This is a genomic window from Agromyces sp. GL_144 (genome assembly GCF_057834305.1).
In genome coordinates this window covers 4208804-4265025 of record NZ_CM174399.1, presented here as the reverse complement: position 1 = coordinate 4265025, position 56222 = coordinate 4208804, and the positions used below count along the sequence as shown (strand labels likewise).

Annotated in this window: 53 protein-coding genes (2 of these 53 running past the window's edge); 39 read left to right on the top strand and 14 right to left on the bottom strand. The window is 69.7% G+C overall.

Features of this window, described 5'->3' with window-relative positions:
* From AC3IPY_RS19610 to AC3IPY_RS19590, 5 genes are all read left to right on the top strand, one after another.
* On the top strand, positions 1 to 380 hold the 3' portion of the coding sequence (locus tag AC3IPY_RS19610) for a Jag family protein (RefSeq protein WP_489185954.1). The gene continues 118 nt to the left of window position 1, outside the view; only the last 380 of its 498 coding nucleotides appear in the window; its start codon lies off the left edge, out of view; it ends in the stop codon at positions 378 to 380.
* A 34-nt stretch (positions 381 to 414) separates the two neighbouring features.
* Entirely contained in the window at positions 415 to 1050 is a 636-nt protein-coding gene (gene rsmG / locus AC3IPY_RS19605) for a 16S rRNA (guanine(527)-N(7))-methyltransferase RsmG (protein ID WP_489185953.1), read from the top strand.
* Between the two features lie 797 nt (positions 1051 to 1847).
* Positions 1848 to 2327, top strand: a complete 480-nt coding sequence (locus AC3IPY_RS19600) for a P-loop nucleotide/nucleoside kinase family protein (protein WP_489185952.1) — start codon at positions 1848 to 1850, stop codon at positions 2325 to 2327.
* 1626 nt (positions 2328 to 3953) lie between these two features.
* Positions 3954 to 4889 (top strand): ParA family protein, encoded by a 936-nt coding sequence (locus AC3IPY_RS19595; protein WP_489188376.1) that lies wholly within the window; start codon positions 3954 to 3956, stop codon positions 4887 to 4889.
* The gene (locus tag AC3IPY_RS19590; RefSeq protein ID WP_489185951.1) at positions 4889 to 5878 is read left to right on the top strand and encodes a ParB/RepB/Spo0J family partition protein; all 990 of its coding nucleotides are present in this window, start codon (positions 4889 to 4891) and stop codon (positions 5876 to 5878) included. Before AC3IPY_RS19595 ends, AC3IPY_RS19590 begins: the two co-directional genes overlap by 1 nt.
* Before the next feature lie 193 nt (positions 5879 to 6071).
* On the opposite strand, the gene AC3IPY_RS19585 is transcribed toward AC3IPY_RS19590, so the two are convergent.
* The 6 genes from AC3IPY_RS19585 to AC3IPY_RS19560 all read right to left on the bottom strand — a co-directional run bounded on the left by AC3IPY_RS19585 (position 6072) and on the right by AC3IPY_RS19560 (position 14372).
* Positions 6072 to 7046 carry a D-alanine--D-alanine ligase family protein gene (locus AC3IPY_RS19585; RefSeq protein WP_489185950.1) on the bottom strand — a complete coding sequence of 325 codons (975 nt, stop codon included), beginning with the start codon at positions 7044 to 7046 and terminating at the stop codon, positions 6072 to 6074.
* Positions 7047 to 7063: 17 nt separating this feature from the next.
* Positions 7064 to 8386, bottom strand: coding sequence for an aminotransferase-like domain-containing protein (locus AC3IPY_RS19580; protein ID WP_489185949.1), 1323 nt, complete (start codon positions 8384 to 8386; stop codon positions 7064 to 7066).
* 111 nt (positions 8387 to 8497) lie between these two features.
* Positions 8498 to 8821 (bottom strand): thioredoxin, encoded by a 324-nt coding sequence (gene trxA, locus AC3IPY_RS19575; protein WP_116080086.1) that lies wholly within the window; start codon positions 8819 to 8821, stop codon positions 8498 to 8500.
* A gap of 46 nt (positions 8822 to 8867) precedes the next feature.
* The gene (trxB, locus tag AC3IPY_RS19570) at positions 8868 to 9854 is read right to left on the bottom strand and encodes a thioredoxin-disulfide reductase (protein ID WP_489185948.1); all 987 of its coding nucleotides are present in this window, start codon (positions 9852 to 9854) and stop codon (positions 8868 to 8870) included.
* Between the two features lie 206 nt (positions 9855 to 10060).
* Complete coding sequence (gene murJ, locus AC3IPY_RS19565; protein ID WP_489185947.1) at positions 10061 to 11683, bottom strand: murein biosynthesis integral membrane protein MurJ; 1623 nt, start codon at positions 11681 to 11683, stop codon at positions 10061 to 10063.
* Positions 11676 to 14372, bottom strand: a complete 2697-nt coding sequence (locus AC3IPY_RS19560) for a DUF6049 family protein (protein WP_489185946.1) — start codon at positions 14370 to 14372, stop codon at positions 11676 to 11678. The genes murJ and AC3IPY_RS19560 overlap by 8 nt, the downstream gene beginning before the upstream one ends.
* Positions 14373 to 14508: 136 nt before the next feature.
* On the opposite strand from AC3IPY_RS19560, the gene AC3IPY_RS19555 reads away from it, so the two are divergent.
* The 7 genes from AC3IPY_RS19555 to dnaB all read left to right on the top strand — a co-directional run bounded on the left by AC3IPY_RS19555 (position 14509) and on the right by dnaB (position 21004).
* On the top strand, positions 14509 to 15939 hold the full coding sequence (locus tag AC3IPY_RS19555) for a CCA tRNA nucleotidyltransferase (protein WP_489185945.1): 1431 nt from the start codon (positions 14509 to 14511) through the stop codon (positions 15937 to 15939).
* Between the two features lie 626 nt (positions 15940 to 16565).
* The gene (locus tag AC3IPY_RS19550) at positions 16566 to 17171 is read left to right on the top strand and encodes a hypothetical protein (protein WP_489185944.1); all 606 of its coding nucleotides are present in this window, start codon (positions 16566 to 16568) and stop codon (positions 17169 to 17171) included.
* Between the two features lie 274 nt (positions 17172 to 17445).
* Positions 17446 to 17817: a 30S ribosomal protein S6 gene (gene rpsF, locus AC3IPY_RS19545; protein WP_055854044.1), complete on the top strand. Its 372-nt coding sequence runs from the start codon at positions 17446 to 17448 to the stop codon at positions 17815 to 17817.
* A 5-nt stretch (positions 17818 to 17822) separates the two neighbouring features.
* The gene (locus AC3IPY_RS19540) at positions 17823 to 18350 is read left to right on the top strand and encodes a single-stranded DNA-binding protein (protein ID WP_489185943.1); all 528 of its coding nucleotides are present in this window, start codon (positions 17823 to 17825) and stop codon (positions 18348 to 18350) included.
* Positions 18351 to 18429: 79 nt separating this feature from the next.
* Entirely contained in the window at positions 18430 to 18690 is a 261-nt protein-coding gene (gene rpsR / locus AC3IPY_RS19535; RefSeq protein WP_022889097.1) for a 30S ribosomal protein S18, read from the top strand.
* Between the two features lie 11 nt (positions 18691 to 18701).
* Positions 18702 to 19154 (top strand): 50S ribosomal protein L9, encoded by a 453-nt coding sequence (gene rplI / locus AC3IPY_RS19530; protein ID WP_489185942.1) that lies wholly within the window; start codon positions 18702 to 18704, stop codon positions 19152 to 19154.
* Between the two features lie 476 nt (positions 19155 to 19630).
* On the top strand, positions 19631 to 21004 hold the full coding sequence (gene dnaB / locus AC3IPY_RS19525; protein WP_489185941.1) for a replicative DNA helicase: 1374 nt from the start codon (positions 19631 to 19633) through the stop codon (positions 21002 to 21004).
* Positions 21005 to 21699: 695 nt separating this feature from the next.
* Here the strand turns inward: dnaB and AC3IPY_RS19520 are convergent.
* On the bottom strand, positions 21700 to 22374 hold the full coding sequence (locus tag AC3IPY_RS19520) for a TetR/AcrR family transcriptional regulator (RefSeq protein ID WP_489185940.1): 675 nt from the start codon (positions 22372 to 22374) through the stop codon (positions 21700 to 21702).
* Between the two features lie 99 nt (positions 22375 to 22473).
* On the opposite strand from AC3IPY_RS19520, the gene AC3IPY_RS19515 reads away from it, so the two are divergent.
* The 3 genes from AC3IPY_RS19515 (at position 22474) to AC3IPY_RS19505 (ending at position 24760) form a co-directional block, all read left to right on the top strand.
* Positions 22474 to 23445: an ATP-binding cassette domain-containing protein gene (locus AC3IPY_RS19515; protein WP_489185939.1), complete on the top strand. Its 972-nt coding sequence runs from the start codon at positions 22474 to 22476 to the stop codon at positions 23443 to 23445.
* Positions 23442 to 24305 carry an ABC transporter permease gene (locus AC3IPY_RS19510; RefSeq protein WP_489185938.1) on the top strand — a complete coding sequence of 288 codons (864 nt, stop codon included), beginning with the start codon at positions 23442 to 23444 and terminating at the stop codon, positions 24303 to 24305. Before AC3IPY_RS19515 ends, AC3IPY_RS19510 begins: the two co-directional genes overlap by 4 nt.
* Positions 24306 to 24388: 83 nt before the next feature.
* On the top strand, positions 24389 to 24760 hold the full coding sequence (locus AC3IPY_RS19505) for a hypothetical protein (protein ID WP_489185937.1): 372 nt from the start codon (positions 24389 to 24391) through the stop codon (positions 24758 to 24760).
* 110 nt (positions 24761 to 24870) lie between these two features.
* Here the strand turns inward: AC3IPY_RS19505 and AC3IPY_RS19500 are convergent, their stop codons facing one another.
* Positions 24871 to 25482, bottom strand: coding sequence for a dihydrofolate reductase family protein (locus AC3IPY_RS19500; protein ID WP_489185936.1), 612 nt, complete (start codon positions 25480 to 25482; stop codon positions 24871 to 24873).
* A gap of 204 nt (positions 25483 to 25686) precedes the next feature.
* Here AC3IPY_RS19500 and AC3IPY_RS19495 point away from each other — a divergent pair, with 204 nt between their 5' ends.
* The 4 genes from AC3IPY_RS19495 to AC3IPY_RS19480 are packed head-to-tail and all read left to right on the top strand — an operon-like array spanning position 25687 to position 28094.
* The gene (locus AC3IPY_RS19495; RefSeq protein WP_489185935.1) at positions 25687 to 26067 is read left to right on the top strand and encodes a PadR family transcriptional regulator; all 381 of its coding nucleotides are present in this window, start codon (positions 25687 to 25689) and stop codon (positions 26065 to 26067) included.
* Position 26068: 1 nt separating this feature from the next.
* Positions 26069 to 26437 carry a DUF1048 domain-containing protein gene (locus AC3IPY_RS19490; protein ID WP_489185934.1) on the top strand — a complete coding sequence of 123 codons (369 nt, stop codon included), beginning with the start codon at positions 26069 to 26071 and terminating at the stop codon, positions 26435 to 26437.
* On the top strand, positions 26434 to 27333 hold the full coding sequence (locus tag AC3IPY_RS19485) for an ABC transporter ATP-binding protein (RefSeq protein WP_489185933.1): 900 nt from the start codon (positions 26434 to 26436) through the stop codon (positions 27331 to 27333). Before AC3IPY_RS19490 ends, AC3IPY_RS19485 begins: the two co-directional genes overlap by 4 nt.
* Positions 27330 to 28094, top strand: a complete 765-nt coding sequence (locus tag AC3IPY_RS19480; protein ID WP_489185932.1) for an ABC transporter permease — start codon at positions 27330 to 27332, stop codon at positions 28092 to 28094. Before AC3IPY_RS19485 ends, AC3IPY_RS19480 begins: the two co-directional genes overlap by 4 nt.
* Positions 28095 to 28209: 115 nt before the next feature.
* Here AC3IPY_RS19480 and AC3IPY_RS19475 read toward each other — a convergent pair whose 3' ends face one another.
* Positions 28210 to 28650, bottom strand: coding sequence for a tautomerase family protein (locus tag AC3IPY_RS19475; protein WP_489185931.1), 441 nt, complete (start codon positions 28648 to 28650; stop codon positions 28210 to 28212).
* 65 nt (positions 28651 to 28715) lie between these two features.
* On the opposite strand from AC3IPY_RS19475, the gene AC3IPY_RS19470 reads away from it, so the two are divergent.
* From AC3IPY_RS19470 to AC3IPY_RS19460, 3 genes are all read left to right on the top strand, one after another.
* Positions 28716 to 29054, top strand: coding sequence for an ArsR/SmtB family transcription factor (locus AC3IPY_RS19470; RefSeq protein ID WP_489185930.1), 339 nt, complete (start codon positions 28716 to 28718; stop codon positions 29052 to 29054).
* Positions 29051 to 29782: a cation efflux transmembrane domain-containing protein gene (locus tag AC3IPY_RS19465; RefSeq protein ID WP_489185929.1), complete on the top strand. Its 732-nt coding sequence runs from the start codon at positions 29051 to 29053 to the stop codon at positions 29780 to 29782. Before AC3IPY_RS19470 ends, AC3IPY_RS19465 begins: the two co-directional genes overlap by 4 nt.
* 171 nt (positions 29783 to 29953) lie before the next feature.
* Positions 29954 to 31915 carry an FAD-binding monooxygenase gene (locus AC3IPY_RS19460; RefSeq protein ID WP_489185928.1) on the top strand — a complete coding sequence of 654 codons (1962 nt, stop codon included), beginning with the start codon at positions 29954 to 29956 and terminating at the stop codon, positions 31913 to 31915.
* 153 nt (positions 31916 to 32068) lie between these two features.
* On the opposite strand, the gene AC3IPY_RS19455 is transcribed toward AC3IPY_RS19460, so the two are convergent.
* Positions 32069 to 32785: an IclR family transcriptional regulator gene (locus AC3IPY_RS19455; RefSeq protein ID WP_489185927.1), complete on the bottom strand. Its 717-nt coding sequence runs from the start codon at positions 32783 to 32785 to the stop codon at positions 32069 to 32071.
* A 183-nt stretch (positions 32786 to 32968) separates the two neighbouring features.
* Between AC3IPY_RS19455 and AC3IPY_RS19450 the strand changes: the two genes are divergently transcribed.
* The 5 genes from AC3IPY_RS19450 (at position 32969) to AC3IPY_RS19430 (ending at position 39220) form a co-directional block, all read left to right on the top strand.
* On the top strand, positions 32969 to 34777 hold the full coding sequence (locus AC3IPY_RS19450; RefSeq protein ID WP_489185926.1) for an oleate hydratase: 1809 nt from the start codon (positions 32969 to 32971) through the stop codon (positions 34775 to 34777).
* Positions 34778 to 35107: 330 nt separating this feature from the next.
* Positions 35108 to 36703: a Re/Si-specific NAD(P)(+) transhydrogenase subunit alpha gene (locus AC3IPY_RS19445; protein ID WP_489185925.1), complete on the top strand. Its 1596-nt coding sequence runs from the start codon at positions 35108 to 35110 to the stop codon at positions 36701 to 36703.
* A gap of 32 nt (positions 36704 to 36735) precedes the next feature.
* Positions 36736 to 38160, top strand: coding sequence for a Re/Si-specific NAD(P)(+) transhydrogenase subunit beta (gene pntB / locus AC3IPY_RS19440; protein WP_489185924.1), 1425 nt, complete (start codon positions 36736 to 36738; stop codon positions 38158 to 38160).
* Between the two features lie 89 nt (positions 38161 to 38249).
* On the top strand, positions 38250 to 38837 hold the full coding sequence (locus tag AC3IPY_RS19435) for a DUF308 domain-containing protein (RefSeq protein WP_489185923.1): 588 nt from the start codon (positions 38250 to 38252) through the stop codon (positions 38835 to 38837).
* Positions 38834 to 39220 (top strand): hypothetical protein, encoded by a 387-nt coding sequence (locus tag AC3IPY_RS19430; protein WP_489185922.1) that lies wholly within the window; start codon positions 38834 to 38836, stop codon positions 39218 to 39220. The genes AC3IPY_RS19435 and AC3IPY_RS19430 overlap by 4 nt, the downstream gene beginning before the upstream one ends.
* A 123-nt stretch (positions 39221 to 39343) precedes the next feature.
* Here the strand turns inward: AC3IPY_RS19430 and purB are convergent, their stop codons facing one another.
* The gene (gene purB, locus AC3IPY_RS19425; protein ID WP_489185921.1) at positions 39344 to 40723 is read right to left on the bottom strand and encodes an adenylosuccinate lyase; all 1380 of its coding nucleotides are present in this window, start codon (positions 40721 to 40723) and stop codon (positions 39344 to 39346) included.
* Positions 40720 to 41247, bottom strand: coding sequence for a low molecular weight protein-tyrosine-phosphatase (locus AC3IPY_RS19420; RefSeq protein WP_489188374.1), 528 nt, complete (start codon positions 41245 to 41247; stop codon positions 40720 to 40722). The genes purB and AC3IPY_RS19420 overlap by 4 nt, the downstream gene beginning before the upstream one ends.
* 221 nt (positions 41248 to 41468) lie before the next feature.
* Here AC3IPY_RS19420 and AC3IPY_RS19415 point away from each other — a divergent pair, with 221 nt between their 5' ends.
* The 5 genes from AC3IPY_RS19415 (at position 41469) to AC3IPY_RS19395 (ending at position 47555) form a co-directional block, all read left to right on the top strand.
* On the top strand, positions 41469 to 42863 hold the full coding sequence (locus tag AC3IPY_RS19415) for an 8-oxoguanine deaminase (RefSeq protein WP_489185920.1): 1395 nt from the start codon (positions 41469 to 41471) through the stop codon (positions 42861 to 42863).
* Between the two features lie 178 nt (positions 42864 to 43041).
* Entirely contained in the window at positions 43042 to 44589 is a 1548-nt protein-coding gene (locus tag AC3IPY_RS19410) for a nucleobase:cation symporter-2 family protein (RefSeq protein ID WP_489185919.1), read from the top strand.
* 58 nt (positions 44590 to 44647) lie between these two features.
* The gene (locus AC3IPY_RS19405; protein ID WP_489185918.1) at positions 44648 to 45577 is read left to right on the top strand and encodes an aminoglycoside phosphotransferase family protein; all 930 of its coding nucleotides are present in this window, start codon (positions 44648 to 44650) and stop codon (positions 45575 to 45577) included.
* A 131-nt stretch (positions 45578 to 45708) separates the two neighbouring features.
* Positions 45709 to 46056 carry a hypothetical protein gene (locus AC3IPY_RS19400; protein WP_489185917.1) on the top strand — a complete coding sequence of 116 codons (348 nt, stop codon included), beginning with the start codon at positions 45709 to 45711 and terminating at the stop codon, positions 46054 to 46056.
* On the top strand, positions 46053 to 47555 hold the full coding sequence (locus tag AC3IPY_RS19395) for a hypothetical protein (protein ID WP_489185916.1): 1503 nt from the start codon (positions 46053 to 46055) through the stop codon (positions 47553 to 47555). Before AC3IPY_RS19400 ends, AC3IPY_RS19395 begins: the two co-directional genes overlap by 4 nt.
* A gap of 70 nt (positions 47556 to 47625) precedes the next feature.
* On the opposite strand, the gene AC3IPY_RS19390 is transcribed toward AC3IPY_RS19395, so the two are convergent.
* Positions 47626 to 48009 carry a phage holin family protein gene (locus AC3IPY_RS19390; RefSeq protein WP_489185915.1) on the bottom strand — a complete coding sequence of 128 codons (384 nt, stop codon included), beginning with the start codon at positions 48007 to 48009 and terminating at the stop codon, positions 47626 to 47628.
* Positions 48010 to 48063: 54 nt separating this feature from the next.
* Here AC3IPY_RS19390 and AC3IPY_RS19385 point away from each other — a divergent pair, with 54 nt between their 5' ends.
* The 4 genes from AC3IPY_RS19385 to AC3IPY_RS19370 are packed head-to-tail and all read left to right on the top strand — an operon-like array spanning position 48064 to position 52952.
* Positions 48064 to 49173, top strand: a complete 1110-nt coding sequence (locus AC3IPY_RS19385) for a histidinol-phosphate transaminase (protein WP_489185914.1) — start codon at positions 48064 to 48066, stop codon at positions 49171 to 49173.
* A 16-nt stretch (positions 49174 to 49189) separates the two neighbouring features.
* Entirely contained in the window at positions 49190 to 50323 is a 1134-nt protein-coding gene (locus AC3IPY_RS19380) for a thiamine pyrophosphate-dependent enzyme (protein WP_489185913.1), read from the top strand.
* Positions 50320 to 51429 (top strand): alpha-ketoacid dehydrogenase subunit beta, encoded by a 1110-nt coding sequence (locus tag AC3IPY_RS19375; RefSeq protein WP_489185912.1) that lies wholly within the window; start codon positions 50320 to 50322, stop codon positions 51427 to 51429. The genes AC3IPY_RS19380 and AC3IPY_RS19375 overlap by 4 nt, the downstream gene beginning before the upstream one ends.
* A 59-nt stretch (positions 51430 to 51488) precedes the next feature.
* A complete protein-coding gene (locus tag AC3IPY_RS19370; RefSeq protein WP_489185911.1) occupies positions 51489 to 52952 on the top strand; it encodes a dihydrolipoamide acetyltransferase family protein in 1464 nt (487 codons plus the stop codon).
* Between the two features lie 80 nt (positions 52953 to 53032).
* Here AC3IPY_RS19370 and AC3IPY_RS19365 read toward each other — a convergent pair whose 3' ends face one another.
* A complete protein-coding gene (locus AC3IPY_RS19365; protein WP_489185910.1) occupies positions 53033 to 53518 on the bottom strand; it encodes a GNAT family N-acetyltransferase in 486 nt (161 codons plus the stop codon).
* 131 nt (positions 53519 to 53649) lie between these two features.
* On the opposite strand from AC3IPY_RS19365, the gene AC3IPY_RS19360 reads away from it, so the two are divergent.
* The 3 genes in view from AC3IPY_RS19360 to AC3IPY_RS19350 are tightly spaced (at most 49 nt apart) and all read left to right on the top strand, a layout consistent with a single transcriptional unit that may run on beyond the window.
* Entirely contained in the window at positions 53650 to 54756 is a 1107-nt protein-coding gene (locus tag AC3IPY_RS19360; protein WP_489185909.1) for a metal ABC transporter substrate-binding protein, read from the top strand.
* A 7-nt stretch (positions 54757 to 54763) separates the two neighbouring features.
* A complete protein-coding gene (locus AC3IPY_RS19355) occupies positions 54764 to 55615 on the top strand; it encodes a metal ABC transporter ATP-binding protein (protein WP_489185908.1) in 852 nt (283 codons plus the stop codon).
* A 49-nt stretch (positions 55616 to 55664) separates the two neighbouring features.
* Positions 55665 to 56222, top strand: partial view of a metal ABC transporter permease gene (locus tag AC3IPY_RS19350; protein ID WP_489185907.1) — the 5' portion only. The gene runs 402 nt beyond the window's last position; the window shows 558 of its 960 coding nt (coding positions 1-558); its start codon is at positions 55665 to 55667; its stop codon lies beyond the right edge, outside the window.

Genomic DNA, 56222 nt, shown 5'->3' with positions numbered 1-56222 from the left:
TCGACATCGATGCGCGCAACGGCCGGGCATACGTCTCGGTCAACGCCGGTGAGGGTGCGAACCTGAACCTGCTCTCGAAGCCCGACACCGTCAACGCCCTGCAGGAGCTCGCCCGTCTCGCCGTGCAGACGAAGACCAGCGCGTTCTCGCGCCTGATCCTCGACATCGGCGGCTCGCGCGATGCACGTCGCGACGAGCTCGCGAGCCTCGTCGAGCGTGCCGTCGAGCGCATCGAGGGCGGGGCGGCGGAGGCATCCCTTCCCCCGATGTCGTCCTACGAGCGCAAGCTCGTGCACGACCTGGTGAGCGAGCGCGGCTTCCACTCGGCCTCGCGCGGCGAGGGTGCGGATCGCCACACGGTGATCACGCGCTCCGCTTGACGCGTTCGTCGGCGTTGATGTTTCACGTGAAACGATGAGCGAAGAACTCGAGGTCGAGCCGGCCGTCGCATCGGCCGTGTTCGGTGATCGCATCGATGTCGGCCGCGCCTTCGCCGCGGCGCTTGCGCGCCACGGTGAGGAGCTCGGGCTGATCGGTCCGCTCGAACTCCCCCGTCTCTGGACCCGGCATATCGTGAACTCCGGTCTGGTGGCCTCGTTGCTGCGCCCGGGCTCCGTTGCGGATGTCGGGTCGGGGGCCGGCCTGCCCGGCCTGGTGCTGGCGATCATCCGCCCCGACGTCTCCTTCACGCTCATCGAGCCGATGGAGCGTCGGGTCGACTGGCTCGAGCGCCAGGTGCGCGAACTCGACCTGGCGAACGTGGTCGTCGAGCGCGCCCGCGCCGAGGACTCCGCGCACAAGCGGCAGTTCGATCAGGTGACCGCCCGCGCGGTCAGTGCGTTGCGCACCCTGATTCCCGTCACCGCCCCCCTCTTGAAGCAGGGCGGCGAGCTCGTGCTCATGAAGGGCGCCGGCGTCGACGGCGAGATCGGCGCAGCACAGAAGGTCTTCCGCAAGTACCTCGTGTCCGACCCCGAGGTCCTCGTGCTCGGTGAAGATCTCGGCACCGAGCCCACCCGCGTCTTCCGCGCCACCGTCGACGCTCGCTAGAGTTTCGTCGAAGCTCGCTGATCTTCAGCGACGTGTTCGTCGGGCTCGCGTACGGTCTCCGATGTCGCGGGCTCGCTTGACGACTGTCGGGCACATTCACGGAACCTCCCGTGCAGGATGGGGTCTGCGGCGCAATGCGCATGTCGGTGTGCACGAGGTCGCGCAGGTCGCGCAGATCATGGCCCGGTCGTGGGCTTCCGTGGACTTCCCGATCAGGAGCTCGGACCCGTTGGCCCGAGCAGAGTCGGTGCGCGGTTGCCGGCGTACGAGGTGATCGCGTCGTGATCGCGTCGGAGTTGTCGATGCGCGTCCCGAGCCTCGACGATGTCACCGCGCCGGCTTGCACGGCGGTCGTCGAGGTGGTGGTGATGGCCGACCGGCCGCTGACGCGTTCAACCCCCGGCTTCGGAGTTTCGCGCCCCCCGAATCGGCCGCCTTCTCCGCGCACGTGTCCCGCGCCCGTCGGCACACCGTTTCACGTGAAACGCTGTGGACCGAACGCAAGCGGTTGGTCAACCGTGTCGTGCTGGGCCGAGTCGACGGCTCCAAGACCCGCCGGTCATATCGCGGCCACGTCGCGGCGCGCGTGGTTCCGAGTTCGCTGGTCCGGCATCGCAGTGCTGCGTTCGCACGGTTGCGAGCCCGCGAGGTAGCGAAGTCGAGAACCCCCTGCCCCGGCCGCCGTCCTCGCATCTCCCATCTCACCGCCCGGCAGCCCGCTCGCGACCGGGGTACCAGCCGGAACTCGAGCCGCACGCGCGGGGCGGCGTTCAGTGGTGGAGCGTAACCTCGGTTCGGTGGCAGTGAAGAATACACGACGACCCCGGGTCGTCATGATGTGCGGGCCAGGTGGTGCCGGCAAGACCACGTACGCCAAGTGCCTGGAGCGCGAGGGCTGGACGCGTTTGTCGTTCGAGGTGGAGTTCTGGGAGCGCGGAATCACCACGGTGCCCTCCGCTGAAGTGGTTGCCGAGGTGGCAGCGGATTTCAAGGCGCGCTTGTTGCGCCATGTCGCAGCGGGAATCGACGTCGTGCTCGACTTCGGATTCTGGTTCCGGCGACAACGCGACGAGTTCCGTGCACTGCTCGCACCTCAGGGCATCGTGCCGGAGACCGTGTACATCGCGACGAGTCTTGAGACCATCCTGAGCCGGGTTGGTGACCGACACGGCAGGCGGGCGGACGATTGGCCGCTTACCGAGCAGACAGCGACGGAGTACTTCGAGCTGTTCGAGCCGCCGATGCCCGAAGAGGGACCACTCGAGGTTGTTCGATAGGCCACGTGAATGACGTCGGTCTTGATCCATCTCAGAGCGGCGACGAAGGTGATGGTGGCGCTGTAGGCGCGGCGGTTCTCGTCTGAGCGCATCGCAATGCCGCGCCATTGCTCGACAGCAGGTCGCACCGGCTTCGTCTCAGCATGTGATGCGCGACCCAGACCGAATCACCGTCGGCCATTCATCCACCCAACACGAGGTTCCATCGGTCGCTCCGTACGCGGTAGTCCACCGGGGTCCTCCGCGAATCAGCGTGCGTTTCACGTGAAACATCGCACGGTCATAGCGACGAGAACTGTGCGATACCCGATTCCGGGTGGGGAGTGCGGAGGTGTCGGGAATCCCCTCCAATATCCGCGAACTTCGTCGGCGTGCGTCAGTGGCGGCGGTTAGGCTTGGGTGTCTGGCGCGGTTCCGAGAATCGCGCTGGATTGGTGGGCACCCGATCGTGGGGAATGACGGATCAGGTTTGGAGAATTCGGCATGGCGCAGGGCGGAGGTCGCGGATGGTTCCATCGGCGTCGACCACAGCCCGAGCCACCAGCCACACCGCCTGTTCCTGAAGTGAAGTCAGATCCAACCGTGCCTCAAGCCCCGATTTCCGCTGCGCCGATCGCACCGGCGACCCCCGCTCAGCCCACTCCCCCCGCCCCTTCTTCGGCGCACGGCAGCAGTGCGGCGGCACCGGCCGGCGATGGCTCCGCAGCGTCCGACGCCGTGCAGGCCGGGCTTCGCCCGAGCGTCTTCGCCGATCGGCCCCTCCCCACTCTTGACCCGACTGCGACACGCGATCAGCAGGGAGGCGTGCGCGAGGAGCCCCACCCCACCTCTCGAGATGCCGCTCGCGTCACCGCCCAGGGCGGCGCGCAGGCGTCCCATCCGAACACCGATCCCGCGCCCGCCGCGTCGGCGAACTACGACTGGGATGCGGCGACGGCCGCTGCACTGTCCGATAGCGACGCTCCCGATGTACCCGCGCGCTCGGCCCATTCGTCTGCGCAACCCGATCGCCTGCTCGAAGACATCATCCGCGAGATCGTCGGCGATGCGGCGGCCGATACGGTGAGCTCCCTCCAATCGGCACGTGAGGCCTCCGTGGCCTCCCAAGCCCCATCTCAGGAGTCGGTCGCCACTGAGGCCCAGGCGCACGAAGGCGTCGTCGATGCGCCGGCCGGGGATGCTGCGCGCGCAGACAACCCCGTGTCAGCGCCGACCTCGGTGCCCGCTCCTGCACTCGCTCCCGTGCCTGCACTCGGAGCCGATCACGATGACGCTACGCACCAGTACGGCGCCGTACAGAATGATCCGGCGGGCGGCACCGCTCCTGCCTCGAGTGAACTCGTCGAGACGAGCACGAGTGATGTTTCACGTGAAACGCCGGAGCCCGAGGGCTCGGACGGCATGCCGAACGCGGGCACGGTCGATGCCGACGCCCCCGAGTCGAGCGTCGAGTCCGTTGGCTCGCACGTTCAACAGGCCTCCGGGGCTCTCTCGATGCCCGAGCCGAAGATCGATGACGTGAAGGTGAGCGAGGCGCCTGCCGCATCGTCGCCGAACTCGACCGATGCCGGCCACGCGTTCGAACCCGACCTGGAGCCCGCGCTCCCCCTTGAACCTGCAGCGGCGATGGCCGCATCCGCACCACCCGTTTCACGTGAAACGGAGCCCGAATACGGAGGAACTCCCCTGGCCGATCAAATTGCCGACGAGACACGTCGGCGCCTCGCACTCGAGACCGCGGTCCTCCCCCTGCCGGCGACGACGCGAGTCTTCACCATCTCGAATCAGAAGGGTGGCGTCGGCAAGACGACGACCGCCGTCAACCTCGCCGCCGCGCTCGCTCGTTCCGGAGCGCATGTGCTCGTGGTGGATCTCGACCCGCAGGGCAACGCGTCGACAGCACTCGGCGTCGACCACCGCTCAGACCAGCAGAGCGTCTACGAGGTCCTCGTCGCCGACCTCGAACTCGCCGCGGTCGTGCGCCCCTCGACGGAGCACGAGCGTCTCGATTGCGTCCCCGCGACGATCCACCTCGCCGGTGCCGAGATCGAACTCGTCTCGCTCGTCGCCCGCGAACAGCGCCTGCGCCGCGCGATCGACAAGCACCTCGCGTCGATGGAACGTCCATACGACTACGTCTTCATCGACTGCCCGCCTTCGCTCGGACTGCTGACCATCAATGCGTTCGTCGCCGCGCGTGAAGTGCTGATCCCGATCCAGTGCGAGTACTACGCACTCGAGGGCCTGTCCCAACTGCTCAGCAATATCGAGCTGATCGAGAAGCACCTCAACTCCGAGCTCCGGCTCTCGACGATCCTGCTCACGATGTACGACTCGCGCACCAACCTGGCGCAACAGGTCGCCCAAGAGGTGCGCGACCACTTCCCGGTCCAGACGCTCGAGACGATCATCCCCCGCTCGGTACGTGTTTCCGAGGCACCGAGTTACGGCCAGAGCGTGATCAGTTACGACTACTCGTCGTCTGGCTCGCTCTCCTATCGCGAAGCAGCCGCAGAGATCGCGCAACGAGCGGCCGTTGCGGCACAGAAGGAAGGCATCTGATGGCGACGAAGCGCACAGGACTCGGCCGCGGCATCGGCGCGCTGATCCCTCAAGGAGACGACACCGCTCGCGCGACGCGCCCGGTGGACGTCTTCTTCCCCGACTCGGATGCCGCGCCGGTCGCTTCCGTATCTGTCGTCGAAGAGGCCACGGGTCCCGAGACGCTCATCGCGGTTCCCGGTGCCCGGCTCGCACGCCTGAACCCCGACGACATCGTTCCGAACGCGGTACAGCCGCGCCATGTCTTCGACCCTGAAGACCTCGCGGAGCTCGTGCACAGCGTTCGCGAGTTCGGCGTGCTGCAGCCGATCGTCGTTCGCCCGCACCCCGACCAACCGGGCAAGTACGAACTCGTCATGGGCGAGCGTCGCCTGCGCGCGACCAAGGAGGCGGGCCTCGACTCCATTCCCGCAGTCGTCAAGGACACGGCGAACGAGGACATGCTGCGTGACGCCCTCCTCGAGAACCTTCACCGCTCGCAGCTCAACGCGTTGGAAGAGGCATCCGCGTACCAGCAACTCCTGGCCGACTTCGGCATCACCCAAGAAGAGCTCGCTTCGCGCATCGGCAGGTCGCGTCCGCAGATCTCGAACACGCTGCGCCTGTTGAAGCTCCCCGAGCCGGTGCAGCTCCGCGTCGCGGCCGGCGTGCTGAGCGCCGGTCACGCCCGGGCCATTCTCGCCACGGGTGGTGACAGTCAGGTGATGCAACGCTTCGCCGACAAGATCGTGAACGAGGAGCTCTCGGTGCGCGCGGCCGAAGCTGCGGCGACGTCGGCTGCGCCGACCAAGGCGAGCAAGCCGAAGCCTTCGGCGGGCAAGCGACAGGACTTCCTCGATGATCTGGCCCGTCGACTCGGCGATCGCCTGAACACGCGCGTCAAGATCAATCTCGGCGCACGAAAAGGCCAGATCAGCATCGATTTCGCGACAGTTCAAGATCTTCGACGCATCCTGACGGATCTCGGCGAGGAACTCGACGGCGTCTGAGGCCGGTCGCGCTCAGAATCGCTCCTGACGAAGCGAAACGGGTGCGAAATGCGCCGAGAATCGGCATCGAACGCGCCCGATCGCCGAGACTCGACGGGTCATCGAGCCGGCCGTCCGACGTGACCGACCTGTGGCGATCAGACGTGGGGGTCGAGCGTCGACCCGGTCGGGCAACGGGTGACGCTCGAAGTCCTCACTCTGCGACGAGCTCGCCCGACCTGTTCACCGCGGCCCGAACGAGACCCGAGTACACCTCGGCGGCAGTCGTGCCCGAGGCGTCGATGGCGAGGGGGAGCAAGGAGGTCTCGGTCAGCCCGGGCATGACGTTCGCCTCGAGGAACCACGGCGTGCCCGCGGCATCCACGATGAAGTCGACACGAGACAGGTCTCGAAGGCCGAGTGCGACGTGCGCGTGCACCGCGGCGGCGGCGACCCTCTCGATGACCGCGGGGTCCAGGCGGGAGGGCGCGTAGAAGGTCGTCTCCCCGGCGTTGTACCGAGCCTGGAAACTGTAGATGCCGTCGGTCGGCTCGATCTCGACCGGGGTGAGCGCGATCGGGCCGGATCCGGTGTCGACGACACCGACGGCGAGCTCGGTTCCGACGATGCGCCGCTCGACGACCACGACGTCGGCGTAGGTGAAGGCCTCGACCATGGCGCGGGGCAGGTCGTTCGAGTCCGTCACGATCGAGACGCCCTGAGCCGATCCGCCCATGGCAGGCTTCACGACGAGGTCGCCTTGAAGGGACTCGCGCACGACCCGCAGCACCGCCGAGGCGCCGAGCTCACGGAAGGACTCGTGCGACAGCACGATCGAGTCCGGAACGGAAGCCCCGCTTGCCGCGATGAGCGAGCTGGCGACCGGCTTCGACCAGGCGCGACGCGCAGCGGATGCGCTCGACCCGACGGTCGGCACGCCGAGCGCGCCGAGCAGGCCGATGAGCGAGCCGTCTTCGCCGCTCGAGCCGTGCAGTGCCGGGAAGACCGCGTCGGGTCGCTCGTTCGAGAGGTACGGCAGCAGACCGGCGTCGGGGTCGCGCAGCACGACCCGATGGCCGGCCGAGGCGAGCGCATCGGCGACGCGGCGTCCCGAACGAAGCGACACGTCGCGTTCGTGGGAGATGCCACCCGCGAGGACGACGACGTGCAGACCGCTGGAATCGCTCATGATCTGGGGTTTCTCCACTACTTCAGGTCGGTCGGGGGCGCCGGTTCGATGCCGGGCTTCGTGGGCAGTTGGAGCGGCCCGGTGCCGGCGAAGGTGTCGAGCAGATCGAGCTCGCCATTGACGACGGTGGCCAGGCGGCGGATGCCGACCCGGATCGCATCGGGCGTCGGATAGCAGAACGACAGGCGCATGGCGTGCCGCCCGCGGCCATCGGCGAAGAACGCGGTTCCGGGCGTGTACGCGACGAGCTCCTTCACCGCGCGAGGCAGCATCTGCTTGGAGTCGAGGACGTCGGGCATGGTGACCCAGACGTAGAATCCGCCGTTGGGGTTGGTCCAGCTGAGCTGGGGCAGGTACTCCCCCAGTGCCTCGATCATCGCGTCCTTGCGTTCGCGGTAGACCCCGCGGAACGTGTCGATCTGGGCCCGCCAGTCGGTCGACGAGAGGTACTCGGAGACCACGAGCTGACTGAACGAGCTCGGCGAGAGGATCGCCGACTCGGCGGCGAGGATGAGCTTCTCGCGGATCGCGTGCGGTGCCAGCGCCCAGCCGACGCGGAACCCGGGCGCGAGTGTCTTCGAGAAGGATCCGAGGTAGATGACACCCTCTGGGTCGAGCGCCCGGAGCGCGTTCGGCGCCGGTTCGTCGAAGTGGAGCAGGCCGTAGGGATTGTCCTCGAGCACGAGGATCTCGTTGGACCGGCAGATCTCGAGGATCTCGGGGCGCCGCTCGGCCGACAAGGTCACGCCGGCGGGGTTGTGGAAGTTCGGGATCGTGTAGAGGAACTTGATGCGTCGGCCCTGTCCGCGCAGGTGCGCGATGGTCTGACGAAGCGCCTCGGGGATGAGGCCGTGCTCATCCATGGCGACGTGCACCACGTTCGCCTGATACGAGCGGAACACACCCATGGCGCCGACGTACGAAGGCGCCTCGGCGAGTACGACATCGCCCGGGTCGAGGAACAGCTTCGCGACGAGATCGAGTGCCTGCTGCGAACCCGTCGAGGTCACGACGTTGTCGACGGAACCCTGGATGCCCTCGAGCGCCATGACGTCGAGGATGTGCTCGCGAAGCGCGGGAATTCCCTGACCAGAGCCGTATTGCAGCGCCGTCGGACCATCGGTGCGCATGACCCGATCCATCGAGGAGATGATGAGCTCCTGCGGCAGGGCGGAGACGAACGGCATGCCGCCGGCGAGGGAGACCACCTCAGGGCGTGACGCGACGGCGAACAGGGCTCGAACCTCGGAGGCGGCCAGACCGGCGGCTCGCTCGGCGTAGTTCGCGTACCACGGGTCGAGGTTGTTGCCGGTCCGCTGGGGGACGCCGTCAGAGGTCACGAGTGCTGATTCCGTTCTGTTCGGGGTTGTTCAATGCTAGTTGCCGCCGCGAACGCAGAAGACCCGCCCGGCGTCTGCCGGGCGGGTCTCGAAGCGCTACGAGGCTGCCGGCTACGCGATGTAGGCGGCGAGGTCGGCCTCGAGGGCGGGCTTCGGCTTGGCGCCGATGACGGTCTTGACGACCTCGCCCTTCTCGAAGACCTTGAATGCGGGGATCGCGGTGATCTGGTACTTCATCGCGAGCTGCGGGTTCTCGTCGACGTTCAGCTTGACGATGTCGAGCTTGTCGGCGTGCTCGGTGGCGATCTGGTCGAGGATCGGGCTGACCGCGCGACACGGTCCGCACCACTCGGCCCAGAAGTCGACGAGAACGGCCTTCTCGTTGTTCAGGACCTCCTGCTCGAAGGTGGCCTCGGTCACGGCACGTGCGGTCATGGTTGTCTCCTCAGTGGTGAAATGTGAAGCGGATGTCGCGTCGCGGTCAGTTCGCGGCGGCGAATTCGGGGGTCACGGACGCCGCGGCCGCGACATCCGTCTCAGGTGCTTTTGGGAGTGCCGCCAGGTAGTGCTCGGCGTCGAGCGCGGCGACCGTGCCCGAACCGGCGGCCGTGATGGCCTGGCGGTAGTGCGGGTCGATGACGTCGCCCGCCGCGAAGACGCCCGGGAGCGAGGTCTTCGACGTGCGACCGTCGACGGCGATGGTGCCCTCGGAGGTCAGCTCGAGCTTGCCGTGCACGAGGTGGGTGCGCGGGTCGTTGCCGATGGCGACGAAGAGGCCGTCGAGCTCGAGCACGCGCTCTTCACCCGTGACGGTGTCGCGCAGGGTCACGCCGGTGACGGCCGTCTCGCCCTGGATCGCGGCGACCTCGGAGTTCCACACGAACTCGATCTTCTCGTTGTCGATGGCGCGCTGCTGCATGATCTTCGACGCCTTGAGCGTGGCACGGCGGTGGATCACGTAGACCTTGTCGGCGAACCGGGTGAGGAAGGTCGCCTCCTCCATGGCGGAGTCGCCGCCGCCGACGACCGCGATCGTCTTCTGGCGGAAGAAGAACCCGTCGCAGGTGGCGCACCACGAGAGGCCGTGGCCCGACAGCACCTCTTCTTCGGGCAGTCCGAGCTTGCGGTAGGCCGAGCCGGTCGCGTAGATGAGAGCGGCGGCCTCGTGCGTCTCGCCGTTGCCGAGCGTGACGCGCTTGACGGGGCCGTCGATGTCGAGCGACACGACGTCGTCGTAGACGACCTCGGTGCCGAACCGCTCGGCCTGCGCCTGCAGCTTGCCCATGAGGTCGGGGCCCATGATGCCCTCGGGGAACCCGGGGAAGTTCTCGACCTCGGTCGTGTTCATCAGCTCGCCGCCGATCTCGACGGAACTCGCGATGAGCAGGGGCTTCAGCTCTGCGCGGGCTGCGTAGATCGCCGCGGTGAAGCCCGCGGGACCAGAGCCGATGATGATGATGTCGCGCAAGGAGGCTCCTGTCGTCGGTCGATGGTTCGTGGCATCCGCATCGCTGGTCGGATGGGAGGCAACGACATGGTCAACACAGTCTAGGCGTCGCGTATTCCGGCGCCGTCGGCGCACGCGGTATGTGACGGATGCCGCGGGGCGGCGCCCGCGCGAACGTCGGCCGGATCCCGTGGCCGGGGGCCGACCCAGCGTCGGTCGGCGTCGCGTCAGTTGCGGCGGAGTCGCGCGACGAGCGGTTCGGCGAAGCCGCGGAGTTCGGGCGAACGGAGCAGCCAGAGCCCGCCGAAGTACACGATGCTCATCACGGCGCCGATGACGGCCATCGAGACGATCGCGGCGAAGACGCTCGAGAAGGCGTAACCATCGAAGGAGGTTCCACCGAGCGCCCACAGCGTGAGAAGACCGGCGATGATCGGCAGGATGAGCGCGAGGGCCGAGCGGCCGAACGCGACGAGGATGCGGCGACCGTCGAGGGGGCCGATGCGGCGCCGCAGCAGCACGACCGCGAGCACCGCCTGGATCGTGCCCGCGACGGTGATGACCACCGCGATGCCGAACGCGACCCAGGCGCTGGGCAGGGGGATGCACGCCAGCGTGCCCGCGACGATGAGCACGACCTGCACGAGGGTGATGAAGAACGGGGTCTTCGTGTCGTGCAGCGAGTAGAAGGTGCGTTGCACGATGAACAGCACGCTGAACGGGATCAGGCCCACGAGGTAGGCGATGACCACCAGGCCGGTCGACCACACGAGCGGCTCGAGCGGTGAGAACACGCGGGCGAAGAGGAACGCGCACACCATGAGCACCGCGGTGGCGATCATGAGGATCACGCCGACACCGCGCACGGCGCTGGAGAGGTCGTCGCGCACCTTCGGGAGGTCGCCGACGGCGGCGTGCTCGCTCATGCGCGTGAAGTACGCGGTGGCGATCGACACGGTGATCACCGAGTGGGGCAGCATGAAGATCAGCCAGGCGGTCTGCTGGATGGCCACCGAAGCCTCGTCGGAGGATGCGGCGGGCGCGCCGACGACGGCGGTCTCGACGAACCCGGCGATCGTGGTGAGCAGCAGCATGCCGAACGTCCAACTGGCGAGACCGGCCGTGGAGCGGAGGCCGACGCCGCGCCACGCGAAGTCGGGCCGGTAGCGGAGCCCCGCTCGGCGCCAGAACCAGAACAGCACGATCGCCTGCACGGCCACGCCGAGCGTGGCGCTCCCAGCGAGGAGGGCGATCATCGCCGGGTCCCAGGCACTCGCGGGCCGTGCCCCCAACGGATCGGTGCCGAAGACGAACGCGAACACGGCGAGCCCTGCGAGGGCGACGACGTTGTTCAGCACCGGGACCCAGGTGAACGGCCCGAAGACGCGCTTGGCGTTCAGCACCTCGCCGAGCAGCGAGTACATGCCGTAGAAGAAGATCTGCGGCAGGCACCAGTAGCCGAACGCGACGGCCAGGGCGAACACACCGTCGCTGAGGCGCCATCCGACGAGCGCCGTCAGGAGCGGGGTGAGCACCGTGGCGATGATCGCGGCGCCCGCGAGGATCACGAACCCGAGGGTCATGACCTTGTTGATGTAGGCGACGCCGCCGTCGCGATGCGCGGTCGAGCGCACGATGAGCGGCACGAGCACCGCGCTCAGCACGCCGCCGGCGACGACCGCGTAGATCGTGTTCGGCAGTTGGTTCGCAATGGCGAACGCATTGGCGCCGGCACCACCGGCGCCGATGACGGCGGCGAGCAGTGCCGCCTTCACGAATCCGAGGACGCGCGAGACGATCGTGCCGGAGGCGAGGAAGAAGCTCGCGCGCCCCAGGCGATCGTCAGTCATCCGTGCGCTCCGTGGTGTCGGTTTCGGTGTCGGTGCTGACCGTCTCGTCGGCGCCGTTCGTGTCGTTGGTGTCGGCCTCGTCGGCCTCGTCGGCCTGGTCGGCCTGGTCGGCCTGGTCGGCCTGGTCGGCCTGGTCGGCCGCGCCGGCGGCCGCCGGATCGACGGGCCCCGTGCCCGCGGCATCCGCTTCGGGTGCTGCGGATGCGGCGCCGCCGGCGGCATCCGCTTCGGGTTCACCGGCGGCGTCTGCTGCAGCCGCCGCTGCCGCGGCCTCTGCGCGCTGGCGGCGACGACGGCGGATGTTGCGCCAGATGCCGATGCCGAAGACCACGACCAGGATGCCGGCGAGGATCGCGGCGCCGAGGCCCTCCCAATCGGCCTGGACGTCGGCCCGGATCACGGCGGTCGAGCCGACCGAGACGCCCGTGGGCGAGGAGAGCGAGACCATGAGCAGCACGTCGCCGTTGCCGACGCCGGCCGCGACGGGCACGACCACGGTGTTGCGCGACGAGGGCTCGACGGTGATCTGCACGGGCTCGTCGACGACGAGGCGACCGTTCGAGGGTGCGACGTCGACCGAGACGGTCACGGCGTAGGCCGACGTGTTCTGCACGGTGATCGGGATGCCGATCGCACTCGCGACGACCAGTACCGTGCTGCTCGGCACGACGGAGACGGAGTCGACGAGCTCGTGCTGCGCCGTGGTCCACTCCGACGCGGTGCCCGCCCACTCGGTCGGTTCGGCGAGCCAACCGACGCCGAGCAGGGCGAGCAGATCGCGTCGCGTCGGGGCGATGAGGTCGTCGGGGTCTTCGAGCACCGTGGCGAACGCATCGACGTCGGCCTCGGCCGAGAGCATGCCGCGCACCAGCGCGAGACGCGCATCGCCCTCGGGGCCGTCGATGAGGGTGCGCGCCATCGGCGGAGCGCCGATCGCCTGGGCGAGACCCGTGGGAGACACGAACGGCGATGCGGCGAGTTCGCCGACGAGATTGCCCGCCCGCTCGGACACCTGGCCGTAGTCGCGACCGAACGTGGCGAGCAGCGGCGTTGCGGAGTCGGCCGCCCCGTCGAGGGAGGCGCGCGCCAGCACCTCGCTCGTCGCGTCGCGCCATTCGACATCGCTCGCGGCCGACGCCGCCGCACGCATCGCCGCCGTCAGGTCGTCGTCGGAGACGATCGCGGTGCCGCCGTCGACGAGTGCGGAGGCGCGCGCACCGGCGCTCGGCTCGACGTTGGCGGCGTCGAGGATCGTCGTCGTCAGGCCTGCGGCGTTGAAGAACGCGATATCGCCGCCCGCGACGGTGCCGTCGGCGGGCCAGGCGATGTCGCCGCGCGTGTAGGGCCAGTCGAGGAGCTCCTCGGTGCTCGGCACGGGGTCGACCGGTTCGGTGGGCGTCGGGGTCGACTCAGCCGGCTCGTCGCCGTCGCCGTCGTCACCGCTGCTGTCGCCGTTGCCGGGCTGGTCGGTCGCCTCGGCGTCGTCGACCCCGTCGACCGGGTCGGCGCCGATCAGACTCGCGTCGCCGCCCGCGGCCGTCGGCACGAAGTCATCGGGATCGAGCACGTCGGCGAACGAGACCGGGGTCAACGGCGCGTCCGCGTCGATCTGGGACTGCACGGCGAGGTCGGCGTCGGCGTACGCGAGCGGGAAGGTCTCGTTCGGCACGTCGGCCAGCCGCTGCAGCCAGTCGAGGGCGTCTTGGGGGGCCGCGTTGCCGAGCGAGCGGATCGAGACGATGATGCGCGGGTCGATGCCGATCGCGATCTCACGGCCCTCGAGCGCATCGAGTTGACGGGTGAGCAGGCCGGTCGGCGCGGTCCACTCGGTCAGGTCGTCGCTGCCGATGAGGCCGGATGTCGCGGCCGGGACGGTCAGCGGAGCGACGAGGGCGATCGGCGCAGCGCCCGCGCCGGGCGAGGCCGTGTTGGCCAGCGCCGAGGTCTGCGTCGAGACGATGAGATCGCCCACGCGGAACTGCGCACCGAGGCCGATCACGGGCGAACCGGCGACGTCTGCGAACGCCTCGGCCGGGACCTTGAACGCGACCTGGGTCACGCCGCCCGCCGCGAGGGAGCGCGTCGGAGCCTCGGCGAGGGGTACCGCGCCCGAGCCGAACGACGTCGTCGCGCCGGCGCCGGCGAGCCAGGCGTCGAGCTCGTCGTCGCTGCCGATCGGGGCGCCGGCGCGCACGAGCTGGACCGTGCCGGCCTCGAGGAAGGAACCCGTCAGGTTCTCGAGTTCGACGGAGACGGCGACGGTGCTGCCGTCGGCGCCGGGCGTGAACGTGGTCGATCCCGTCGGGGCGATGCTGATCTGGACGCCCTCGGAGCCCGCGTCGATCGCGGCGTCGGCCGACGCGATCGTCGAGCCACCGCCGGATGCCTCGCCCGATGCACCGCGGTCGGAACCCGCCGAGGCGGCGCCCACGAGCACGTCGCGGATGCCGGTGACCGCATCGACACCGCCCGCCTGCGCGGCGAGCGGAACGACGACCACGGCCGCGACCCCGAGGGCGGATGCCGCGATCAGCGTGCGACGGACCCAGCGGCGCGGACGGCGCCCGGCCGAGGCATCCGTCGTCGCCTGCGTGGTCGTCGCGTCGGGTGCATCGTGCGCACCCGAAGCGCCGGTGGATCCGAATCGCCTGCGGGCACGACGACGCCCAGCGTTCGAGTCGGCCACCATGCTGGCGATTCTACGGCGTGCGCCCGTGGCGCCCGTGCGGCCATGCACAGGTTCGGACTCGCGGGGTTCGGTGCGGCCACGCGCACCGCGTGCACCGTCGCGTGGCCCCGCGTCGCACCCGAATAGCATTGACGGCATGCAGAGTGTCGCGCAGGCCCTCGCCCGCCTGGGCGAACTCGCCGCTTCGCCGACCGTGTCGAAGCTCGCGGCGGCGTTCGAGCACGCCGGATACGAGCTCGCCCTCGTCGGCGGCCCCGTGCGCGACGCGTTCCTCGGCCGCGCGGTCAACGACCTCGACTTCACGACGGACGCCACGCCCGACGAGATCCTCGCCGTCGTCAAGCCCATCGCCGAGGCCCACTGGGACATCGGCCGGGCGTTCGGCACGATCGGCGCCAAGGTCGCCGGCGAGACGGTCGAGATCACCACCTACCGTGCCGACGCCTACGACGGCGACTCGCGCAAGCCTGAGGTCGTGTTCGGCTCGAGCCTCGAAGACGATCTCGGCCGGCGCGACTTCACCGTCAACTCGCTCGCCCTGCGCCTGCCGAAGCTCGAGCTCGTCGACCCGTCGGGGGGCGTCGAAGACCTGCTCGCGAAGACGCTCCGCACGCCCGCGCCGCCCGAGCGCTCCTTCGGCGACGACCCGCTGCGCATGCTCCGCGCCGCGCGGTTCTCGGCGCAGCTCGGCTTCGAGGTCGAGGCAGGAACGCGCGCGGCCATGGCGGCCCTCGCCCCCGAGATCGACCGCATCTCGGCCGAGCGCGTGCGCGACGAGCTGAGCAAGCTCCTGCTGACCGCGGCGCCTCGCGGCGGCATCCGTCTGCTCGTGGAGTCCGGGCTCGCCGAACGCGTGCTGCCCGAGATCCCGGCGCTGCGCCTCGAGGTCGACGAGCACCACCACCACAAAGACGTCTACGAGCACTCGCTGACCGTGCTCGACCAGGCCATCGACTACGAGGTCTCGCGGGGCGTGCTCGACTCCCCCGACCTCGTCGTGCGCCTCGCTGCGCTGCTGCACGACATCGGCAAGCCGGGCACCCGGCGCCTCGAGTCGGGCGGGGTCGTCTCGTTCCACCACCACGACGTGGTCGGCGCCAAGCTCGCGCGCAAGCGGCTGCGCGCGCTGCGGTTCGACAACGACACGATCGCGGCCGTCTCGCGCCTCATCGAGCTGCACCTGCGGTTCTTCGGCTACGCGGATGCCGCGTGGACGGACTCGGCCGTACGCCGCTACGTCCGCGACGCGGGAGACCAGCTCGAGCGGCTGCACATCCTGACGCGCGCCGACGTCACGACGCGCAACCGCCGCAAGGCCGACCGGCTCGGATTCGCCTACGACGACCTCGAGGAGCGCATCGCCGTGCTCGCCGAAGAGGAGGAGCTCGCGGCCGTGCGCCCCGAGCTCGACGGCGCCGACATCATGCGCCTGCTCGACATCAAGCCGGGGCCGCTCGTGGGCGAGGCCTACCGCTACCTGCTCGAGGTGCGGCTCGACGAGGGACCCATCGGGCCGGATGCCGCGGAGCAGCGCCTGCGCGCCTGGTGGGCCGCCCGCGGCGCCTGACGCTGAGCCCTCGCCCGCGCCCGCGCCCGTCCAGACCTGCATTTCCGTGAACGCGAGTACATACGACGAGAGCGCGGGTGATTCAGGCGCGCACTCGTCGTATGTACTCGCGTTCGATGACGGGCTGCGCGGACGGAGACGTCCTCCACAGGCGAGAACGGGAGTTGGTTGTGCCGCGGTCGTGAAAAGACCGGCACTCCGATGCGTTGCGGCGCGAGCATCGCGGAGTGACGACGAACGAATTCCCCGAGATCCTCCGGGTCGCGGAGGAGGACCGCATCGCCCGCGGTCCGCGCGCGCTTCAGCGCAGAGCGGATGCCGGAGAGCTCGTCCGTGTCCGCACGGGCGCCTACGTCGAAGCATCCGCGTGGCACGCGCAGTCGTTCGAGCGTAAGGAGTTGCTCCGGATCGCAGCTGTTCTGGGTGCCAGGCGGACCGGCGGCATCCTGTTCGGCGAATCCGCGGCGCTGGTGCTCGGGCTTCCGCTCGTCGGTCGAGGCGGCGGCCGGGTGCATCTGCTCTCGGGTACCCATGCGGCACCGCCGAACGGACGCGACATCGTCTGGCACCGCGACACGGTCCCGAGCGAATCGATCATCGAGGTCGACGGATTCCTCGTCACGGACGTGGCGCGCACGGTTCTCGACCTCGCACGTCGGGTGCCGTTTCTCAACGTGGTGCCCGCCCTCGATCGTGGGATCCGGCAGGAATTGAGCCTGCCAGGCATCGGCTACGACGACGGGGGCCTCGTCTCAGTCGATCGTCGCTCGCTCGACGGCGTGCGACCGGAGCGGCTCAGCGAAGCGATCGATCGGATGCGCGGTCAACGAGGTGTCGCGCTCGCACGGAGATCGATCGAGTTCGCCGACGAAAGGTCGGAGTCCCCGGGCGAATCCTTGAGCCGGGCCCAGATCCACGTGCTCGGGTTTCCGCCGCCCGAACTTCAGGTGGAGTTCGCTCGTGACGACGGCGGTGTCGACCGGGTGGACTTCGATTGGCCGGAATACCGGATCTGCGGAGAGTTCGACGGGAAGGTCAAGTACTTCCGTGAAGAGATGCTCGGTGACCTCACGCCGAACGAGGTCGTGTGGAACGAGCGTCAGCGGGAACGGAGGCTCAAGCGGGGGCACGACCGAGAGACGGCCCGATGGATCTGGAGCGACACGATGGGAGCGGCGGACGGCCTGCGCGAGGAACTCCTGGCGGCGGGCGTCTACCGCGTGTGTCGCTGACCGCCGGCGCCGCGCGAGGGCGTGAACGCGAGTACATGCGACGAGACAGCGCATCCGGAGAGCGCGCACTCGTCGCATGTACTCGCGTTCGACGGGGGAACGCCCGCGGGGCGGGCGGAGGCCGCGGGCGCGAATGGCGCCGGCACGCGGCATCCGCTAGACTGTCAAGGTTGCCCGTGCGCCTCGAATGTGAGGCCTCCTCGGGTGGCGTATGCACAACCCTCCTGCTGCAGAGATCCTGTAGCCGTTTGAGTCCGAAGGAGGTGGGTTAGTCATGCACCAGTACGAGCTGATGGTTATCCTCGATCCAGAGATCGATGAGCGCACCGTTGCTCCCAGCCTTGACAAGTTCCTCAACGTCATCCGAAACGATGGCGGCAGTGTCGACAAGGTCGACATCTGGGGACGTCGTCGTCTGGCCTACGAGATCAACAAGAAGAACGAGGGCATCTACGCCGTCGTCGACTTCACCGCCGAGTCCAAGACCACCGACGAGCTCGACCGCCAGCTGAACCTCAGCGAGGCAGTCATGCGCACGAAGGTGCTCCGCGCAGAAGAGGCGATCGCACAGGTCGCCGCTCACGCGAAGGCTCAGGAAGAGAAGGCCGCCAAGAAGGCTGCCGCTTCGGCCAAGAAGGACGCCTAGTCCCCATGGCAGGCGAGACCATCATCACTGTGGTGGGCAACCTCACGGCAGATCCCGAGCTGCGCTACACGCAGGGCGGACTGGCGGTTGCCAACTTCACCATCGCTTCCACTCCCCGGACGTTCGATCGTCAGGCGAACGAGTGGAAGGACGGCGAAGCGCTGTTCCTGCGCGCGAGCTGCTGGCGTGAATTCGCCGAGCACGTGGCCGGTTCACTCACCAAGGGTTCCCGGGTCATCGCTACCGGACGTCTCAAGCAGCGTTCCTACGAGACGAAGGAAGGCGAGAAGCGCACCAGCATGGAGTTGGAGATCGACGAGATCGGTCCCTCGCTCCGGTACGCCACGGCTTCCATCACGCGTGCACAGTCCAACCGCGGCGCGGTCGGCGGCGGCGGCAACTCCTTCGGGGGCGGCGGCCAGCAGTCCGGCGGCGACGCATGGGCTCCCAGTGCTCCCGCAGCGCCCCAGTCGGGCGGCGGCGACGTCTGGAACACGCCCGGAACGAACTACGGCGACGAGACGCCCTTCTAGGCCCAAGGGCCGGTGAACGGATGCCGCCAGCCGGGGCATCCGCTCGCACATCGTTTTCTACAGACAGACAGGAAATCCAATGGCTGGAAAGAGCAGCGGCGACCGCCGCAAGCCGAGCCGCGGGAAGGGCGCGAAGAACGCCGCCCCGGCGAAGTCGATCAAGGTCGGCATCATCGACTACAAGGACGTTGCGACCCTTCGCAAGTTCATCTCCGAGCGTGGAAAGATCCGCGCCCGCCGCATCACCGGTGTCTCCGTGCAGGAGCAGCGCCTCATCGCCCGTGCCGTGAAGAACGCACGCGAGATGGCTCTCCTGCCCTACTCGGGCTCCGGCCGCTAAGGAGCACGACAATGGCAAAGGTTATTCTCACGCACGAGGTCACCGGCCTCGGCACGGCCGGCGACGTCGTCGAGGTCAAGAACGGCTACGCGCGCAACTACCTGGTTCCCCAGGGCTTCGCGACGCCGTGGACCCGCGGTGGCGAGAAGCAGGTCGAGCAGATCAAGGCCGCTCGCGCGGCTCGCGCCCTGCACTCGCTCGAAGACGCGCAGGCCCTCAAGGCCGCGCTCGAGTCCACCAAGGTCAAGCTCGCCGTCAAGGCGGGCGTCGGCGGACGCCTCTTCGGCTCCGTCAAGACCGCGGATGTCGCGGCTGCGGTCGAGGCCGCCGGCCTCGGCTCGGTCGACAAGCGCAAGGTCACCATCCCCACGCCGATCAAGTCGACCGGCGACCACGAGGCCATCGTGCGTCTGCACGACGAGCTCTCGGCCACGATCACCCTCCAGGTGGTCGCCGCGAAGTAATTCGCGCACGCACGACGAGCGGCGGTTCGGGCTTCGGCCCGGGCCGCCGTTTCGCGTCTCCGAGACCCTGGTTCCGCGCGTTTCAACACCCTTGAACGCAAGGATTCTTCAGCGTTTCCTGTGATCGTTGTACACAGGCGGGGTATCGCACACCGTGGAGTTCTCAAGAAGTTTTTCCACACAGGTGTGGAAACTCGAAATGCCTGATCATTCTGAAATTCAACCCATGTAATTCTCACTATTTCCACAGATATCCACAGGCTGATTGCACATGTTCCACGGCGTTTCGCCCAGATTGTCCCCAGAGTTATCCACAGGCTGGGTTGTGCTGTGGAGATCGCTTCCATATCGTGAAGCAGCGTCCCTCGATTCCCCCGGTTCTCCACGACGGGAAACCCCATGTCAGTGGTTCCCCGCAGACTCGGTCGTGGGCGCACATCACGCAGCCCGGGCGGCTGGAACCGGAGGTCATTGAGTTGTCGATCGCGCACATCGGGCTCGCCGAACCGACCGACGACGGTGACGCCCGCCGCGGCGAACGAGTGCCTCCGCATGACCTCCTCGCAGAGCAGAGCGCCCTCGGCGGCATGATGCTCTCGAAAGACGCCGTCGCCGATGTCATCGAAACCATCCGCGGTGTCGACTTCTACGTGCCGAAGCACGAGGTCGTGTTCAACGCGATCCTCACCCTGTACTCGCACGGCGAGCCGACCGACGTCATCGCCGTCACCGACGAACTCACCAAGACCGGCGAACTGCAGCGCGCCGGCGGCATCGAGTACCTGCACACGCTCACGAGCATCGTGCCCACCGCCGCCAACGCCGGCTTCTACGCCTCGATCGTCGCCGAGCGGGCGCTGCTGCGTCGCCTCGTCGAGGCCGGCACGCGCATCGTGCAGATGGGCTACGCGGGCGAGGGCGAGGTCGTCGACCTCGTCAACAACGCCCAGGCCGAGATCTACTCGGTCACCGGCTCGGTCGAGACCGAAGACTACGTGCCGCTCTCCGACGCGGTCGCGGTCGCCATCGACGAGATCGAGGCCGCCAAGCACACCGACGGCAAGTTCACCGGTGTTCCCACCGGATTCGCCGACCTCGACGACCTGACCAACGGGTTCCACCCCGGCCAGATGATCATCGTCGCCGCACGACCCGCCATGGGAAAGTCCACACTCGCCCTCGACTTCGCGCGAGCCGCCGCGATCACCAACGACCTCCCGGCCGTGTTCTTCAGCCTCGAGATGGGCAAGAGCGAGATCGCGATGCGCCTGCTCTCGGCCGAGGCATCCGTGCCCCTGCAGAACATGCGCAAGGGCACCGTCGACTCGCGCGACTGGACGACCATCGCCTCGACGCGCGGCCGCATCAACGACGCGCCGCTCTACATCGACGACTCCCCCAACATGACGCTCGTCGAGATCCGCGCCAAGTGCCGTCGTCTCAAGCAGCGCGTGGGCCTCAAGATGGTGGTCATCGACTACCTGCAGCTCATGACGAGCGGCAAGCGCGTCGAGAGCCGCCAGCAAGAGGTCTCGGAGTTCTCGCGTGCGCTGAAGCTCCTCGCGAAAGAGCTGCAGGTGCCGGTCATCGCGCTTTCACAGCTGAACCGTGGCCCCGAGCAGCGCGCCGACAAGATGCCGGCCCTCAGCGACCTGCGAGAGTCGGGCTCGATCGAGCAGGACGCCGACATGGTGATCCTGCTCCACCGCGAGGCCGCCTACGAGCGCGACAGCCCGCGCGCGGGCGAGGCCGACCTGATCGTGGCCAAGCACCGGAACGGCCCCACGCGCACCATCACCGTCGCGTTCCACGGGCACTTCTCCCGCTTCGCGGACATGGTGCAGGGGTAGCTCGCGGGCAGGTGTCACGGCCCACCGGGCTCATGGCGTGGCGCCGCCGGGAGGCCGGCGCAACTCGACGCTGAGCACCGTGGGCGGAGCGTCCGGATACTGCTGCACGTCGATCCGTCTGACTCCGCACTCGGCGCATCGCACGTAGAGAACACGACCCTCTGATGTGGAGTGCGCCGACTCCACGATCCACCCGTGCTCATGACCCGTGAGCAGTCTGTGCGATGCCTGGACCGCGGCATCCGTGCTCACGCCGCTCGTTCTGCCCGTTGCGGGCGCTCTCATGTCCATGCTCCGAGCCTGCCGTCTCCGCGCGCTCGCCGGCAGCCCCCGGCCGGCCGATTCGCGCAGCCCCCAGCCGACCGATGCGCGCATCCACCGACCGGTGGATGCGCGGGATCCCGGACGTCGTCGGCCCGCTTTCAGGGTTCGTCAGGTGAGCGATTCGAGCGCCTCGATGATGAAACGCGCCGCCCGGATGCTCGGGAACACCCTCGTCGCGTATGCGCGAACCTACGCGCGCGCAGTTGACACCTTGTGGACGGCGTGTGGATGCGGCACTCCCGACCACCGGCGGACGCCCGGGCCGGGGTCTCGGATAGTTGTCGGAAGATCAGGTCTCCGCCCTGGAGGGCGGCCCGCCAGGCCGACTGTTCGTCAGTCGACCTGTAATCGGCCCCGGGCAGCGCCGCCCATCAACGGCGAATACCGCGGATGAGCCGGTCGAGGCCCCGCTCGAAGAGCCGATCAGGACTCGACTCGGTGGGGTCCGACTGCATGAGCGCCGTGATCGCGTGGGCGAGGTGAGGTCGATGCTGGTCGGCGGCGATCGAGGCGAAATGCCGGAGTCGAGCTGCGGCGTCGGCGTCTGCGGGCTGCTGCTCGAGTCGGGCGAAGGTGGCGAGCCAGGCGTTCATGAGACCGATGAACTCGATCTTCTCCTGCGCCTCGAGCCCGGTCGGCTCGAGCGCGGCGAGGAAGAACTCCATGTAGTCCAGCGTGTTCGGTCCCCATGATGCGTGGGGCGCGAGTTCCGCGCACCAGCGATGCCGGCCGTAGACGCCACGGACGCGACCGGCGATGAGGGCGAGGTCCGCGCGCCAATCGCCCGACGGTGCGCTCGGCAGCGCGTACTCGGCGGCGACGGCATCGACCATGAGGTCGTAGAGGTCGTCTTTGCGTTCGATGTACCGGTAGAGGGAGGCGGCGCCGGCGCCGAGCTCGGTGGCCACCGAGCGGATCGAGACGGCCTCGATGCCGTTCGCGTCGCCGAGCGCGATGGCGGCGCGCGCGATGTCGTCGAGGGTGTGCGCGGGGCGCGGGCCCTTGCGCGCCTGCCGGTCTCGGCTCCAGATGACCTCGTGCGTCATTCGCATCACGCTCACTCTGCATGTCGGATCAATTTGCTGCGATCAGTGTTCCCAGTATATGGTGCAGGTACCGCGAACACTGATCGCTGAAGGAGTCGCATGTACCCGACGTCACCGCCGGTCATCGCCGTGGAGGGCCTGACGAAGACCTACGGCAGAGGCCCCCAGGCGGTCATGGCCCTGCGGGGAATCGACCTCGAAGTCGAGCAGGGCTCCGTGTTCGGCCTGCTCGGAGCCAACGGGTCGGGCAAGTCGACGCTCGTCCGCGTGCTCTCGACGTTGGCCGCGCCCACGACCGGGCGGGTCTTCCTCGGCGGCATCGACGTCGTCGCGGACCCGAAACGGGCGCGTGCCGCGATCGGCGTCACGGCGCAGCAGACCACGCTCGATCAGCGGCTCAGCGGGCGGGAGAACCTCATCGTCTTCGGCAGGCTCTGCGGGCTCTCCGGAGCTGCCGCCCGGGTTCGCGCAGACGAACTCCTCGAGAGGTACGCGCTCGCCGAGGCATCCGCCCGCCCGGTCAGCACCTACTCCGGTGGCATGCGGCGGCGCCTCGACATCCTCGCCAGCCTCATCCTGCGACCGTCCGTGCTGTTCCTCGACGAGCCCACGACGGGTCTCGATCCGCGGAGCCGCAACGTTATCTGGGCCACGGTGAGGGAACTCGCCGGACGCGGGACCACCGTCTTCCTCACGACCCAGTACCTCGACGAGGCCGACCAGCTCGCGCAGCGCGTGGTCCTGCTCGACGCGGGCCGGGTCGTCGCCGACGGCACGCCCCGATCACTCAAGGAGCGCATCGGGGTGCGGCTCACGGTGGTCCTCGAAGAGGAGGCGCCGGCCGAAGTGGCATCCGCCCTGCTCGAGCAGATCGGCGTGCGAGACGTCACCGTCGACTCCACGCTCGAGGCGCCTACGATCTCCGGCCTGGTCCAGGCGGGATCACTGACGCTGCCCGCGCTCCTCGACGGCCTGGTCAGCGCCGGGGTCCGCGTCGCCGACATCGGCCTGCACGAACCCACCTTGGACCAGGCATACCTCGCCCTCACAGAAGAAGGAGCCCGCGGATGACCCGCCAGACCCCTGCGGCGACCGACCCGGCGACCGAAGCCGCGAGCACGCCGAGGACCTCGTCGATCGTGCCGCGAAGGCGAACCCCCTTCGCCGACGGCACGACCATCGTCTACCGGAACCTGCTCGCGCTCCGACGCAATCCGGCGCTCGTCGCGGCCAATCTGGTGGGTCCGATCAGCATGGTGCTGCTCTTCGGCTACGTCTTCGGCGGAGCCTTGGCCGGCGGTGGCGATGCGGCCGCCTATCGGGAGGCACTCGTGCCCGCGGCATTCGTGCTCATCGCGGGAACCGGACTCATCATGGCCGCGGGCTCCGCAGCCCTCGACGTGCAGAACGGCGTCACCGAACGCTTCCGGTCGCTTCCCATGCAGCGCATCGCCGTGCCGTTCGGCCAGGCCGGGAGTCAGTCGATCCTCTCCCTCCTCTCGCTCGCCGTCATGGCCGGCCTCGGCGTCATCGTCGGTTGGCGCATCCACTCCGATGTCGTGTCGGCCGCCGCCGCGTTCGTGCTGCTGCTGTTCTTCGGATACGCGCTGAGCTGGGTCGGGATCTTCCTGGGGCTCGTGATCCGGAACGTGGAGATCGTCCAGCAGCTCTCCGCACCGATCTTCGGGCTCGTGATGCTCTCCAATGCATTCGTGCCCACCGAGACGATGCCCCCCGTCATTCGCGAGGTCGCCGAGTGGAGTCCGTTCAGCGCGGCGATCACCGCGGTGCGAGACCTCTTCGGCAACGGAACCGTTCCCGATGGGCCGCTGCCGCTCGCGCATCCGGTGCTCACCACGGTCGTGTGGTCGATCGCGCTGATCGCGGTCTTCGCGCCCCTGGCATCGCGGCGCTACGCGAAGCGGGACTGAACGGCCCGCGGATGCCTCGTGGTCGCCGAGATGAGCGACCTTCAGGTCTAGCCGCGCGTGACGATCGCGCGTAGCGTCGAGCCATGGCGAAGCTCATCGAGAACCTGGCGGAATCGGTGCCCGCGTGGGGCGCGAAGGTGGCATACGGCGAGAAGACCACGGTCGACGGGCGGGAACTCGTGCCCGTCGCGCTCGTGGCATTCGGCTTCGGCGGGGGTGAGGGTTCGGGCGACATGGCGGCGACCGAGAAGACCCCGGCAGGCAAGGGCGACGGAAGCGGCGGTGGCGGCGGTGGCTACTCGGTGCCGATCGGCGCGTACATCGGCGGCCCCGATGGCCTGAAGTTCAGGCCCAACACCATCGCCCTGATCGTCGCGGCCGTGCCCCTGGTGTCCGCGCTCGGCGCAGGATTGGCCGCGATCATCGCGGCGAGGCGCTTCATGAGCGGGCGCTGAGCTCGCAGCGCGAACACCTCGACATCGGCCGAGATCGAGGCGGCCGAGCGGATGCCTCGGACCCGATGTTCAGGTGCAGATGACCGAGCGGCGGTGGCGGGCGGCGCGGCCTACGCGCGATCGACGCGCCAGCGCATGAGCACGTTGCCCGACTCGGGCCAGGCGCGGGTGTCGAGGAGCTTCAGCGCCACGGGCGGCCGCGCGTCGAACAGCGGCACTCCCCCGCCGCCGATCAGCGGGAACGTGACGAGATGCAGTTCGTCGACGAGCCCGGCCTGCATCAGGTCGTTCCAGAGGATTCGGCCGAGCAGGATCAGGATGTCGCGGCCCTCGCCCTGCTTGAGCGCGGCGACCTCGGCGCGCGCATCGGCGACGGCGACGATGCGCGTGTTCGGGTAGGGCGCGAGGTCTTCGGCGGTGATGGTGTCGGAGACGACGACCTTCTCGACCCGCTCGAAGAGCTCGGCGAACCGGCGCCTGATCTCGGTCGCGGCAGGGTCGCCGCGGACGCCCGCCCAGTAGGAGAGCTGGCCCAGCGAAGACCGGCGACCCGAGAGCAGCACGGTGCCGGCCTCGGCGAGCAGGCTCGTCGTGTAGTGGTCGAACGAATCGGCCAGGTGGTAGTCGGGATGCTGGTGCTCGAAGAACGAGACGATGTCGTGTTCGTCGTCTTCGTACCGTCCGTCGACCGTGACGAAGTTGCAGACCGTGAGGTTTCGCATGGGGCGACGTTAGCGCTGTGCGCCGACACGGTCGCCACTGCACCGCGCACGAGGCATCCGCTCGGCAGCGTGCCCGCCACGGGGCATCCGCTCGCCCCGCGTCGCGCCGCGACATCCGATTCACTATTCAGTGTTGCTATCTACCGGTACTCGTGCTTACTATGTACCAGTAGTCAGCGATACCGAGTAGTAAAGGAGGGGTCCATGGGCAAGCAGAGCACCGAGATGCTGAAGGGCACGCTCGAGGGCATCGTGCTCGCGATCCTGGCCGTGCAGCCGGCATACGGATACGACATCACGGCCCGGCTGCGCGACCAGGGCTTCACCGACATCGCCGAGGGCACCGTCTACGCCCTGCTCGTGCGCATCGAGCAGCGCGGCCTCGTCGACGTCGAGAAGGTTCCGTCCGAGAAGGGTCCGCCGCGCAAGGTGTACTCGCTCAACGCGCAGGGCGCCGAGGTGCTCGACGAGTTCTGGGGCACGTGGAGCTTCCTCGCCGAGCGCATCGAGCACCTGCGTCAGCAGATCGACGGCACCGACACCGATGACACCAATGACACCGAGAACCAGAACGAAGGAGCCTGACATGGCCGCCAAGTGGATCGAGACCCTCACCGGATCGCTCGAGCAGAAGAAGCAGTACAAGCAGTACCGGGCCCGCATCGACGCCCTGCCCGAGCCGTACCTCACCGTCGCCAAGGCGGTCGACCGGTACCTCATGTATGCGAGCGGCATCACCGACGGCGACACGCTCGTCGCGATGCTCGGCGACGCGGCCGACCTCTGGGAGCGCGCGGCCGTCGACGGCACGCCGGTGCGCGACATCGTCGGCCAGGATCCGGTCGAGTTCGCCGAGGCGTTCGCCGCGGCGTACACCGGCAAGCAGTGGATCGACAAGGAGCGCGCCCGCCTGACGAAGGCGGTCGACGATGCCGAGAGGGGTGAGCCGCGATGACCACCGAACCCGCCGTAGGGGTGGCCGAACCCGCCATCCGCGTCCGCGGAATCGAGAAGTCGTTCAACGATCTGCAGGTGCTCCGAGGCGTCGACTTCGAGGTCGAGCGGGGTGGCATCTTCGCGCTGCTCGGCTCGAACGGCGCCGGCAAGACCACGCTGGTGCGCATCCTCTCCACCCTGATGAAGGCGGATGCCGGTGCGGCGACGGTGCACGGATTCGATGTCGTCGCCCAGCCGGACGAGGTGCGCGAGTCGATCAGCCTCACCGGCCAGTTCGCCGCCGTCGACGAGGTGCTCACCGGGCGCGAGAACCTCGTGCTGGTCGCGAGGCTGCGGCACCTGAAGAACCCCGGCGGCATCGCCGACGACCTGCTCGCGCGGTTCTCGCTCACCGAGGCGGGCGGCCGCAGGGCCGGCACGTACTCGGGCGGCATGCGCCGCCGGCTCGACATCGCGATGAGCCTGATCGGCGACCCGCCGGTCGTCTTCCTCGACGAGCCGACGACCGGACTCGACCCGCAGGCGCGCATCGAGGTGTGGCAGACGGTGAAGCAGCTCGCCGACGGCGGCACGACCGTGCTGCTGACCACCCAGTACCTCGACGAGGCGGAGCAGCTCGCCGACCGCATCGCGATCCTGCATCGCGGCACGATCATCCAGAACGGCACCCTCGCCGAGCTCAAGCGGCTCCTGCCGGTCGCGAAGGTCGAGTACGTCGAGAAGCAGCCCTCGCTCGAGGAGGTCTTCCTCGCGCTCGTCGGCGAGACGGGCGGGGCGGACCCGGCCGACGTCGCGAGCGGCGCGACCGGCGAGATGGATGCCGCGGGCACGGCCGACGTCGCGAGCGGGGCCGGCTCCGGAGCATCCGCTTCGCATGAGAGGAGTGCACGATGACCACCCACGTCCTCAGCGACACGCGCGCCCTGACCGGCCGCTCGCTGACCCACATCCTGCGCAGCCCCGACACGATCATCACCACGGCGGTCACGCCGATCGCCCTGATGCTGCTGTTCGTCTACGTTCTCGGCGGGGCGATCAGCACGGGGTCGAACGCGTCGTACATCGACTACATGCTCCCGGGCATCCTGCTCATCACGATCGCGTCGGGCGTCGCGTACACCTCGTACCGCCTGTTCCTCGACCTGCAGGGCGGCATCTTCGAACGCTTCCAGTCCATGCCGATCGCGAGGTCGAGCGTGCTCTGGGCGCATGTGCTCACCTCGCTCGTGGCGAACCTGGTGTCGGTCGCGATCGTGGTCGGCGTCGCGCTGATCATGGGCTTCCGCACCGGTGCATCCGTCGGCGGATGGCTCGCCGCGGCCGGGATCCTCGCACTGTTCACCCTCGCGCTGACCTGGCTCGCCGTGGTCGCCGGGCTGTCGGCGAAGACCGTCGACGGGGCGAGCGCGTTCAGCTACCCGCTGATCTTCCTGCCGTTCATCAGCTCGGCGTTCGTGCCCACCGACTCGATGCCGGCCCCGGTCGCCTGGTTCGCCGAGAACCAGCCGGTGACCTCGATCGTCGACACGCTGCGGGCGCTCTTCGCCGGCCAGCCGGTGGGCGGCGACATCTGGGTCGCGCTCGCGTGGCTCGTGGGCATCCTGCTCGTCGCGTACGTCTGGGCGGTCTCGATCTACCGCCGCAAGTTCCGCTGAGGTACTGCTCGTGTCGGTCGACCCGACCGCCGGAGCAACCGTTGGAGCAACGCGGATGCCGCCCGCTTCCCTCTCGGGAGGCGGGCGGCTTCGTCGTGGTCGGCGCCCTGCCGGATCAGACGTTCACGTCGAACCCGAGGTCTGCGTCCGCCGCCGCGACCCCGCTGGAGAGCCCCCAGCTCTCGGTCGGGATGTCGTGGACGATCGTCGTGACGTGTCCGCGCGGAATGCCGACGGCCTCGAGGCGGTCGGCGATCTCGGCGTAGAGCGCGCGCTTGGCCGCGGCCGACCGGCCCGCGAAGCAGTCGATCGTCACGATGGTGCGGTACTCGGGCTGCGGTGTGTCGGGCGAGCAGGCGAATCGATGGGGTGCGTGCGCGATGAGTCGCACGTCCTTGTCGTCAGGCGGGATGCGGAACGCCGCGACCAGGGCGGCGTGCACCGCATCGATGATGGCGACCTCTTGGGCCTCCGAATACGGTCGGCGCACCTCGATGAGCGCAGCGGGCATGTCGGTCCTCTCGACGGCGTCGGGCCGGCCTTTCCGCTCCGACATGTCGAGGCTAGTGTTCGAGGCATGACAGAGTTCCGTGAATTCAGCAAACCATGTACTGTTTTCACATGCGAAACTCGACCGCCTCCGTCACGCACACGGCCGCGCTGGCCCGCTTCGGGCACGCCCTCTCCGACCCGACGCGCGTCGGCGTGCTGCTGGCGCTGCGCGAGGCGCCGGCGTATCCCTCCGACCTCGCCGAGGCGCTCGGGGTCTCGCGGCAGGTGATGTCGAACCAGCTCGCCTGCCTGCGCGGGTGCGGACTCGTCGAGGCGATGCCCGACGGGCGCCGATCCTGGTACCGCCTCGCCGACGCGCACCTCGCCCCCGCGCTCGACGAACTGCTCCGCGTGACGCTCGTCGTCGAGCCCGACTGCTGCGCCGGCGACGGCTGCACCTGTGCATGACCGCCGACACCGCGTCGATCTCCGACGGGCGACGAGCGACGCTGCACCGACGCATCCGCTGGATCGTCGGGGCGACCATCGCCTACAACCTCGTCGAGGCGATCGTGGCCATCTCGGCCGGCGCCGCGGCATCCTCCGCGGCCCTCATCGGCTTCGGCCTCGACTCCACGATCGAGGTGCTCTCGGCCGCTGCGGTGGCCTGGCAGTTCACGCGTCGGCAGCCCGAGCGATGGGAGCGGGGCACGCTGCGCGTGATCGCGGTCGCGTTCTTCGCGCTCGCCGCCTACGTCACGGCGACGTCGCTGCTCGCCCTGCTCACGAGGGTCGAGGTCGAGCACTCGACGCTCGGCATCGTGATCACCGCGCTCAGCGTCGTGATCATGCCGTTCCTGTCGCTCCTCGAGCGCCGCACGGGCCGCGAGCTCGGGTCGGCCACCGCCGTCGCGGACTCGAAGCAGACCCTCATCTGCACCTACCTGTCTGCTGCCGTGCTCGTCGGCCTGGTCGCCAACAGCCTGCTCGGCTGGTGGTGGGCCGACTCCGTCGCCGGGCTCGCGATCGTCGTCTTCGCCGTGCGCGAGGGCATCGACGCCTGGCGCGGCGACGCCTGCGCGACCTCCGTCGGCATGCTGCTCGAAGGCGACGACGAGCACGAGCACGACGACCTGCACGGCGAGCACGAGCACGAGCACGGCGAGCACGGTCACCTCGGGCATTCCGCACACTGACGCCCGCCGCCTGGCCCGGTGCTTGTCGCACCCTCACGAGCGACATACACTGGCTGAGCGATATAAGAACGTGTCGTTCGTTTATAGAACGAGCGGATGCCGAGACCAGGCGTTCACGCGCTGCAGAACGACCGACGCCGCAGAGCGACCCACGACGAAGTGAGGAAGACCGTGCAGTTCCACCATTACGGGTACGTCTCCGGAGACCCGCGCATCGAGCCCGCGGCCGGAGTCGGCATCGACCGCCCCGACGAGCTGCCCGACGAGGTCGACGTGCTCATCGTCGGATCGGGCCCGGCCGGCATGGTCGCCGCGGCGCAGCTCGCGCAGTTCCCGACGGTCACGACGCGGCTGGTCGAGCGACGCGGAGGCCGGCTCGAGATCGGCCAGGCCGACGGCATCCAGGCGCGCAGCGTCGAGACGTTCCAGGCGTTCGGATTCGCCGAGCGCATCATCGCCGAGGCGTACCGCATCACCGAGATGGCCTTCTGGAAGCCCGACCCCGAGAACCACGCGAACATCCACCGCGCGGCCGTCACCCCCGACGATCCGAGCGGCATCAGCGAGTTCCCGCACCTCATCGTGAACCAGGCCCGCGTGCTCGACTACTTCGCGGAGTACGCCCGCAACTCCCCCGGCCGCCTCGCGCCCGACTACGGGTGGGAGTTCGTCGGCCTCGAGGTCGCGCAGCCGGGCCCCGACGGGGAGCTGCCCGAGTACCCCGTCACCGTCACGCTCGAACGGGCCGTCGGCGTCGGTTTCGGCGCGGGGGATGCCTCGCACGCGGCATCCCTCGATGGAGAGCTCACGGGCGAGCGCCGCACGGTGCGGGCCAAGTACGTGGTCGGTGCCGACGGCGCGCGCAGCAAGGTGCGCGAGTCGATCGGCGCGCAGCACGTCGGCGCGCAGTCCTTCCACGCCTGGGGCGTCATGGACACGCTCGCCGTCACCGACTTCCCCGACATCCGCACGAAGTGCTCGATCCAGTCCGAGGCGGGCAACATCCTGCTCATCCCGCGCGAGGGCGGGCAGCTGTTCCGCATGTACGTCGACCTCGGCGAAGTCGCCGCCGACGACAACGGGGCCGTGCGCAAGACGACGCTCGAGCAGGTCATCGCGAAGGCGAACGACATCCTGCACCCGTACTCGCTCGACGTGCGCAACGTGCCGTGGCACTCGGTGTACGAGGTCGGCCACCGCGTCACCGACCGCTTCGACGACGTGCCGCTCGAGGAGCAGGGCACTCGCACGCCGCGGGTGTTCATCACCGGCGACGCCTGCCACACCCACAGCGCCAAGGCCGGCCAGGGCATGAACGTCTCGATGCAGGACGGCTGGAACATCGGCTGGAAGCTCGGGCATGTGCTCGACGGCCGCGCCGACGCGGCGCTGCTCGAGACCTACCATGCTGAACGGCATGTCGTCGCGGCCGAGCTCATCGCCTTCGACCGCGAGTGGTCCCGGCTCATGGCGACGAAGCCCGAAGACCTCGGCGACCCCGCGGAACTCGAGGACTTCTACGTGCGCACCTTCGAGTTCCCGGCCGGCTTCATGACGCAGTACGAGCCGTCGATGATCATCGGCTCGCAGCAGGACCAGGCGCTCGCGAGCGGCTTCCCGGTCGGCAAGCGCTTCAAGTCGGCGCCCGTCGAGCGGGTCTGCGACGGCAACCCCGTGCAGCTCGGCCACCACCACCGGGCCGACGGACGGTGGCGCATCTACGCGTTCGCCGACTCGGCGACGGCGACGACGGATGCCTCGGGCTCGGCGCTCGCCGCATGGGCGACCTGGCTCGCCTCCTCGCCCGACTCGCCCCTCGCCGTGCACGTGCCGGCCGGCGCCGGTTTCGACGACGTGTTCGACGTCAAGGTCGTCTACCAGCAGCCGCATCTCGAGGTCGACCTCGGCCGCGTGCCGCGCGTGTTCCTGCCGGCGACCGGGCCGTTCGGCCTCACCGACTACGAGAAGGTCTACGCGCCCGACCCGGCAGCCGACATCTTCGAGGAGCGCGGCCTCTCACGTGACGGCGTCGTCGTGGTCGTGCGCCCCGACCACTACGTCGCGCAGGTGCTGCCGCTGTCGGCCACGTCCGAGCTCGCGGAGTTCTTCCGGGGCGCGCTGCTGCCGCGCTGACCCGGCTGCCGCCTCGTTCGGGCCGCGGCTGCGGGCGCCGTCGAGCGCGAGCGAATGCGACGAGCGCGCGGTGCATTTTCGCGCGCACTCGTCGCAGGTGCTCGCGCTCACGCCCCGGGCACTTCGATGGGTGCGCGCCGTGGGCGGCGGGCGTCAGGCGCCGTAGGCGCGTGCGATCGAGGCGGCGGCCGCCGTCAGGCGCGCGGCGATCTCGGCCTCGGGCTGCGCGAACGACACGTGGATCACCGCGATCGACGCGGCCGGCTGGCCCGGCAGCGTGAGTGGCACGGCGACCGACCGCAGCGAGGGCACGACCTCGTCATGACTCACCGCGTAACCCCGCTGGGTGGTCACGGCGATCTCCGTGCGCAGGGCGTCGGTCGCGGCATCCGGCCACGCAGCTTCGGGCAGGCTCGCCAGGATCGCCTTGCCCGGCCCGCCGCGCGTGAGCGGATGCCGATGGCCCGGCCGGTACGAGACGACCGCCATGCTCTGCCGGGGCGCCGCGCTCACGAGCGTGGCCGCCTCGTCGGCGTCGACCTGCACGGCGAGCAGGCAGGTCATGCCGAGCTCGTTCGCGACATCCGTCAGCTCGGGCAGCGCGACCTGCTGCAGGTCGCGGGCGACGCCCGACGCGAGCGCCGCGAGCCCCGTGCCGAGCGTGACGCGCCCGGCGGAATCGCGCGAGACGAGCCCGTGGTCCTCGAGCGTGCGCAGCAGGCGGTACGCGACCGAGCGGTGCACCCCCAGCTCGGCGGCGAGCTCGTCGATCGTCAGGTTGCGCTCGGCGCCCGCGAGGATCTCGAGCAGGCGGATGCCGCGGCTCAGCGTCTGCGAGCCGGTCTGCGCTCTCGGGGTGTCCGCCGTCATGCGTCCGATACTAGAACGCCGCGCTCGATCATCGGACGCCGGCGGACACGACCGTGTCCGCGAACAACACGGGAAGTTCGCACGGACGTGCACCGACGAGGGGGTGCGCTCGAGGCATCCGCTCGCTAGCGTCGAAGTCGGGTGCTGCGCGCCGTCGCAGTGCGACGATCCGGGGGGAGATGCATGTACTACAGCACGGGCAACTACGAGGCGTTCGCGAGGCCGCGCAAGCCAGAGGGCGTCGACGAGAAGTCGGCCTGGTTCGTCGGGGCGGGGCTCGCGTCGATGTCGTCGGCGGTCTTCATGATCCGCGACGGGCAGTTGCCCGGCGAGAAGATCACGATCCTCGAGGAGCTGCACCTGCCGGGTGGCGCACTCGACGGCATCAGGAAGCCGAAGAAAGGCTTCGTCATCCGCGGTGGTCGCGAGATGGAGGACCACATGGAATGCCTGTGGGACCTCTTCCGCACCATCCCCTCGATCGAGATCGAGGGCGCGAGCGTGCTCGACGAGTTCTACTGGCTCAACAAGGACGACCCGAACTACTCGCTGTGCCGGGTCACCGAGAAGCAGGGGCAGGACGCCCACACCGACAAGTTGTTCACGTTGAGCGCCAAGGCGCAGAAGGACATCGTGAACATCATCATGGCGACCCGCGAGCAGGTGGAGGGCAAGCGCATCACGGATGTCTTCGGAGAAGACTTCCTCGCGAGCAACTTCTGGCTGTACTGGCGCACGATGTTCGCGTTCGAGGAGTGGCACTCGGCGCTCGAGATGAAGCTCTACCTGCACCGCTTCATCCACCACATCGGCGGACTGCCCGACCTCTCGGCGCTGAAGTTCACCAAGTACAACCAGTACGAGTCGCTCGTGCTGCCGATGTACCGGTGGCTGCTCGACCAGGGCGTCACCTTCCGGTTCTCGACCACGGTCACCGACATCGACTTCGAGATCACGGCCGATCGCAAGCAGGCGACCCGCATCCACTGGGTCGACGAGCACGGCGAAGGCGGCGTCGACCTCGGTGAGAACGACCTCGTGCTCGCCACGATCGGCTCGCTCACCGAGAATTCCGACGAGGGCGACCACCACACGCCGGCCGTGCTCAACACGGGGCCCGCACCCGCATGGGACCTGTGGCGCAGGATCGCCGCGAAGGATGCGGCGTTCGGGCACCCGGACGTCTTCGCCGGGAGCTTCTCCGAGACCAAGTGGGAGTCCGCCACGATCACGACGCTCGACAAGCGCATCCCCGCCTACATCGAGAAGATCGCGCAGCGCGACCCGTTCAGCGGCAAGGTCGTCACGGGGGGCATCGTCACCGCGAAGGACTCGAGTTGGCTGCTCAGCTGGACCGTCAACCGTCAGCCGCACTTCAAGAACCAGTCGCCCGATGAGATCGTGGTGTGGTTCTACTCGCTGTTCTCCGACGTGCCGGGCGACTACGTGAAGAAGACGATGCAGGAGTGCACCGGCGAGGAGATCACGCAGGAGTGGTTGTTCCACATGGGAGTACCCGTGGGCGACATCCCCGAGCTCGCCGCGAACGCCGCCAGCGCAGTGCCCGTCATGATGCCCTACATCGACTCGTTCTTCATGCCGCGGAGGGCCGGAGATCGTCCGCACGTCGTGCCGGAGGGCGCCGTGAACTTCGCGTTCCTCGGCCAGTTCGCCGAGACGACGCGCGACACGATCTTCACGACCGAGTACTCCGTGCGCACGGGCATGGAGGCCGCGTACCAACTGCTGGGCGTCGAGCGCGGAGTGCCGGAGGTCTTCAACTCGACGTACGACATCCGGTGGCTGCTCAAGGCCACCAATCGCCTGGCCGATGGCGAGGCCGTGCACATCCCCGGACCGAATTTCGTCAAGGGTCGCGTGCTCGACAAGCTCGACAACACGCAGATGGGAGAACTGCTGACCGACTTCGGCCTGATCCCCGCGCGCGGCGACACGACGGTGCGGGCGCGGACCGACGACGCGATCGAGTGATGCCAGGCGGTCGGCGGGCCGCCGCATGCAGCCCGCCGCTCGCCGGCCGCAGAGTTCCGTTCGGTGAAAGAACGAGAGATCCTTCGCGCCGGCGAGGGCGCAAGTCCTTCCCTGCGCGGGGTGCGCGACCTACGCTGAGGGGGTCGCGCACCGACAGCCATTGATCATGACTTCCACAGGCCGAAACGTAACTTTCGCTCTGAGAAAGAAATCGTGCCCTATGGTGGTGCGAGCAGCACCGTCGCAGCACGACGCGCGTTCCCCGCGCGGCTCGACGGTGTCCAACCCGAGAGCCGCCCCAGCGGACGCGTCGTCGTGAAGGAGCACCGCATGTCCCGTATCGGGATCGTGACCGAGCAGGCCCCCGAGTCCAGGGTCGCCGCGACCCCCGCGACCGTGCAGCAGCTGATCGCGCTCGGCTACGAGGTCGTCGTCGAGGCCGGGGCCGGGCTGCGCTCGTCGTTCCCCGACGAGGCGTACCGCGCGGCCGGGGCGTCGATCGAGTCCGGCGCCGAGGCGATCGCGTGCGAGGTCGTGCTCAAGGTCAACGCGCCGACCGAGGCCGAGATCCAGGCGTTCGCCCCCGGTGCGACGTTCATCGGGCTGCTGGCCCCCGCGTTCAAGCCCGAGCTGCTGCAGGCGCTCGCCGAGCGCGGCGTGACGGCGCTCGCGATGGACGCCGTGCCCCGCATCTCGCGCGCGCAGTCGATGGACGTGCTGAGCTCGATGGCGAACATCGCCGGCTATCGCGCGGTCGTCGAGGCGGCGCACGAGTTCGGCCGCTTCTTCACCGGCCAGGTGACGGCCGCAGGCAAGGTGCCCCCGGCCAAGGTGCTCGTCGCCGGCGCGGGCGTCGCCGGACTCGCAGCGATCGGGGCGGCATCCAGCCTCGGGGCCATCGTGCGCGCGACCGACCCGCGGCCCGAGGTCGCCGACCAGGTGAAGTCCATCGGCGGCGAGTACCTCAAGGTCGAGGTCGCCGAGCAGATGCAGTCGACCGACGGCTACGCCAAGGCCACGAGCGAAGACTACGACCGGCGCGCCGCCGAGATCTACTCGGAGCAGGCGGCCGACGTCGACATCGTCATCACCACCGCGCTCATCCCCGGTCGACCGGCGCCCAAGCTCATCACGGCGGCGGATGTCGCGAGCATGCGCTCGGGCAGCGTCATCGTGGACATGGCGGCCGGCCAGGGCGGCAACGTCGCGGGTTCCGTCGCGGGCGAGCGCATCGTGACGCCGAACGGCGTCGTGATCCTCGGCTACACGGACCTCGCGTCGCGCCTGCCGACGCAGGCCTCGCAGCTCTACGGCACGAACGTCGTGAACCTGCTGAAGCTGCTGACGCCCGCGAAGGACGGCGAGCTCGTGCTCGACTTCGACGACGTCGTGCAGCGCTCGGTGACCGTCGCAAGAGGCGGAGCGGTCACCTGGCCGCCCCCGCCCGTGCAGGTCTCGGCCGCGCCGGCGGCATCCGCCCCCTCTGCAGCAGCGGCGGCCGTGAAGCCGGCGAAGCAACCGATGACACCGGTCAAGAAGGTGTTGCTCATCGCGGTGGGCATCGCCGCGCTCTTCGCGGTGAACGCGGTGGCGCCGCCGCCGCTGCCCCAGCACTTCACGGTGCTCGTGCTCTCGGTCGTCGTCGGCTTCTACGTGATCGGCAAGGTCGCGCATGCGCTGCACACGCCGCTCATGAGCGTGACCAACGCCATCTCGGGCATCATCATCGTCGGCGCGATGCTGCAGATCACGAGCGACGTGCCCGTGGTGCAGGTGCTCGCCGCCGTCGCCGTGCTGCTGGCCAGCATCAACATCTTCGGCGGATTCGCCGTGACCCGACGCATGCTCGCGATGTTCTCGCGAGGCCCGGCCGCCGCCGGTTCCGCCGCAGGCCCGGCCGCTTCGGTCGACCGGCCCGGCAACTGACCGCGACGCGCTGAACCCGAGGAGACCCGAACGTGCCCGAAACCTCTGCCCTGCTGACGCCCGCGTCGATCGCCGGAGCCGCCTACATCGTCGCCGCGCTGCTGTTCATCCTGAGCCTCGCCGGCCTGAGCCGTCATGAAACCGCGAAGGCCGGTGTCGGCTACGGCATCGCCGGCATGGCCATCGCCCTCGTCGCGACCATGGGCGTCGTCGTCTCCGACGCCTGGGGGTCGCCGCAGGCGACGCTCGGACTCAGCCTGCTCGCGGCATCCGTCGTCATCGGAGGCGCGATCGGACTCTGGCGCGCCCGCGTCGTCGAGATGACCGGCATGCCCGAGCTCATCGCGCTGCTGCACAGCTTCGTCGGCCTCGCCGCCGTGCTCGTCGGATGGAACGGTGCGCTCGAGGAGACCGGCATGACCGGAGCGCTGCTCGACATCCACCACGCCGAGGTCTTCATCGGCGTCTTCATCGGCGCCGTGACCTTCACGGGCTCGATCGTCGCGTTCCTCAAGCTCTCGGCCCGCATGAAGTCGGCGCCGCTCATGCTGCCCGGCAAGAACGTGCTGAACCTCGGAGCGCTCGTCGCGTTCGTCGTGCTGACCGTCTGGTACGTCATCACGCCCGAGCTGTGGCTGCTCGTGGTCGTGACCGCGCTCGCCCTCGCGCTCGGCTGGCACCTCGTCGCGTCGATCGGCGGCGGCGACATGCCCGTCGTCATCTCGATGCTGAACAGCTACTCGGGCTGGGCGGCGGCCGCGGCGGGCTTCCTGCTGAACAACGACCTGCTCATCGTGACCGGCGCGCTCGTCGGCTCGTCGGGTGCGTACCTCTCATACATCATGTGCAAGGCCATGAACCGGTCGTTCATCTCGGTCATCGCGGGCGGGTTCGGCATCGCGGCGCCGAGCGCCTCGTCGACCGAGGAGCAGGGCGAGATCCACGAGATCACGGCGACGGATGCCGCGGCGCTGCTGCGCGACGCCACGAGCGTGATCATCACGCCGGGCTACGGCATGGCCGTCGCGCAGGCCCAGCACCCGGTCGCCGACCTCAGCGCGAAGCTCCGCGAACGCGGCGTCGACGTGCGCTTCGGCATCCACCCGGTCGCCGGTCGCCTGCCAGGGCACATGAACGTGCTGCTCGCCGAGGCGAAGGTGCCGTACGACATCGTCGAGGAGATGGACGAGATCAACGAGGACTTCGCCGGCACCTCGGTCGTGCTCGTGATCGGCGCCAACGACACGGTGAACCCGGCCGCGGCCGAGGACCCGGGCAGCCCGATCGCCGGCATGCCCGTGCTGCGCGTCTGGGAGGCGTCGAACGTCATCGTGTTCAAGCGCTCGATGGCGGCCGGCTACGCCGGGGTCGCGAACCCCCTGTTCACGCGCGAGAACACGCAGATGCTCTTCGGCGACGCGAAGGACCGGGTCGAGGACATCCTGCGCGCGCTGTGAGGGTCGCCGGCCCCTGCGTGCTCACAGGATCGGCGCGAGCCGACGCGTAGGATGGATCGGTATCCCCCTCCGACGTGAAAGAGGTCGCCGTGGCCACCGCCCGCGATTCCGCCCCGGAGCGCCCCCAGTACTGGGTCGTTCCGATCGTGCGCGGACTCCTCGCACTCATCCCGGCCGCCGTCATCACGTTCTCTCAAGACCATTCCGCGACGCTCGGCCTGCTGACGTTCGGCGCCTGGGCGGTCGTGTCCGGCCTGGTCGTCGGGGCGCTCTCGCTGCGGTTCATCACCGATCGCGGCATCCGCTCGCTCTTCGCGGTGAATGCGGTCGTCACGGTCGTGGCCGGCCTGCTCGCCTTGACCGTGCCCGGTGGCGGCCTGCCGTTCCTCCTCTTCCTCGTGAGCGTCTGGGCGGCCGTCACCGGTTTCGTCGAGCTCTACGCCGGCCTCCGCGGGCGCGGTCGCACCTCGGCCGCGCGCGACTGGATCGCGGCGGGCGCGTTCACGGCGATCCTCGCGATCGTGTTCCTGCTGCTGCCGCCGGATGCGGTCACGACGGTCGGGTTCATCGGCGCGTACCTCGTGATCCTGGGCGTGTACCTCGTCATCGGCGGGTTCTCGTCGAAGTGGGCTGCGGCGGCTGAGGCCAAGGCGGCAGAATCGGAGCAACACCAGTGACCAAGCCGAGCGGCGACTACCAGCCGAGCCGCCGAGAACTGCTGCGCCCGGTCGAATACGTCGGCGGCGCCGCGATCGCCGCGCTCTTCGTGGGCATCGTGGCGCTGGTCGCCACGCGCGACATCGTGCTCGCCGCCATCGGCACCGGCGGCGTGTTCATCGTCGTGCTCATGGTGCTCGCGCTCATCGCGATGACCTTCAAGCCCGACGCGGCCGAGACCGCTGAGCTCGACGGCACCGCGGGTGCTTCCGGCGCGGCGGGCGCATCCGGTGCTGCACCCGGCACGTCTGGCATCGCGGATGCCGCGGCCGAGCGCCCGATCGACGGCGAGACGCCCGACGCACCGGACCCCGACCTGCCTGAGGCTCCGAAGGGCCACTGACCCGCCGCCGCGCGCGCCGTTCCGGGGGTCGCATTCGGACATCGCGCAGGCGATTCGAGCGTGGACGTGTCCGAAAGTGACCCCCGGAACGAGAAGGGCGGACCGTCGGGGAGGGCCCGCGCCTCAGAGGCGGTCGACGAGCTCCGAGGCGAGGCCCGTGTAGGACTGCGGGGTGAGCGCGAGCAGGCGCTGCTTCGCGGCGTCGCCGATCTCGAGGCCGTTGACGAACTCGGCGAGCTCGTCGGCGCCGACGCGCTTGCCGCGCGTCAGCTCCTTGAGCAGCGCGTACGGGTCGGCGATCGACGAACGGCCGGCGGCGACCTCGGCGCGGATGACCGTCTGGATCGCCTCGCCGAGCACCTCCCAGTTGCCGTCGAGGTCGGCCGCGAGCACTGCGAGGTCGAGGTCGATCTCGCCGAGGCCGCGCTGGATGTTGTCGAGCGCGAGCATCGAGTGCCCGAAGCCGACGCCGATGTTGCGCTGCGCGCTCGAGTCGGTGAGGTCGCGCTGCAGGCGCGACGTCACGAGCGTCGCGGCGAGCGAGTCGAGCACGGCGCTGGAGAGCTCGAGGTTCGCCTCGGCGTTCTCGAAGCGGATCGGGTTGACCTTGTGCGGCATGGTCGACGAGCCGGTCGCGCCGGCGACGGGGGTCTGACGGAAGATGCCGAGCGAGATGTAGGTCCAGATGTCGGTCGCGAGGTTGTGCAGCACGCGGTTCGCGTGCGAGACCTTGCCGTAGAGCTCCGCCTGCCAGTCATGCGACTCGATCTGCGTCGTGAGCGGGTTCCACGCCAGGCCGAGCGACTCGACGAACTCACGCGACACGTCGGGCCATGAGACATCCGGAGCCGCGACCACATGAGCCGAGAACGTGCCCGTCGCCCCCGAGAACTTGCCGAGGTACTCGGTCGCCTCGATCTGCGTCGCGATGCGGGAGAGGCGGTGGGCGAAGACCGCCAGTTCTTTGCCCATGGTCGTGGGCGTCGCCGGCTGACCGTGCGTGCGCGAGAGCATCGAGTCGTCGCGGTGCTGGCGGGCGAGGTCGGCGATGGCGTCGATGACCGCGCGGTACTTCGGCAGCCAGACCTGCTGCACGGCGTCGCGAACGGTGACGGCGTAGGAGAGGTTGTTGATGTCTTCGCTCGTGCAGGCGAAATGCGTGAGCTCGGCGAGGTGGTCGAGGCCGAGGTCGGAGAGACGGCGGCGCACGTAGTACTCGACGGCCTTCACGTCGTGGCGGGTGGTCGCCTCGAGCGAGGCGAGCTCGTCGATGTCGGGCTGGCCGAAGTCGGTGACGACGCGGCGGAGCGACGCCTTCTGGTCGTCGGAGAGCGGCGAGGTGCCGAAGAAGCCGAGGTCGGTCTGCGCGATGAGCCACTCGATCTCGACGTGCACGCGGGCGCGGTTGAGGCCGGCTTCGGAGAGGTGCTCGCCGAGGGTGCCGACGGCCGAGCGGTACCGTCCGTCGAGCGGGCTGAGCGGCTGGGGAGGCAGCGTGGTCATCGTGTTCCTTGTCTGAGAGCGGGAGCGAGTTGGCGGAAGAGCGCCTTGGTCGCCTGCTCTATCATCCCAAGAACTCGGTCGAACGCCGCAGCGTCGGAGTAGTAGGGGTCCGGCACGTCCTGCAGCGGGGCGAGTTCGACGTCGAATTCGAGGAGCAGGCGCACGTTCTGCTGCTCGACGGTCGAGGGCGCCCAGTTGCGCAGGATCCGCGCCTGGCCGCGGTCGAACGCGACCACGAGGTCGAGCGCGGCGAAGTCGCCAGGGTCGAACTGGCGCGCGCGGTGCTTCGACGCGTCGTAGCCGGCGCGTTCGAGTGCGGCGAGGGTTCGCCGGTCGGCCTGCTCCCCCACGTGCCAGTCGCCGGTCGCCGCGGACTCGATGGCGAGCCGGTCGGCGAGGCCCGCACGTTCGGCGAGCGAGCGCAGCACGGCCTCGGCCATCGGGGATCGGCAGATGTTGCCGGTGCACACGAAGGACACCCGGAAGGGCTGCGCCGAATCCCCAGCGGCATCCGCACGCGTCATGGACTCCATTGTGGTGGAGAACGGCTCGTGACACAGCAGGCAATCCGAGACATCCGTCCGCGGAATTGAAATCTTCCTTCCGCAGAGCAGAAAAGCCTTGACGCGCGCGGCGACCCGATCTACGCTGATCGCCACGCGGAGTCCATCGGAGTCCACGTCCCTGGAGCAGCTGCCAGGGCATCAACGAGCGATCGACGTTCACGATGCCCTGGAGACTGCGAATGACCACCGAAACCACCCGCTCCGACGACGGCTCCCGCGCCGGCGATGCCACCTGGATCGCCGATCCGCTCGGCATCACGACCGGCGTCGAACACGGCGTCGACGCTCGAGGCGGCCTCGTCGTTCGAGACGGCGTGATCGTCGAACTCGTGGCGAAGGGCGCGACACCGGCGACGCCGGGAGTCCGCCGCTTCGATGCCGGCCGCCACGTGATCACGCCGGGGCTCGTCAACACGCATCACCACTTCTACCAGACCCTCACGCGCGCCTGGGGGCCGGTCGCGAATGCGCCGCTGTTCCCTTGGCTGCAGCGGCTCTATCCCGTCTGGGCGCGGCTCGACGAGCGCTCGCTGCGGCTCGCCGTCGACGTCGCGCTGGCCGAACTGCTGCTCAGCGGATGCACGACCGCGGCCGACCACCACTACGTGTTCCCGCACGGGCTCGAGCACGGCATCGACGTCGAGGTCGAGGCCGTGCGCGCCATGGGCATGCGGGCGACGCTCACGCGCGGGTCGATGACGCTCGGCGAGGACGAGGGCGGGCTGCCGCCGCGCACGACCGTGCAGGAGCACGACACGATCCTCGAGGACAGCCGCCGCGTGATCGAGGCGTACCACGAGCGCGGCGCCGGCGCCCGGATCCAGATCGCCCTCGCGCCCTGCTCGCCGTTCTCGGTGACGCGCGAGCTGATGTCGGACACCGCTGAACTCGCGGCGCAGCAGGACGTGCGCCTGCACACCCACCTCGGCGAGACGATCGACGAGGAGGACTTCTGCCTCGAGATGTTCGGGCTGCGGCCCGTCGACTACCTCGAGAGCGTCGGATGGCTCGGGGATCGCAGTTGGCTCGGCCACGGGATCCACTTCAGCGACGACGAGATCGCGCGCCTCGGCGCCGCCGGCACCGGCATCGCCCACTGCCCGAGCTCGAACATGCGGCTCGCCTCCGGCACGGCGCGCGTGCTCGAACTCGAGGCGGCCGGGGCGCCGGTCGGCATCGGCGTCGACGGGTCGGCCTCGAACGACCGGTCGTCGATGATCGCCGAGGCGCGCCAGGCGCTGCTGCTGCAACGGCTCCGCTACGGGGCGGATGTCCCGGTCGAACGCGCGCTCGGATGGGCGACCGCGGGTTCCGCCGCCGTGCTCGGGCGCCGCGACATCGGCCGCATCGAGGTCGGGGCGCAGGCCGACCTCGCCCTCTTCACCCTCGACGACATCCGCTTCTCGGGAGCCCATGACCCGGTTGCGGCCCTGCTGCTCTGCGGCGCCGAGCGGGCCGACCGGGTCATGGTCGCCGGCGAATGGCGCGTCGTCGACGGTCGCGTCGAAGGCCTCGACGTCGAACGACTCATCGCCCAGCACAGTGAGGCCGCTCGGCGGCTCGTCAACGGATAGGAGCACCACCCGCCGCACAGACCGACCGCACAGACCGACGCGCACCGCCCAGGCGCCCGACCCCGACAGCGAGAACCACCCGAGACCACCAGCACCATCAGCAACTCCTGCACGGCACACGCACACACATCCGGACACCGTCGTCCGCTCGGACACCGTCGTCCACAGAGAGGAAGCCATGCCATTCAAGAGAACACGCAAGACCGCACCGGGAACCGGGCGCACCGCGCCCCGGCCCGAGGATGAACGCCTGCCGTTCTGGAGCCAGCTCACCTTCGGGCTGCAGCACGTGCTCACGATGTACGGCGGCATCATCGCCCCGCCGCTCGTCGTCGGCGGGGCGGCCGGTCTCTCGGGCGCCGAGATCGGGCTGCTGATCACGGCCTGCCTGTTCGTGGGCGGTCTCGCGACGATCCTGCAGACGGTCGGGGTCCCGTTCTTCGGGGCGCAGTTGCCGCTCGTGCAGGGCGTCTCGTTCTCGGGCGTCGCGACCATGATCGCGATCGTCGAGACGCAGGGCGGCGGGCACGCCGGCATCCAGGCGATCTTCGGTGCGGTCATCGCGGCATCCGTCGTCGGCTTCCTCATCACGCCGCTGTTCTCGAAGATCATCCGGTTCTTCCCGCCGGTGGTCACCGGCACGGTCATCACGACGATCGGCCTCACGCTCATGCCGGTCGCGGCCGGCTGGGTGATGGGCGGCAACCCCGCGGCATCCGACTACGGATCGATGGCCAACCTCGGCCTCGCCGCGGCGACCCTCGCGACGGTGCTGCTGCTCAGCAAGCTCGGCAACGAGGCGATCTCGCGGCTGTCGATCCTGCTGGCGATGGTCGTCGGCACCGTGATCGCGGTGTTCACCGGGCAGACCGACTTCTCCGCCGTCGGCGACGGCGACATCATCGCCCTCCCGACGCCGTTCGCGTTCGGCCCGCCGATCTTCGACGTCGCGGCGATCATCTCGATGCTCATCGTCATCCTCGTGACCCTGACCGAGACCTCGGCCGACCTCATCGCCGTCGGCGAGATCGTGAAGACCAAGGTCGACGCCAAGCGCATCGGCAACGGGCTGCGCGCCGACATGATCTCGTCGGCGATCGCCCCGGTCTTCAACTCGTTCACGCAGAGCGCGTTCGCGCAGAACGTCGGGCTCGTCGCGATCACGGGCGTGAAGAGCCGGTTCGTGGTCGCCGCAGGCGGCGGCATCCTCGTGCTCCTCGGCCTGCTGCCGGTGCTCGGTCGCGTGGTCGCCGCGGTTCCGCCGCCCGTGCTCGGCGGCGCCGGCATCGTGCTCTTCGGCACGGTCGCGGCGAGCGGCATCCGCACCCTCGCCTCGGTCGACTACCGCGGCAACATGAACCTCGTGATCGTGGCGACCTCGCTCGGCTTCGGCATGCTGCCGATCGTCGCGCCGGCGATCTACTCGGACTTCCCGGACTGGTTCGTCACGATCTTCCACTCGGGCATCAGCTCGGCGGCGATCATGGCGATCCTGCTGAACCTGCTCTTCAACCACCTCGAGCTCGGCAACTCGAAGAACCCGTCGGTGTTCGCCGCCGGGGCGGAGGCGCGCACGGTGACCGCTGAGCAGTTCGCCGCGCTGCGCGAGGGCGATGTCGTGCGGGAGGGCGCGCTGATCGACTGCGACGGCAACCCGATCACGATCACGGGCTCGATCGCGGCCGTCGACGAGCCGCAGGGTTCGCGCCGGCGGGGCAGCGCCTAGGCTGGCGGCGAGCCGGTCTGCGGACGGTCGGCGATCGATGCGGGAGGCGGGCGAGACGGTGACGGATGCGCCCGAGGCCGACCTGCACGTCGACGCCGACCTCGCGGCGCGGCTCGTCGCGAGCCAGCACGCCGACCTGCTCGGGCCGATCCGGCTCGTCGACAGCGGGTGGGACAACGTCATGTTCCGCCTGGGTGACGACCTCGCCGTGCGGATGCCGCGTCGCCGCATCGCCGTCCCGTTGCTGCGCAACGAGCAGCGGTGGCTCCCCGACCTCGCCGCGGGCCTGCCGGTGCCGATCCCCGTGCCGGTGCGCATCGGCCGGCCGGCGCCCGAGCTCGGCTACGACGCACCGTGGAGCATCGTGCCGTGGCTTCCGGGCGTCTCGGCGCTGTCGTTCAGCTCGTCGGGCAGGCAGAACGGCGCGAGCCCTTCCTTCCCTTCCAGAGCGGATGCCGCGGCCGAGGCGCTCGCCGCATTCGTCGTCGCCCTTGGCGCCCCGGCGCCCGCCGACGCGCCCGAGAACCCCTATCGCGGCGTTCCACTCGCCGCCCGCGACGACGACGTGCGAGCACGCCTCGCGCGCGGCAGGATGGCCGACCCCGACCTGCTCGAACGGTTGTGGCGGCGTGCGCTCGAGGCATCCGTCTGGGATGGTCCTCCGGTCTGGGTGCACGGCGACCTGCATCCGGGCAACCTGCTCGTGCACGCCGACGGCGCCCTCGCGGCGGTCGTCGACCTCGGCGACCTCACGTCGGGCGACCCCGCGACCGACCTCGCGACGGCGTGGCTCACGTTCGGGCCGCAGGGCCGCGCGGCGTTCGTCGCGCACGTCGAGGCGCTCGCCGAGGTCGACGACGCGACGTGGCAGCGCGCCAGGGGGTGGGCGCTCGTGCTCGGCACCGCGCTCGTGGACGCGCTCGACCCGGCGAGTCCCTACGGGCGGCTCGGCGCGCGGATCCTGGCGGGGCTGGTGGCCGAGGGCTAGGTAGGCGGCCACGGGCGCTCGCTCGGGGCTCGGGCGCTCGCTCGTCCTCCACAGACGCGGATCGCGCGCGTCTTCGTGCGAATCGGTGCCGGCGCGACGTCGGGAGCGCGGCCGTCGCAAGACTGGCACGCATGTCTCGAAACGCCGCCTACGACGATCTCATGTGGGCCATGAGCACGGGTGCCGCCGTCACGCCCGAGCAGGTCGACCTCGCGCGCCAGGGTGCCATCGACCTGGGCGTGCTGGCCGACGAGGTGAGCGCGGGCACGCTCGCGTACCTGCCGTGCGAGCAGCCGACCGACTGGCGATCGGATGCCGGTGACGCCTACGCCAGGGCGCTCGGTGATGCGCGTGAGGCATTGCGTTCCGCGGCGGTGATCCTCACGGATGCCGCGCAGGGCGTCTCGTCGACCTTCTGGCGTCTTCAGGATCGCCTCAACGAGCAGAACGCGATCCTTGCCGCTGGGCCCGAGGCGTGAGCGACGACCTGACCATATCGGGCGGTGGGTCGACCGCCGTCGCGATCGATTCGCTCTTCGTCGACGTGAGTCGGCTCGGGGCCGCGTCGGCGAGCGTGCAGGGCTGGATCGATCGGTTCGAGGCGATCCGATCGGGGCTTGCCGCGGCCGCCGTCCCCGGCTCGGTCGGTTTCGCAGGCGCGGGGGATTCCCTCGGGCCGATCGGGGGTGCAGTGCTCGTCGACGCGCGCGAACGCATCGAGTCGATGCGTGCCGCACTGCTCGAGTCGGCCGAACGATACGGGGCGACCGAGCGGTTCGTCAGCGCACTCTGGGACCTCGGCGGGCGATTCGGTGCCGTCGCGCTCGGGGTCCTGACCCCCGGAGCCGTCATCCGAACGCTCGCCACCGTGATCGTGGCCCTCCCGACGATCGTCGCCGTGATCGGGGTCGCTCGCCTGCTCGACGAGGAGCCTGGCTTGAGCGATCTGCCACTGGTGCAATGGCTCGCCGAGCACCGCGATGTACTCAGCGACCCGGCCTTCGTGAACCTCGTGCGAACCGTTGCCGACCACGCCGACGACTATGCGTTGACCGCTGCGTTCGGCACCTCGGTGGGCACGATCGGATCGGCCCTCACCGCGCCCGACAGTGCCTCAGCGGTGCTCGGCCTCACCGCCCTCGCCGCGAAACTCGGGCTGGGCAGCGGCCGCCTCCTCACCGACGGGCCGGTCAAGGTCACGCGGGTGGCGCCCGAGCGAAACCCCACCGATGCCGCGCCGCCGACCGGTCGGTTCCCGGTGCCGGCGCCGACCGGTCTCGGCGACCTCGCGCAGCGCGTGCCCCCGAGCGACGGCAAGGCGCAGATCACGGTCGAGCGATACGACGTCGACGGCGAGCAGCGATGGATCGTCTACGTCGGCGGCACGGTCGACTTCACCCTCGAGGCGGGCGAGGAGTCGTCGGACATGACCTCGAACCTGCACAGCGTCGCGCAGAATTCGATCTTCGACCGACTACGGCTCCTTGGGGCCGACTCCGGTGCCGCCGACCGGGCGGTGCGCGCCGCGCTCACCGAAGCGGGCGCCTCGCCCGATGATCCGGTGCTCGCCATCGGGCATTCGGGTGGCGGAGTGATCGCCGCGGGGCTCGCCTCCGACCCCGAGTTGAACGTCGTGGCCGGGGTCAGCCTCGGCGGACCGGTCGCCTCCGCGCCGATCCGCGACGGCGTGGACTTCCTCTCGGTGGAGCATCCAGAAGACCTCGTGCCCGCCACCGGCGGATCGGGCGGTCCGGGCGGGCGCGCGCCCGGCATGTTCGTCGTCGGACGAGAGGTGCTCGAACCGGGCCACGAGAGCGATGACCTGGTGCCGGCGCACAGCCTGACGCTGTACGGCGAGACCATGGACCTGCTCGACCTCTCTGAAGAGGAACGGACCGTGGCGTTCCGCACGACCGTGACGGACTTCACCGGCGGCGCGACCGGGGAGCGCACGAGGTGGCGGGCGTCACGTGAGTGATGCCCGGGGGCATGCATCGTGCCGGCCGGGATCGGCTTGCGGGGCGCGGGGCGGCTCGCCTCTGGCCGGGTCAGTCCCGGCTCGGGCGCACCACGAGGCCGATGAGCCAGCTGAACAGGCCGAGCACGAGCGCGCCGAGCACGCCCCACCAGAACCCGTCGACCTGGAGGCCGAAGCCCATGAGGCCGCTGATCCAGTCCACGAGCAGCAGCAGCAGCCCGTTGACGATGAACGAGATGAGCCCGAGCGTGAGCACGTAGATCGGGAACGCGACGACGCGGATGAACGTGCCGACGATCGCGTTCACGAGCCCGAAGATCGCCGCGACGAGCAGGTACGTGAGCACCGTGCCGAATGCCGTGTCGTCATATGGAACGACCGAGACACCGCTCACCAGCAGGGTGGTGAGCCACAGGGCGAAGGCGACGACGATGACCTTGACGATGAAGCGCATGTCCCCACTCTCCCACCGAACCCGGCCGATGGGCGAGAAGGTACGGTGGAATTCATGACCGAACCCGAGTCGACGGCGCCCGCAATCCGGTTGCGCCCCGAGATCGCCGCACTCCCCCCGTACCGGCAGGGGCGCCCCGCGCCGGCCGACGGCTTCAAGCTCTCGAGCAACGAGAACCCGTTCGACCCGCTCGTCGGCGTCGTCGACGCGGTCGCGGCCTCGGCGGGGTCGATCAACCGCTACCCCGACGCCACCGCGCTCGCGCTGCGCGAACGCCTCGCCGCCAGGTTCGGCGTCACCGCCGACGAGGTCATCGTGGGTGCCGGATCCGTCGCGCTCATCGCGCAGTTCGTGCTCGCGGCGGCCGAGCCCGGCGACGAGGTCGTCTACTCGTGGCGGTCGTTCGAGGCCTACCCCGGCCTCGTCACGGTCGCCGGTGCGACGAGCGTGCAGGTGCCGAATCGCCCCGACCACGGCCACGACCTCGATGCCATCGCCGCCGCGATCACCGACCGCACGCGCGTGGTCATCGTCTGCTCCCCCAACAACCCGACCGGCGTCATCGTCACCGCGGCCGAGTTCGATTCGTTCATGGCGAAGGTGCCGAGCGACCGGCTCGTGCTGCTCGACGAGGCCTACGCGGAGTTCGTCACCGACGAGGCCTCCGTCGACGGTGCGACGCTCATCGGCCGTCACCCGAACCTCGTGCTGCTGCGCACCTTCTCGAAGGCCTACGGCCTCGCGGGCCTTCGCGTCGGCTACGCGATCGGCCCCGTCGCGATCCTCGACGCCGCCCGCGCGACGGCGATCCCGCTCGGCGTGACCGCCGCGTCGTCGGCCGGTGCGATCGCCTCCCTCGAACCCGCGGCGGAGGCCGAACTCCTCGAGCGCGTCGCGGTCATCGCCGAGCGGCGCGACCGCCTGCGCGCCGCGCTCGTCGCGCAGGGCTGGCCGGTGCCCGAGGCGCAGGGCAACTTCGTCTGGCTTCCGACCGGCGAGCAGACCGCGGCCGTCGCCGAACGCCTGTTCGAGGCATCCGTCGTCGCCCGTGCGTTCCCGCCGGAGGGCATCCGCGTCTCGATCGGCGAAGAGGCCTCTGTCGAAATCCTCCTCGGGATTCTCGGTGAGCTTGTGCCGAGTTCACAAGAAGGGCACCTGTCGTAGCGGGTAGCGTGGAACGGTGGTCGCTCAGGAACGTGAATTCACCGCGCCGACGGTGCAACTGCTGACACCTCAGGGCGAGCTCCGGCCGAGCCCAGAGGCCGAGGCCTACCTCCCGCTGATCGAGGCGCTCGGCGACGACGTGCTCGAGCAGTTCTATCGCGACATGACGGTCTCGCGTCGCATCGACGTCACCGGTGCCAACCTGCAGCGGCAGGGCCAGCTCGCCCTCTGGGTGCCGAGCCTCGGTCAAGAGGCCGCGCAGGTGGGTTCGGCGCGCGCCGCCCGCCCGCAGGACCACATCTTCCCGTCGTACCGCGAGCACATCGCCGGCATGATCCGCGGGCTCGACCCCGTGCGCATCTTCGCGCTCCTGCGCGGGGCGACGCTCGGCGGCTGGAACCCCGACGAGAACGGCAACTTCCACCTCTACACGCTCGTGCTCGCGTCGCAGACGCTGCACTCCACGGGCTACGCCATGGGCATCCGTTTCGACGGCGCCTGCGGCACGGGCGACCCCGAGACGGATGCCGCGGTGCTGGTGTACTACGGCGACGGAGCCACCTCGCAGGGTGACGCCAGCGAGGCGCTCGTGTTCGCGTCGAGCTACCAGACGCCGCAGGTCTTCTTCGTGCAGAACAACCAGTGGGCCATCTCGGTGCCGGTGTCCCGGCAGTCGCGCAGCCCGTTGGGCCTGCGCGGTGGCGGCTTCGGCATGCCGAGCCTGCGCATCGACGGCAACGACGTGCTCGTCAGCTACGCCGCGAGCCGCGTCGCCCTCGAAGAGGCCCGCGCGGGCGAGGGACCGACCTTCATCGAAGCGCTCACCTACCGCATGGGCGCGCACACCACGGCCGACGACCCGACCAAGTACCGCACCGACGACGAGGTCGGGTACTGGGCCGAGCGCGATCCCATCTCCAGGTACCGCACCTGGCTCGAGTCCCGCGGCGCGTCGGCGGCGTTCTTCGCCTCGGCCGACGAAGAGGCGGCGGATGTCGCGAGCGACGTCCGCAAGCGGGCCCTCGAGCTGACGGCCCCGACGCGCGAGAAGATCTTCCAGCACGTCTACAGCGAGGCGCATCCGCTGATGGTCGAGCAGGCCGCGTGGCTCGACGCCTACGAGACCGGATTCGAAGGGGGCGCCGCATGAGCACCGACATCGAGGAGCAGTTGCAGGCCGGCGCGATCGAGCCCGCCGAGGCACCGGCGTCCGGTGTGCCCGTGCCCGCCGTCGACGCGTCGGCCGAGTCCGGCGAGTCGGGCGGGTCGGGCGTCAAGGGCGTGCAGACCCTCTCGCTGGCCAAGGCGATCACCGCCGGACTCCGCGAGGCGCTGCGCGGCGACGACAAGGTGCTGCTCATGGGCGAGGACATCGGTCCGCTCGGCGGCGTGTTCCGCGTGACCGAGGGCCTGCAGGCCGAGTTCGGCGAGCACCGCGTGCTCGACAGCCCGCTCGCCGAGTCGGGCATCGTGGGCACGGCCATCGGGCTCGCGATGCGCGGCTACCGCCCGGTGCTCGAGATCCAGTTCGACGGGTTCATCTTCCCGGCGTTCGACCAGATCACGACGCAGCTCTCGCGCATGACGCTGCGGCACGAGGGCCGCGTCTCGATGCCGATCGTGATCCGGGTGCCCTACGGCGGGCACATCGGCTCGATCGAGCACCATCAGGAGAGCCCCGAGGCGTACTTCGCGCACACCCCCGGCCTGCGCGTGGTGAGCCCCTCGAGTCCGCATGACGCCTACTGGATGATCCAGGAGGCCATCGCCTCGAACGACCCCGTGATCTTCTTCGAGCCCAAGAGCCGGTACTGGCCGAAGGGCCCGGTCGACCTCGACCACTCGGGGGTTCCGCTGCACTCCAGTCGCGTCATCCGCTCGGGCACCGATGTCACCGTCGTCGGCCACGGCGCGATGATCTCGACGCTGCTGCAGGCGGCCGACATCGCCGCGGGCGAGGGCACGAGCCTCGAGGTCGTCGACCTGCGCTCGCTCTCCCCCATCGACTACGGCCCCCTGCTCGAGTCGGTGCACCGCACGGGCCGGCTCGTCGTGGCGCAAGAGGCCTACGGCTCGGTGAGCGTCGGCTCCGAGATCGCGGCGACGGTCGCCGAGCGGGCGTTCTACGCGCTCGAGGCGCCCGTGCTGCGGGTCTCGAGCTTCGACACGCCGTTCCCGCCGGCCGCGCTCGAGACCGAGTACCTGCCGAGCCCCGACCGGGTGCTCGAGGCCGTCGATCGGGCGCTCGCGTACTGACGCGGCGACACCGATCCGATATGACCGCAACGGCATAGATCGACTGCGAGGGTGGACGAATGACTGAGATCCGGTTCCCATTGCCCGACGTCGGCGAAGGACTCACCGAGGCCGAGATCGTGCAGTGGCGCGTCGCCCCCGGCGACGCGATCGCGCTCGACCAGGTCTTCGTCGAGATCGAGACGGCGAAGTCGCTCGTCGAGCTGCCGAGCGCGTTCGAGGGCGTCGTCACCGAGCTGCTCGTGGCCGAGGGCGCGACCGTCGACGTCGGGACCCCGATCCTCGTCGTGCAGACGGCCGACGCCGCGGGGGCGGCTGCCGCTCCGGCGCCCGCGAGCCCGGCCGCGGCCGGCGCCCCTGCTTCGTCGGCCGCACCGGCTTCGCCCGCCGCCCGGGTCGCGTCGGCACCGGTCACGTCGACGCCGGCCGCACCCGCGCCGGCGGCCACGGTCGCGTCGCACGCCCCCGCGCCGTCCGAGGGCGGCGGAGCCGTGCTCGTCGGCCACGGATCCTCCGGCCCGTCGGGCACGCGCCGTCGGCAGCGGCATCCGGCCCCCGACGTCGCGCACGAGCACCTGGCCGAGCACACCGCTCCCCCGGCGCCCGTCGCCGCGGCCGAGCGCCCGGTCGCGGCATCCGCCCCGGCTCGTGCCGAGACGACGTTCCCCGTCATCGCCAAGCCGCCCATCCGCAAGCTCGCGAAGGACCTCGGGGTCGAGCTCTCGCGGGTGGCGCCCACCGGGCCCATCGGCGACATCACACGCGACGACGTCATCCGCGAGGCGAGCCAGGCGAGCGTGTTCCGCAACATCCAGACGCCCGAGCTGCCCACCGACCGCGAAGACCGCATCCCCGTCAAGGGCGTGCGCAAGGCCATCGCCTCGGCCATGGTGCAGAGCGCGTTCCAGGCACCGCACGTGAGCGTGTTCGTCGACGTCGACGCCACCCGCACCATGGAGTACGTCAAGCGGCTCAAGGCCTCGACCGACTTCACCGGAATTCGCGTCTCGCCGCTGCTGATCATGGCCAAGGCGATGATCTGGGCCGTGCGCCGCAACCCGTCGGTGAACGCGCAGTGGACCGACTCCGAGATCATCGTGAAGCACTACGTGAACCTCGGCGTGGCCGCGGCGACGCCGCGCGGGCTCATCGTGCCGAACGTGAAGGACGCGCAGGCCATGACCATGGTCGAGCTCGCCGCCTCGCTCGAGCAGCTCACCCTCACGGCCCGCGAGGGCAAGACGCAGCCCGCCGAGATGGCGAACGGCACCATCACCGTCACGAACATCGGCGTGTTCGGCATGGACACCGGCACGCCCATCCTCAACCCCGGCGAGGTCGCGATCGTGGCGCTCGGCACGATCAAGCAGAAGCCGTGGGTCGTCGACGGCGAGGTGCGGCCGCGGTTCGTGACCACGATCGGCGCCTCGTTCGATCACCGCGTGGTCGACGGCGATGTCGCGAGCCGGTTCCTGGCGGATGTCGCGTCGATCATCGAGGAGCCGGCTCTGCTGCTCGAGTAGCGTGCGATGGATGTTGCCCGTCTGCCTCGACAGGTGCGCAGCAACGCCCGCATGCGGCTCAGCACGCGCTCAGGCGCGGCTCAGAACCGGATCTCGTAGGTGATCGAGTCGGTCGTGCGCGAGCGCTCGGCCATGCCGACGCGCTCGAGCACGCGGCGGGCGGGCAGGTTCGGGATCTCGGCCTCGGCCGTCGCGACGCGGCCGCCGTTGGCGCGCACGAGCGCGAGCGCCTCGCTGACGACGAGCTCGGCGTAGCCCTTGCCGCGGGCGGCCGGCACGAGCCCGAAGGCGAACTCGATGGCGCCGTCTTCGTTGAGCGGGCCGAAGAGGTTGACGCCGCCGATGGCCGCTCCCCCGTCGCCGAGGCGCACGAGGTAGGGGCCGAACGGCGCCGGATCGCCCGAGACGCGCACCGCGCGCACGAACTCGCGCAGCAGCTCTGGCTCGTCGGTGAAGGAGTAGCCGCCCGCCCAGCCGTCGTGAGGATCGACCTCGCCGGACAGCAGACGCTCGGCATCTTCGACGGTGAACGGATGCAACGCGAGAGGGGGGGTCGTCGTATCCACGTGCTTCATGGTGGCACGGCCGACCGACATGCGCGAGTGATTCGTCTCGAGTGTTCACAGGGCCGTAACGCATCGTCCTTCCGCCCATTGATGGTTTTGACAATCATTATCAATAAGCGTAGGTTCAGGTCATGCCCACCTCGCAGAACCGCTTCCCCGTCCGGCCCGCGCGCACCTTCGGCCTGCTCGCGACGATCGGAGCCGGCACGCTGCTGCTGAGCGGATGCGCCGGCTCCGCGGCATCCGGAACCTCCGGCTCCGACGGCGACGGCCCCCGCATCGTGGCCACGACCACGCAGGTGGGCGACTTCGTGCACGAGCTCGTCGGCGACACCGCCGACGTCACCCAGCTGCTCTCCCCCGGCCAGAGCGCGCACAGCTTCGATCCGTCGGCCGCGCAGCTGCTCGCACTCGCCGACGCCGACGCCGTCGTCATGAACGGCGCGGGCCTCGAGTCCTGGCTCGACGACGCGCTCGACGCCTCGGGCTTCGACGGCGTGCTCATCGACGCGAGCACCGGCATCGAGCTGTTCGGCACCGACGACCACGAGCACGAAGAGGGCGATGAGCACGGCGAGGATGCCGACGCGCATGACGAGGCCGAACATGACGAGGCCGAGCACGACGACCACGCCGAAGAGGGCCACGACGACCACGACCACGAGGGCGGCAACCCGCACATCTGGACCGACCCCGAGCTCGCCGTGACGATGGTCGAGAACATCGGTGCCGGCCTCGAGGGCATCGAAGGCGTCGATTCCGCCGCGCTCGAGGCGAACCAGACGGCCTACGTCGCGCAGCTGAACGCGCTCGACGACTGGATCGAGCAGAGCGTCGACGAAGTGCCTGCGGCCGAGCGGCTGCTCGTCACGAACCACGACGCCTTCACGTACTACATCGACGCGTACGACCTCGTGTTCGTCGGCAGCGTGATCCCGAGTTTCGACGACAACGCCGAGCCGAGCGCGAAGGAGATCGACCAGCTCGTCGCCGACATCGAGGCCACCGGCACGAAGGCCGTGTTCTCCGAGGCGTCGATCTCGCCGAAGACGGCCGAGGCGATCGGCACCGAGGCCGGCGTGACGGTCTACTCCGGACCCGACGCCCTCTACGGCGACTCGCTCGGCGGCCCGGGCAGCGATGGCGAGACCTACCTCGGCTCGCAGATCCACAACACGCGGCTGATCGTGGAGTCGTGGGGTGTGGAACCTTCCGCGCTGCCGAGCGCACTGCAATGATGGCCGAATGAGCGAGAACGTGGTGCTGCGACTCGAGGACGCCGCGTTCACCCACCCGGGCGGCAGCTCGGTCACCGGGTTCGACGTCGCGATCCATCGCGGCGAGGCCGTGGCGCTCATCGGCCCGAACGGTGCGGGCAAGTCGACGCTGCTGCGCGGCATCCTGGGGCTCGTGCCCTTGACGCACGGGCGGCTCGTGCTCGGCAGCGGTGGTGCAGGCGGTGCCGGCGGTGGCAGCGGCCGGGTCGCGAGAGCCGGCGATGGCGCTGCGGATGCCTCGGGGCGGCCGCATCCGCCGAGACATGCCGATCGCGGCATGCTCGGGTTCCTTCCCCAGAGCATGGAGTTCGACCTCGACTTCCCGATCAGCCTCGAGCAGGTCGTCATGCAGGGCCGCTACCGGCGGCTCGGCCTGCTGCGCTGGCCGGGGCGCGCGGATCGCGCCGCGGTGCGGCACGCACTCGAGACGGTCGGCCTCGCGGACTACGCCGGCAAGCGCTTCGGCGAACTCTCGGGCGGGCAGCGCCAGCGCGGCCTGCTGGCCCGAGCGCTCGCGGCGCAGCCGAGCCTGCTGCTGCTCGACGAGCCGTTCAACGGACTCGACCAGCCGAACCGGGACGCGCTCGTCGAGACGCTGCGCCGGCTGAAGGCCGAGGGGGTCGCGGTGCTCGTGTCGACGCACGACCTCGAACTCGCACAGCAGGTCTGCGATCTCGTGCTGCTCGTGAACGGTCGGCAACTCTCGTACGGCCCCGTCGCCGACGTGCTGACCCTCGGCAACGTGCAGCGCTGCTTCGAGGGCGTCGAGGTCGAGATCGACGAGCACACGCTGGTCGTTCCCGGGCACGAGGGGCATTGATGCCACGCGCGGCATGTTCACCGCGGCGGGTGCCGGGGGAGTGGCTCGCATGAGCCTCGGCGAGGCGCTGTTCGGCGCCTTCACGGTGCCGTTCATGGGCCGGGCGCTCGTCGTGCTGCTCGTGCTCGCGCTCGTCGCGGGCGTCGTCGGCGTGCTCGTGAACCTGCGCGGGCTCGAGTTCATCAGCGACGGCCTCACGCATGCGGTCTTCCCCGGCCTCGCGATCGGCCTCGCCGTCGGCGGCACCGCCGGCGTGCTGCCCGGAGCCGCGGTGGCCGCCCTCATCGGCGCGGTGCTGCTCACCTGGCTGGGTCGCGCCGGCGTAACCTCCGATGCCAGTGTCGCGGTCGTGCTCACCGCGGCCTTCAGCGTGGGCGTCATCGTCGTATCGAAGAGCGATGACTACGCGGGGGCCCTCGAGGCCCTGCTGTTCGGCCGCGTGCTCACGATCCCGCCGAGTGAGGTGCTGCCGCTCGTGCTGGTGAGCGCGGTCGCCCTCGTGCTCGTCGCGGTCACGATGAAGCAGCAGGTGTTCCGCGCCTTCGATCCCGCCGGAAGCCGCGCTGCCGGCGACTCCGGGTTCCGGCTCGACCTCATGCTCAACGTC

Bases quoted from the DNA above. Each gene is read 5' to 3' on its own strand.
- rplI (WP_489185942.1), top strand. From the start codon at position 18,702: ATGGCAAAGGTTATTCTCACGCACGAGGTCACCGGCCTCGGCACGGCC.
- AC3IPY_RS19485 (WP_489185933.1), top strand. From the start codon at position 26,434: ATGACCACCGAACCCGCCGTAGGGGTGGCCGAACCCGCCATCCGCGTC.
- AC3IPY_RS19590 (WP_489185951.1), top strand. From the start codon at position 4,889: ATGGCGACGAAGCGCACAGGACTCGGCCGCGGCATCGGCGCGCTGATC.
- AC3IPY_RS19495 (WP_489185935.1), top strand. From the start codon at position 25,687: ATGGGCAAGCAGAGCACCGAGATGCTGAAGGGCACGCTCGAGGGCATC.
- trxA (WP_116080086.1), bottom strand. From the start codon at position 8,821: ATGACCGCACGTGCCGTGACCGAGGCCACCTTCGAGCAGGAGGTCCTG.
- AC3IPY_RS19475 (WP_489185931.1), bottom strand. From the start codon at position 28,650: ATGTCGGAGCGGAAAGGCCGGCCCGACGCCGTCGAGAGGACCGACATG.
- AC3IPY_RS19450 (WP_489185926.1), top strand. From the start codon at position 32,969: ATGTACTACAGCACGGGCAACTACGAGGCGTTCGCGAGGCCGCGCAAG.
- AC3IPY_RS19445 (WP_489185925.1), top strand. From the start codon at position 35,108: ATGTCCCGTATCGGGATCGTGACCGAGCAGGCCCCCGAGTCCAGGGTC.
- AC3IPY_RS19500 (WP_489185936.1), bottom strand. From the start codon at position 25,482: ATGCGAAACCTCACGGTCTGCAACTTCGTCACGGTCGACGGACGGTAC.
- AC3IPY_RS19415 (WP_489185920.1), top strand. From the start codon at position 41,469: ATGACCACCGAAACCACCCGCTCCGACGACGGCTCCCGCGCCGGCGAT.
- AC3IPY_RS19560 (WP_489185946.1), bottom strand. From the start codon at position 14,372: ATGGTGGCCGACTCGAACGCTGGGCGTCGTCGTGCCCGCAGGCGATTC.
- AC3IPY_RS19595 (WP_489188376.1), top strand. From the start codon at position 3,954: ATGGCCGCATCCGCACCACCCGTTTCACGTGAAACGGAGCCCGAATAC.
- AC3IPY_RS19470 (WP_489185930.1), top strand. From the start codon at position 28,716: ATGCGAAACTCGACCGCCTCCGTCACGCACACGGCCGCGCTGGCCCGC.
- AC3IPY_RS19505 (WP_489185937.1), top strand. From the start codon at position 24,389: ATGGCGAAGCTCATCGAGAACCTGGCGGAATCGGTGCCCGCGTGGGGC.
- AC3IPY_RS19510 (WP_489185938.1), top strand. From the start codon at position 23,442: ATGACCCGCCAGACCCCTGCGGCGACCGACCCGGCGACCGAAGCCGCG.
- AC3IPY_RS19375 (WP_489185912.1), top strand. From the start codon at position 50,320: ATGAGCACCGACATCGAGGAGCAGTTGCAGGCCGGCGCGATCGAGCCC.
- AC3IPY_RS19465 (WP_489185929.1), top strand. From the start codon at position 29,051: ATGACCGCCGACACCGCGTCGATCTCCGACGGGCGACGAGCGACGCTG.
- AC3IPY_RS19420 (WP_489188374.1), bottom strand. From the start codon at position 41,247: ATGACGCGTGCGGATGCCGCTGGGGATTCGGCGCAGCCCTTCCGGGTG.
- AC3IPY_RS19480 (WP_489185932.1), top strand. From the start codon at position 27,330: ATGACCACCCACGTCCTCAGCGACACGCGCGCCCTGACCGGCCGCTCG.
- rpsF (WP_055854044.1), top strand. From the start codon at position 17,446: ATGCACCAGTACGAGCTGATGGTTATCCTCGATCCAGAGATCGATGAG.
- purB (WP_489185921.1), bottom strand. From the start codon at position 40,723: ATGACCACGCTGCCTCCCCAGCCGCTCAGCCCGCTCGACGGACGGTAC.
- AC3IPY_RS19400 (WP_489185917.1), top strand. From the start codon at position 45,709: ATGTCTCGAAACGCCGCCTACGACGATCTCATGTGGGCCATGAGCACG.
- AC3IPY_RS19555 (WP_489185945.1), top strand. From the start codon at position 14,509: ATGCAGAGTGTCGCGCAGGCCCTCGCCCGCCTGGGCGAACTCGCCGCT.
- AC3IPY_RS19490 (WP_489185934.1), top strand. From the start codon at position 26,069: ATGGCCGCCAAGTGGATCGAGACCCTCACCGGATCGCTCGAGCAGAAG.
- AC3IPY_RS19390 (WP_489185915.1), bottom strand. From the start codon at position 48,009: ATGCGCTTCATCGTCAAGGTCATCGTCGTCGCCTTCGCCCTGTGGCTC.
- rsmG (WP_489185953.1), top strand. From the start codon at position 415: ATGAGCGAAGAACTCGAGGTCGAGCCGGCCGTCGCATCGGCCGTGTTC.
- murJ (WP_489185947.1), bottom strand. From the start codon at position 11,683: ATGACTGACGATCGCCTGGGGCGCGCGAGCTTCTTCCTCGCCTCCGGC.
- AC3IPY_RS19385 (WP_489185914.1), top strand. From the start codon at position 48,064: ATGACCGAACCCGAGTCGACGGCGCCCGCAATCCGGTTGCGCCCCGAG.
- AC3IPY_RS19540 (WP_489185943.1), top strand. From the start codon at position 17,823: ATGGCAGGCGAGACCATCATCACTGTGGTGGGCAACCTCACGGCAGAT.
- AC3IPY_RS19370 (WP_489185911.1), top strand. From the start codon at position 51,489: ATGACTGAGATCCGGTTCCCATTGCCCGACGTCGGCGAAGGACTCACC.
- AC3IPY_RS19515 (WP_489185939.1), top strand. From the start codon at position 22,474: ATGTACCCGACGTCACCGCCGGTCATCGCCGTGGAGGGCCTGACGAAG.
- AC3IPY_RS19455 (WP_489185927.1), bottom strand. From the start codon at position 32,785: ATGACGGCGGACACCCCGAGAGCGCAGACCGGCTCGCAGACGCTGAGC.
- AC3IPY_RS19410 (WP_489185919.1), top strand. From the start codon at position 43,042: ATGCCATTCAAGAGAACACGCAAGACCGCACCGGGAACCGGGCGCACC.
- AC3IPY_RS19520 (WP_489185940.1), bottom strand. From the start codon at position 22,374: ATGACGCACGAGGTCATCTGGAGCCGAGACCGGCAGGCGCGCAAGGGC.
- AC3IPY_RS19585 (WP_489185950.1), bottom strand. From the start codon at position 7,046: ATGAGCGATTCCAGCGGTCTGCACGTCGTCGTCCTCGCGGGTGGCATC.
- AC3IPY_RS19360 (WP_489185909.1), top strand. From the start codon at position 53,650: ATGCCCACCTCGCAGAACCGCTTCCCCGTCCGGCCCGCGCGCACCTTC.
- rpsR (WP_022889097.1), top strand. From the start codon at position 18,430: ATGGCTGGAAAGAGCAGCGGCGACCGCCGCAAGCCGAGCCGCGGGAAG.
- AC3IPY_RS19355 (WP_489185908.1), top strand. From the start codon at position 54,764: ATGAGCGAGAACGTGGTGCTGCGACTCGAGGACGCCGCGTTCACCCAC.